Below are 57,671 nucleotides of genomic sequence, written 5' to 3' on the forward strand. Positions count from 1 at the left end.
ACCGCCTCAGGTCGTGGAACGCCGGTCAGGCCATCTCCTCGTTCGGACAGGGTCTTGAGCACGCTGATCGAGCCGTCGGTCTCAAGCACGACCGCCGCGGCTTGCGAGAGGTCATCCAGCCCCTCCGAGCGCAGCGCAGAGAGCACGTCGTCCCGGGTCATGCGCTGGCGACGCATCGCGCCCTCGACCAAGCCGCCCTTGTGGGCGAGCAGGGTCGGCTCCGCCTTGACCAGCGCCTTGATCCTGGAGGACCGGACACTCGACCACGTGATCAGGTACTGCAGCCCGATCAACGTGGCGAGGGCGAGCACCCCTTCGAGGAGCGCCACCGACTTGGTGAGGACGATGGAGGACAGCGTCGAGCCGAGCGCCACGGTCACGACAAGGTCGAACGCGTTGAGCTTGGTCAGGGTACGCTTGCCCGAGATCCTGAGGAACAGGATGAGGGCGAGGTAGGCCAGGGGCCCGACCACGACGACGCGCAGCAGGCCGGACCAGGTATCGAAGAACACGGTCTGTATCCCCCCGGCGTCATTGTCGGGATAAGCCTCTGACGAAACGCATCAGGCTCAAGGGCCTGGACCTGACGGCCGCTCCGGGATTGGCGTTCGTCGGCCGCCAAACCATCGAGGCCGGCGGGACGCCGGACGACAGCCTACCCCGTGGTGCAAGCCTCGGCCGGCCAGGTGGTTCCTAGCCGGCCTTCCCGCAGCCTCTAGGTCAACCATGGCGACATGGTCCAAACTCTCAAGATGCCCTGCATTTACAGATTTGAGCGTCAATCGAACTCGGCGACGCCCACGTCAAGCCAACATGAATTTTTGCTGAACGTTTCCAGCAACCGCACGTTCTCAACCGTGGTCGTTGCATCCGCTGCGACCCGCAAAGACGACCGTCGGCCCAGCGGATACTCAAATTCATGTCCGACGTCGAACGGAGGAAACCTTATGTCGAAATCCCTCGTTTTCGGCGCGCTCGCGCTGATCTTTGCCACATCCTCGGCCCTAGCCCAGACTTCACCGGCGTCGCCGTCCCCGGGCACAGCAATGCCCGCGTCGTCAGACACGGGCCTGAAGATGGCCGACACTGCAACAATGAAGCTGAGGTTCGTGAACGTGAAACCCGCGGACATCATGTCGTCCAAGCTCGTCGGCACGACCGTTTACAACAACAAGAACGAGAACGTTGGCGAGGTCGAGGACCTCGTGATCGAGAATGGCAAGACGTTGACTGGCGTCGTCGTCAGCGTCGGCGGCTTCCTCGGGATGGGCGAGAGCTACGTCGTGCTCGATCCTTCGACACTGACCTTCAGCGACAAGGATGGAAAGTCGGCGGTCCACGCCGACACCGACAAGGACACCCTGAAGAACGCGCCGAAGTTCGAATACTCGAAGAAGAAGACCTGATCCGCCGCACCGAAGGAGCGAGGGCCATGAAGCACGCACTCCTCGCCTCCACCCTCCTGGCCGGTCTTGGCCTCGCCGCCTCGACTCTGCCGTCGGCTGCCTGCCGCTGACCGCTGCGCTCGACCACCCCGCGAAGGCTTGAAGCTACCGCGGCTAATGACGCGCCGCCGGATGGCACGACCGCCCCCGGCGGCTTTCTCATGGCTCTCGGTACCTCATGATCTTCACCGAAGCGCTCGGGCGTTTGGAAGACCTCGGTCGTTCGGCGGTGGCACTCCTGCCTGGGCTGGCCATCGCCCTTGCCCTGTTCGTTATTGGATTACTGGTTGCAAAGGGCGTGCGTGCCGCCGTCCGGCGTGCGGCGGAACTGCGCGACGCCTCCCTGGGCTCGGCCTCCGTCCTCGGGCGCATCGCGGGCGGCGTGACGGTTCTGGTCTCGTTCCTGGTGGCCGCGTCCGTGGCGTTTCCTTCAGTCTCGGCCGCCGACCTGTTCAACTTGCTCGGCATCGGCGGCGTGGCCATCGGCTTCGCCTTCCGCGACGTGCTGCAGAACCTGCTCGCCGGCATCCTAATCCTGCTGACCCGCCCGTTCGTCATCGGCGACCAGATCCGCGCCGGCTCGCATGAGGGGACCGTCGAGGACGTTTGGGTCCGAGCGACGGTTCTGCGTACCTACGACAACCAGCGTGTGCTGATCCCCAACGCCACGCTGTTCGTCGACAAGATCACGGTGATCACAGCCCACGACAAGCGCCGCTTGGCTTTCCCGCTGACCATCGGCAACGGCGACGACATCCGCGAGGCGCGCCGGGTCATCGTCGAGGCCCTGCGTGGCACCGAGGGTGTGCTGGCAGACCCGCCGCCGGAAGCGCTGGTGACGGGCCTGGGTGCAGCCGGCGTCGACATGATGGCTCGGCTGTGGATCGATCCACCCCGACGCCGGGACGCCATCGACGCGCTCGACTACGCCATCTCGAACGTAAAGGAGGCGTTGACCGCGGCCGGCATCGATCTGCCATACCCGACGAGCCAAGTGCTGTTCCACGACCAGACCGAGGAAACGGACGGCGCCCGCATGCGTCAGCGCGAGGGCTGGCCTGCAGGCAGCGATCCACTGCGGGCTCGATGGCAGGTCGCGCGCGGGGATGAGGCCGCCGGCCGCCTTACGGAGGAGCGTACATGAAAGCGCGGCTGCAAGCCTGGGTCGAGTTCCTGGGTGACCAGTTCTGGTTGCGCCCGGCCCTGATCGTCGTCGGCTGCCTCGCGGCCGCACAGCTTGGCGTCTGGCTGGAGACGGCGCACATCGCGGGCTACGACGCCTCGTCGCCAGACAAGAACTGGGGCTACTCCGGCGGCGCCGAAGGGGCTCGCGCCTTGCTCAGCGCTGTCGCCTCCTCGACCATCGGCGTGGCCGGCACAACCTTCTCCATCACCATCGCAGCCCTGACCCTGGCCTCAGGGCAGATGGGCCCGCGGCTCCTGCGCAACTTCACGCGCGACGCCCGCAACCAGGTTGTGCTCGGCATCTTTCTTGGCACCTTCGCCTACGCGCTGATGGTCCTGCGCACGGTGCGCACGGTGCAGGAGAGCCCGTTCGTCCCGCACCTCGCCATCAGCGGCGCCATCGCGCTGGCCCTCCTGTCCATTGCCACACTGGTCTGGTTCGTTCACCACATCGCCACCGGCATCAATGTCGAGACCGTTGTCGACGCGGTCCATCGTGACCTGTGCGACGCGGTGGGCGCACGCACGCTGGATGCGGCCGACACCCAGCCTCCGGCAGAGACACCCGGGGGATCTCCAGTAGCTGCTACGGACGGAGGTTACCTCCAGGCATTCGACGTGGACGGGCTTGCGGATTGGGCGCACGAGCATGGGGTCGTCATGGCCCTGCGTGTTCGCCCCGGCCATTACGTCCCGAACGGATTCCCGGTCGCCTACATGTCCGCCGGCGTCGAGGGCACCGGCGATGCTGTTCGCCGGGCGCTCACCTTCGGCCGCCGGCCCGCGGCCCTGCAGGATCTGGAATACTCGATCCGGCAACTCGTCGAGATCGCGGTGCGGGCGCTCTCGCCCGGGATCAACGATCCGATGACGGCGGGAAGCGTCGTCGACCATCTCGGCGACGCGCTGTGCCGTGTCGCGCCACGTCATCTGCCCACGGGTGCGGTCGTCCGTGAGAATCGCGTCGTCCTTGTCCATCCGGTGACGGACTACGATGGGCTTTGCGATGCCATGCTCCACATGATCCGCCAGAACGCGGCGGGCTCCGTCCATGTCCTCGCGCGGATGCTGGACGTGCTCGCGCGGGTGAGTGAGGTCGAGCGTCTTTCCGACCGGGTCTCCACGCTCGCCCGCCACGCCGACCTCGTGATCGCCGCCGCTCGCCGCGACGTGCCCGATCCCGACGATCTCGCCGATTTAGAGCAGCGGTACGCCCGCTTCGTCCAGGTGCGTGCAGGAGCCGTTGGACGTATGGCGCCGCCAGCCACATCGATGGGCACCGTGAGCTCGAAGGGGGGCGACCGGACGGGATCAAGTGAGGGGCTCACAAGTTGAGCGGAGGGAAACGCCCGACGAGGACAGGATGATCGCCAAGCCGAGATATGTCTTTCCCATGGTGGGATCGCTCGTAGTCGCTCCGTTGCTGGGCTTCGCGGGAAGCCTCGTGCCGCAACCGACCGCCGCGCGTGACGGGGACCCGGTGGATCGCGCACGGGCTCTTTCGAGGGACCGCACCCTCCCCAAGGCGAAGCCCGGCGCGGTCGGGACGCCGCCGATCATCACGAGGAAGGGGTCGTCCGTCCCCGGTACGCCTGCCCCGTCGAAAGCACGCAAAGACCGGGGTCGTTGATCGGCGGGGAACGGTCGGCAAGTCCGTTCGGCTGCGTAGCGGGGTCCGGAGGGACAGCGCTAGCGCAAGGCCAAGGCATCGAACCAGCCGTGCGCGGCGCCGTAGCGGATGATCTCGGCACGGGTCCTCAGCCCGAGCTTCTCGGCGGCCCGCGCCTTGTAGGTCTCGACCGACTTCACGCTCACGTCGATGCGCTGCGCGATCTCCTTGTTGCTGAACCCTTGCGCGATCAGCCGCAGGGTCTCGGCCTCGCGCGGGCTCAGCGGCTCGCGCCCCTCCGCCGTGCCCGGGCGCCAGTCCAAGCCGGATGTTTCCGCCAGGCCGTGGCCGGCGATGGATGGGTCGAGGTAGACGCCACCAGACGCCACCGCCCGGACCGCCCGGAGCAGGTCGTCCGCCGCCGAGCGCTTGAGGAGGTAGCCGCGCGCGCCGGCCCTCATCAGCGGCTGCACGTAGGTGGCGTCCTCGTGGACGGCCAGCACCAGCACCCGGGTGCCGGGACACTCGCCCATCACCCGTTCCGTTAGTTCGAGGCCGTTCAGGCCGGGCATCGAGACGTCGACCATCGCGATGTCGGGCGCGACGGCGCGGATCATCGGCAGCGCCTCGCCGCCGTCGGTGGCCTCGCCGACGAGTTCGACCTCGGGGTCGGCGTTGAGGAGCGCCCGGATGCCCGCCAGGCCGAGACAGCGCCGTCCTCGACCAGCACGCTGACAATGGCGCTGTCGGTCAGCACGCGCGGGTCGGTCACCGCCCGCTCGTCGCCGAGGAGGCGACGTCCCGACGCGATCACCTGCAGGACTTGGCGGTCGCCCCCGGCGGCGGCGTTCCGCTCCAGGTCCCGCAACCGTTCGATGAGGTTCGGCGGCGCGGACGCGTGATCCTGCAGGCCCGCCTCGACCAGGGCGGTGACCACCCGTTCCAGGCGCCCGAAGGTCCAGTCCTCGAACGAGTGGGGTCGCTTCCGTCCCATCGCCCCTTCGTCGCTTTCCCGACCTTCCCCGAAGCCTTGCCTTAGGGCCACGGGAGCCTGGGGTCGAGCCGAGGCCCGCGACTTAGCCCAAGGTCGGGTCAACCGCCCCGTTCCGGGCCGCCGGGCCGCGGGCGACCACGGCCGGATGGGGAACCCGCTCGGCGAAGTCCCAGGTCGATCCGTCGTAACCCTCGTACCAAGCCCGGCGCTCGCGCGAGTCCGCCGGGTGGGGGCAGGCATCCCGCGGGCGCCCGAGGGCCCGGGCGCGGGAACCCTGCTTGATGACGTCCATGATCATCGCCGCTCTCTCCACCACGTCGACGTTTACGAAGCGGCTTCGAGATGCGCCCGTATCCTGGCGGGCGACAAGCGGTTTGGCCGGGCGTCGCCGTTCTCACCGACACCTGTCAGGCTCGTCCTGACACTGCCCGGGTGCCGGAATGCTTGGGCGTGGCCCCGCGGACACGGGACCACGCGCCGGGGGTCAAGAGTTCTTGTTGTACTTGAACTCGGGCGCATTCTTGAGCGCGTCCTTGTCGGTGTCGACCATCGCCTTGAGCTTACCGTCCGCCTTGTGCAGGAAGATCGACGAGGGGTCGACCAGCACGTAGCGCTCGCCCATGCCGAGGAAGCCGCCGACGCTGACGACGACGCCGGTGACCGTCTTGCCGTTGTCGATGACGAGATCCTCGACCTCGCCGATGGTCTCGTTCTTGTTGTTGTAGAGGTTCTTGCCGACGAGCTTCGATGAGGTCACCTCGGCCGGCTTGGCGGTGACGAACTTAATCTTGGCGGTCGCGGTGTCGGCCATGGTCATGCCGCCCATGCCGCCGGCCGGGGTCGGCATCGCGGTGCCGGCCGGCGGCGACTTCATCTGGTTGGTCTGGGCGTCGGCGGAGGGCTGCGCCGCCTTGTCCTGGGCAAGCGCGGGGCTGGCGAGCAGGGCACCGGCGACGAGGGTGGTGGCGAGCGGCGTCTTCATGGGTTCACCTCAGTCGTGTCGGGATGGTGTCCCTGGCGGACGGGCCGCCAGGGTTCGGGTAATCGTGTCCGCAGAACGGAGGGATTTAGTAGCCGCAGCCGTAGTAGGGTCGACGAACGCCGTAGCCGTACCCGTAGCCGACCGGGGCGTAGCGGTATCCGTACCCGTAACCGCCGTAGTAGGCGGGCCTGACGATGGCCGCGGCGAGGCCGAGCCCGAGACCGGCCGCCAGGCCGAGGCCGGGATAGCCGCGGCGGTAGCCGTAGCGGCGCCCGTAGCCGTAGCGCGGACCTCCGAAGCCGACGCGACGGTAGCCGCCGAAGCCGCGGCGATAGCCACGAAAGCCGACCGAACGGTATCCGCGGAAGCCGTGACGAACGCCCCGGAAGCCGCCGTGGTGGCCGGCGAAGCCGCCGTGGTGGAAGCCATGGCCCCTGCCGAAGGGCCGCGCCTCGCTCGACGGCGAGAACAGCATCAGGCTCGATACGGCCGCGAGGGCCAGTGCGACACGTTTCATCGGGTTTCAGCTCCGTGATGGTGGTGGCTGACCCTTGCGGGCCACGACCGTGACGGGTTCGACGGGGTGGCCAATCGCCTGGCCGCAGACCGGACGTCGCCGCGCCGGAACGCCGGGAACGCTCGGGCTCGGCGTTCCTTCCTCCCCGCTCACCGGGTGATCTGTGGCGCCTGGGATGGGCGCGCAGTCGGAGAAGACCGCATTCCTGTCGGGACAAACCTGACACGCCACAGGGCGCGTCCTCGGAGGCGGCTTGCGCGGCCGGTTTGGCTCGCGAAAGCTTAAACCGGAGCCGCCGACCCTGCCGCCATCGTGCGGGCGGCGGTGCCCGTCCGCCCCGGTCGCAGGGACAAGGAAGAGACATGAGGACAGCCATCGTTCGGAAGGCTCGGCTCGTTTGGGGAAGACGGGCAGATACAGGAAGCGCGGTCGGCGCGGGCGACACCCAGGTGCCGACGGTCCCGGCGGACGGGTCCGTCGAGGACTGGGCACGCCTCGGCGGCGGCCTGGCATCGGCCGACGCCGATCTCCGGTGCGTCCTCGGTGGCCTTGTCACGGGCGACCACGGCACACGATATCCCGGTCATGTCGTGTCGCCATCGCCATGACGACGGATCGGGCCCGTCGGTCCTGCAGGCCCCGTCGACCTGCCGACGGTGGCGGCGCTGGCCGAGCGAGCTGCCGGGTCCGGCGAACGACAACGGCGGCACCGCCATCCCATGGCCGCTGTGGGCCGCGTGCGGGACCGCGGTGGGTCTGCTCCTACTCAACGGCCTGGCCGGTCTCCTCGCGTTCTGAAGCCAGTCGTTCGCGAGCGCCGACAATACAGCCCGATTCGCATGCCCCGGAGCTAGCCGGGCGAAGGAGACCCCTCATGTCCCGTCCCATGCTTCGCAAAGGCCGCTGGCGGCAACTCACCTTCGGGCCACGCCCTGCGACGCCGCGCGCGTCCGATGTGGTCCTGGCCGTCGTCGCGACGTCCCTGCTCGCGGGCCTCTGCCTGCTGGCAGCGGCCAACCTGGCCGGCTGAATGACACGGATCCCCACGGACCATCTGGGCCGAACCGGCGGGCGCGTCACCTCCGCCCGTGCCTAATCCGACGGTTCGCCGGTTGTCCCTCGAACGGGACCACCGGCAACGAGGAGCCGATCCATGCTCGACACCACCCGCAGGGCGACCGTCTACCGCATGGTAATGAGGAAACACGTCTGCCCCTACGGCCTGAAGACCAAGGACTTGCTCGAACGGGAGGGCTTCACGGTCGACGACCACTGGCTGACCACGCGCGAGGAGACCGACGACTTCAAGGCCGAGCACGACGTGAAGACCACGCCGCAGACCTTCATCGGCGGACAGCGCATCGGTGGCTACGACGACCTGCGCTGCCATCTCGGCAAGGACGTGAAGGACCCGAACGCGACGAGCTACACCCCCGTGGTGGCCGTGTTCGCCATGACTGCGCTCATGGCGCTGGCGGCGAGCTACGCCGCATACGGGACGCCCGTCACGGTGCGGGCGGGCGAATGGTTCATCGCCTTCAGCATGTGCGTGCTGGCCATTCTGAAGCTGCAGAACATCGAGACCTTTTCGTCCATGTTCCTGGGCTACGACCTGCTCGCCCGACGCTGGGTGCGCTACGCCTACGCCTACCCGTTCTGCGAGGCGCTCGCCGGCATCCTGATGGCCGCTGGCGCCTTGAACTGGCTGTCGATCCCGGTTGCCCTGTTCATCGGTACTGTCGGCGCGGTCTCGGTGTTCAAGGCGGTCTACGTCGACAAGCGCGAGATCAAATGCGCCTGCGTCGGCGGGTCGGGCAATGTGCCGCTCGGCTTCGTTTCGCTGACAGAAAACATGATGATGGTCGCCATGGCTTTCTGGATGCTGGCCACATACCATTGAGCGATCTGGCCTCAGTGGATTTTCACCGGCTCCACGCCCTCGCCGTGGCGCCCTCTGCCGGCGATGCATGTTCTCGCGTCATCTCGGTCGACGTGACCGGCACCTGCGGTGGTGATCAGCCCCGAGAGCCACCGACATGAGCGCTGTCACGGTCCGCGCGGGAAGCCTCGTCCACCAGTGTGCCGAGGGCGTGTCGGTCGAGTGGCGAACCGGATGCTCCCCCGCCGTCGGCCGTCCCGTTGCTGCCGAGCACGGTCGCTGTCGTGAGGCCCGCCCAGGGTTCGGGCGCGGGCAGGTCGCCCACCCGGTAAGCGGCGGCTGCCAACATGGCCGCGCATACGGCCGTCGCGGTCAGGAGCGTCGTCAGGAACCTCATGCGGACCCAACGAACGGCTGAGCTCGGCTGTTCCCCGCACCTCAGTACGCGCCCTCATTTGGAATGTTCAGGGTGGTACCGCAGGCCTTGCAGTGCACCGAGTCCGGCTCGTGGCGCTGCAACCCGCAGTTCGGGCAGGGAAAGCGCACCTTGTAGGGCCGGAACAGCACCTGGGCCAGGCGCAGGAACAGCGTGACGCCGCAGATCATCACCACGACCGAGATCAGGCGACCGCCCGTGCCATGCAAGGTGACGTCGCCGTAACCGGTCGTGGTCAGGGATGTGACCGTGAAGTAGAGCGCGTCGACGTAGTTGCCGATGGCGGGGTTGCGCCCGTGCTGCGTGGCATAGACGATGCCGGTCATCACGAACACGAACACCGCGAGGTTCACCGCCGCGATGATCACCTCCTCGTTGCGCCGGAAGAATGGGAAGTCAGCGCGGAGCCGGTCGAGCAGTTGGTAGGTGCGCAGCAGTCGCAGGGTGCGCAGTATGCGCAGGAAGCCCGCGCCCTCGCCGACGATAGGCGCCAGGAAGGAGGCGATAGCGGCGAGGTCGGCCCATGTGGTCGGGCGCAGGAACTCGCGAGCAGGCCGCGGGCAGATGGCCAGCCGCGACAGGAAGTCCGCGGTGACCGCTACCCCGATCAGCACGTCGACGCCCTCGACCAGCGGCTCATGGGGCATGAACGAGGAGACGACGATGAACAGGAGCGTGGCGAGGTCGAAGGCGACGAGGCCGTAGCGGAAGCGGTGGGCGCGGTCGGTGTCGCCCTCGTACAGGCCCCGAAGCCGCTCGGTCAGGTGTCTCATGCGCCAGGAAACGCTCGCTCGGGGAATTCGGGTGCCGAAACCCGTATCGCCGCCACGGTTCCGGCAATCTGAACGGAATGACGGCTACTGCGGCTGTCTCGTTGAGCCGGGGAGGTGCATGTTGTGCCTGCCGGACTTCGGTGCGATAGCCCGCGAGAGGGTGCGCGGTCCGTCGGTCGGACCGGCAGGACGAGCGCTGGTCGGGCCGCCAGTGCCGGAGACCCGCGTCCGTGTCGTCCTCCCCCCATGCCGTTGCCCGGCCTCGCCGCCGTCCACTCTCCGCCCTGCGCGACATGCTCGTCAGCGAGGCCGGTGGCGGCCTCGTCCTGATGGCGAGCGCGGCACTCGCCCTCGCGGTGGCGAACTCGCCCCTAGCGGACACCTACTTCGCCGCCCTGAAGGCATATATCGGCCCGCTCTCGGTGCTGCACTGGATCAACGACGCCCTGATGGCGGTGTTCTTCCTGCTCGTTGGGTTGGAGATCAAGCGCGAGGTGCTGGACGGGCAGCTGCGCACGTGGCCCGACCGGGTGCTGCCGGGGCTGGCCGCGCTCGGTGGCATGGCGGCTCCTGCCTTCGTCTACGCAGCGGTGAACTGGCAATCGCCCGGGACGCTGCGGGGCTGGGCGATCCCGGCGGCCACCGACATTGCTTTCGCGCTCGGCGTGCTCGCCCTGCTGGGCCCGCGCGTGCCGGTCTCGCTCAAGGTGTTCCTGACCGCGCTCGCCATTATCGACGATCTCGGGGCGGTACTGATCATCGCCCTGTTTTACACTGCCAACCTGTCGCTTCCGATGCTGGCCGGCGCCGCGGTGACGTTCGCGGTGCTCGTCGGGCTCAACAAGGCCGGCGTGGCCCGGCTCTGGCCCTACCTCCTGTTTGGCATCGTGCTCTGGTTCTTCGTGCTCAAGTCGGGGGTGCACGCCACGGTCGCCGGGGTGCTTCTGGCCATGACCGTCCCGCTGCGGCTGAGCGCGGGCAGGCCGGACGACCCATCCTCGCCGCTGCACGTGCTGGAACACGCGATCCATCCCTGGTCGGCCTACCTGATCCTGCCGGTCTTCGGTTTCGCCAACGCCGGGGTGTCGCTTGCGGGTTTCGAGGCGCGGATGCTGCTTGACCCAGTGACTTTAGGCGTCGCGCTTGGCCTGTTCCTTGGTAAGCAGGTCGGCGTGTTCGGCCTCGTGCTCGTCGCGGTGAAGCTCGGATTGGCGCAACGCCCGGCCCATGCCGGCTGGGCACAGGTTTACGCTGTCGCGCTCCTGTGCGGGGTCGGCTTCACCATGAGCCTGTTCATCGGCCTGCTCGCCTTCGCGGACGCGCCCGCGCTGGAGGCCGAGGTCAAGATCGGCGTGCTCGCGGGCTCCATTGCCTGCATGCTGACGGGTGCAGGAGTCATGCTGGCGGCTATACCTAGGCATCCGCGCGACTGACCGCTGGTCCCGAGGCTTGGGACTTGGGACTCGTACCAGGAGGCACTTTCAGGCTCCACAACTCATGGACCGTGAACCATCCGATGCTGCTTGATGCCACCGCCATCTCACTCACCGACATCCTGCTCCGGCTCGGTGCGGCGACCGCCGGCGGCTTGCTGCTCGGCTTGGAGCGGGAGCGCAAGGGTAAGGATGCCGGCATCCGCACCCACGCCCTCGTCTCCTTGAGTTCGGCGGTCATCACCACCTCCGCGCTAAGCCTCTACTCCGAGGTGCAGGCGCGCGGCGGGGATGCGGACCCTCTGCGCGTCATCCAGGGGCTCGCTCAGGCCATCGGCTTCATCGCCGCCGGCACGATCTTCGTCGCCGGGGGTGACCCCGCGCGCAGAGTTAGGAACCTCACCACAGCCGCTAGCATCTGGCTGGCGGCATCCACCGGCATCGTTGCTGGCGCGGCGCAGTTCACGCTTCTCGCGGCGGCGATGGGGTTCGGGCTCGCCATCCTGGTTCTGGTCACGGCCCTCAAGCGTGTCGGACTGGCCCGAGAGGAGGCGGATGAATAATGCGAGACTCGCCCCCGAGGCCAGTCCGAATTCATGCGGGTGCAGGCTCGGGTCACCTTCGCCATGGGCGAGATGAAGCTTGACGAGGCCTGCCGTCGGCCAAGCCTAGGGGGCGCGCGATGTGCTCAGCAACCGTCGGTCTTGCTCACCTGGTCACCGAGCTTCTGGTCCGCCCCTGCATTGTTCAGGGCACCGACGGTGCCCGGCGAAGCCGGCTGCGAACCGCCCGCGAGGTTTTTGCTGGACGTGCCCACGCCCGCACCCTGGTTGATATTGGATTCCGAGCCGGGCTTCTCGCCCAGTTTCTGGTTGGCGCCAGCAGCGTTCATCGCTCCCACAGTACCGGGAGAGGCGGGCTGCTGGCCGCCGGCCAAGTTCTTGCTCGACTGATCGACGTCCGAACTCTTCGGGTTCACATGTTGGGGCGTCGGGTCCTTCGTTTTCATCGTTTCCGTGCTGCAGGGCGCGGCGAGGCTCGGTGCGGTCATGGCCAGCAGCAAGGGAATGGTGAACGTCAGAGCTTTCATTGGGTTGCTCCCAGCCTCATGTCGTCAGAAGTCATATGGTAGATTCGTCTTGTACGGCTCAGGTGCCGCGCCGATCCTGCTGAAGGCTTGATGGCGTTGCCGACAACGTCCAGCCGTTCATCGGCCTGCAGCGTGGATCGGGGCGGGGCGGCGGAGCTACGAACCACGCCACCTGGCACGAGCACCTCAGCGCGAACCGTTGGAGGTCGATTCCTCCGCGAAGCGCAGCATTCCGGCCTTGTCGATGACCAATTTGCCGTCCGGGCTCGGTTGCCGGCCGTAACCCGACCCGACCACGCGGAAGCCGCAGCGTTCCGGGCACTCGATCCGTAGCGTGTCGCCGGCGGAGACCTTCTGGTTGCTCTCCGTTGCGCCGCGGTCGACGGTGACCGTGTGCTCCTTGGTGTTCTGGTTGGTGATGGACACGGCGAGTGCGGGGGTTGCCAGGACGATCAACATGATCCCGGCGGCGAGGCCAGTCTTGAAGCCGAAGCCCCGCTTGATGGCTGCGTGAGTCATGGGATTTTCTCCTGTCGAGTCAAAGAAAGGGTGGTGGAAGCAGCTTCGTCGTTTGCGGCTGCCTCCTCCTCGGGCCGAAGGCCGGCCCCGAGATCCCCGACGCTTGCCCAGAAGACGTCAGGCGCGCGGATGCGACGTGGTGGCCAAGGAGGAACGGGTCTGGATGCCGGGCCTTCGGTCAGGTCGCGCTCAGCCGGCGGAGCGGACCTGGACAGTCTTGCCGGGATCGAGGTCGGTCTGCTGGCCCTTCTTCCACTCGGGCATCGCCTTGATCTGCTCGTCGGTCAGTTCCCGGGTGACGAGGCGGTCGCCACGCATCACGACGTTGCTCAGCGGGATCGCGACCTGCTTCTCGCCGAGGCCGAGGAAGCCGCCCTTGCCGATCACGATGCTGTTGCGGCCTTGGCCGTCCGACACGACGTGCTCGACATCGCCGAGCATGTCGCCGTTGGCGTTGTACAGGTTCATGTCCTTGAGCCGCGATACGGCGAGCGCGTGCTGGTCTCCCTGGGCCTTCCTGCCCGTGCTACCCGTCGCGTCGACGGCCTCGAACGCGGTGAAGCCATGCGGCCCGAGCGTCATGACGACCGGATTGCCGTCCTTCGTCTTGGCCTGCACCACGTAGGCCTGGGCGACGACCTTCACGTCGGTGAAGCCGGCATTCTTCAGGTCCTGCGTCAGCTTCTTGGTCGTGAGCAGGTTGTCCGCCGATGCGTGGCCATCAGTGCCGCCCTTATTCGGCATGGTAGCGGATGACGGGTTCGGCGGGTTGGGGGGAGTGTTCGACGATTGGGCCCATGCCGCGCCTGGAAAAGCGAGTGCTGTGGCGCAGAGGACGACGAGGTGCAGCTTCATGTCCAACTCCTTCTGAGTTTGCCGCCGAGATTGAAGTGATGTTCAGCGTCGGAGACGAGTGGCTTTGCTTGAGCGGTGTTATTGATGGCGGACAGGGGATCCGCTTCGACCGCAGGCAGGAAGGTGGTCGGTCGCACGCAAAAACAGCAGTCAGGGCCTTCCGCGTACCTCTGTCAGGGTGAGCCCGACCCTATTATCCGTGTGCCCGACTGAGTGCATGGAAGCGTCACATGCATTGATCGTCCTCCATGGTTCACCGGCCCCTTCGGTAATCAGCAGCACGGACAGACGGTATGAGACTGGCAATCAGGCTTTCTCGACGGCGTCTTGTCTCGGATTGGCGTGAGCGGAGGTATTGCGGTCTCAGCATCCCGCGATGCCCCCGGTGTTACGCGAGAACCGAGAGGACTTGGGCAGAGTTGGGCGCCCATGGCGGTGACGACATCGGTGAGGTCGCGCTTCGGCTCAAATGCGAGACGTGCGGGTCATTGCCCGTCGGGCTGGCGATCCATGCCTACGCCAAGCCGAGCTCAGCAAATGAAAAGCCTTCCGACCGAACCGGTCTCCGACAAGGAAGCTGCAATCGAAAGGCGGTCGACGCTCCTTGAGGGACCTCTCGCGGTATCGAACGCCACGGGCGCGTCAGCCGCATCGAGCGTGTCATCGTGCCCGCTTGTTTCAAGGCATCGCGGGCTCTCAATACTCATGGAGCACCAGTTGTCGGCAGCTCACGCCCCAGGATCGCGGCCGCGCGACCGCGCCTAAGCATCGCCTTGATGCGGAGCTCCCGGCTCATGCGCCGCAGCTTGCAGGTCACGGCTTGGTTGTGCGTGCACCCCGGAACTGTCGCAGCCCGCACCAAGGTGTCGGCGATGCTGTCGAGTGTCATGGCCTCGCGAACAAGAGGTGCGATGCTCTGCTGCATGAGCCCTTATCCAGCATCCGTACGCTCGCGCGACGCGCGGACTTCTCGTGCATCAAATGACGGCTTCCAGGCAGTGACGGGATGGCATTCGCAGGTGCTACCGCAGCGTGAGTGCGTCGAGCCAACCGTGCGAGGCGCCGTAACGGATGATCTCGGCCCGCGTCTTTAGCCCGAGCTTCTCGGCAGCGCGCGCCTTGTAAGTCTCGACGGACTTCACGCTCAGGTCGATGCGCCGCGCGATCTCCTTGTTGCTGAAGCCCTGCGCGATCAGACGTAGCACCTCCGTCTCCCGTGGGCTCAACGCTTCCCCGGACTCGTCGGAGCCAGAGCTCCCGGTTGCGGCGGACGGGTCCGCCAAGGCGTGCCCAGCTATCGAGGGATCGAGGTAGACGCCACCGGCTGCCACTGCGCGGACGGCGCGGAGAAGGTCGTCCGCGGCTGAGCGCTTCAACAGGTAGCCCCGGGCGCCAGCATGAAGCAGCGGCTGGACGTAGGCTGCATCCTCATGGACCGTAAGCACGAGGACCCGGGTCGCCGGGCACTCTTTCGCGACCCGCTCCGTCAGTTCCAGGCCGTTGAGCCCCGGCATGGAGACGTCGAGCACGGCGACGTCAGGGACGAGCGAACGGATCATCGGTAGAGCCTCCCCGCCATTCGTTGCTTCGCCGGCGAGCTCGATCTCGGGGTCGGCGTTCAGGAGGGCCTTGATTCCGGCAAGGACGATGGGGTGGTCGTCGGCGAGGACGACGCGGATGGGGTCCATGGTGCGGTTCTTCCTTTGCGTCAGGTAAGCTGCTGCGGGAACGGTATGCGAACGAACAGGGTGGTCCCGGAGCCCGGCGACGACTCAAGCGTGAGGCCACCCCGCAGCAAGGACAACCGCTCGCGGATGCCGGAGAGACCCAGCCGAGGCTTGGTCGACATCCCGTCCGCGTGCGGTTCGGGAACCGTCTCGCCGTCGAACCCGACACCGTCATCCTCGATGATCACCCGCACCTCCTCCGGGCGCTGCTCGACGGACACACTGACCGTGGAGGCCTGTGCGTGCTTGATGACGTTGGTCAGCGCCTCCTGTACGATCCGGTAGATTGCGGTCTCGACGGCTGCCGGGAGGCGGACGCTCTCGCCCAGAACTTGGAAGTCCGAGCGGATGTCGTGGCGCAGCGTCCACTGGCGCAGCAGGGTGGCGAGAGCGTCGCGCAGGCCGAGGTCGTCAAGCGCAGTCGGGCGCAGGTCGACGGCGGCTCGATGGATGTCGCGCCCGATCTCGCCGGCCAGCGACTGCAGCCATTGAACGTGACGGCCCACCTCGCCCTGGGCCCCGTCCCCGAGCAGCTGCTCCAGGCTCTTTAATCCAAGCGACAGGCCAGTGACCGTCTGACCGACCTGGTCGTGGAGTTCGCGCGCGATCCGACGCTGTTCGTTCTCCTGCGCCTCACCGAGCCGGCGAAGAAGTTCGGCGCGCTCTGCCTCGGCGGCCTTGCGCGGCTCGATGTCTGCCACGACGCCGTAGATCAGACCAACGGGTGTCTCCTTGTTCAGTTGCGGCACGCGACCGGTCATCCGGATCCAGCGCGGGCTGGATCCCGGAGCGACGACCCGGAACTCAACGTCGAGAGGCATGCCGTCCGCTAGGCTGTGCCGCAGGGCGTCGGTCAGCTGCTCCCGGTCGTCGGCGTGGACCACGTCCAGGATCTCCCGGGCGTCCGCCTCGTTCTCGTTGTCATGCGAACCTGACGCGTTCCATGCAAGGAGCTGTGCCGCCCGGGCGGAACCGGTCACCCTTCCCCGCACGGTGTCCCACCGCAGGGTGCCGAGTTCCGCGGCCTCCACCGCCACGGCACCCTGCTCCTCGCTCGACCGCAGGGCCAGGGCGAAGCGTGCCTGCTCGCCGGCCCGGCGCTGCGCCATGTCTCGGCCCACCAACCCGACCAGCGCGAGGCCGAGGCCGATGCTGAGTACGCTCCCGCCAGCGAGCACGAGGTAAGACCGCGAGACCGGCGCGTTCAGCGTGGCGGCCGGCATGCCGAAGTGCACCGACCAGCCGCCGGTATCCTTCAGGGTGCGGTAGACGACCTCGACGTTCGAGCCCTCCAGTGTCGATCCGGTATAGAAGCCCTGCGGGGCGCTCCGGATGGCCGCTTGCAGGGCGGCGTTTGCAGGATGTCCGAGTTCCTCCGCTTCGGCGCGGGTGCGGGCGATCGTGTTCCCGTCCGCGTCCACGATGGTCCCGACCCAGCCCTCCGGCGCGCCGGCGTCGCGAAGGATCGAGCTGACCGCGTTGGTGGCGAGCCCAACCGAGAGGACGTAGCGCAAGGTTCCATCCCGGATGACCGGGACCCGCAAGGCGACGAGGCGCTTGCCCGAGATCGAGCCCACCGGTCCGATGCCCCCCACCACGGGACGCTTGGTCCGCACGACCGCATCAAAGCTCTTGCGGTCGGCGGTCGGGCCGAGCTCCTTGTCGAGCGTGCGGAGTAGGTTAACGACCTGCACGCCGTCGGGATTGGAGAGTTCGACGGTGTCCCACAAGGGGTGTGCCTGCCTCAGGCGCTCGGCCTCGGCGTAGAAGGCGGCGAGATCCGGCCGGTCGAGACTGGCCGAGGCGGCCTCGGCTTGTAGCACGGCGATATGGGCGGCGATGTCGGACGTGACGCGCTCGGCCACGCGGGTCGCGCTCGCGACGGCAGCCTCCCGCGTGAGGTCGCGCTGCTGCTGTGCCATCAGCGTGGCGACCCAGCCGCTGAGCAGCAGGACCGGGATGGCGGCCGCGAACGCCAGGGCGACGAAGGTGCGGCCGCTGCCGCGGCTTAACGGGTCTCCGGGTGTTCGATCGCGGTCTCCTAATCTCCGTTCGTTCATCGGCGGTCGCTCGTCCAGGCCTGCTGCCGACGGGCAGGGAACCACTCGCAGCCTCAGAGCCGTTCAGCCCGCAGCTTTGCTCCTGAGCGTCGACCGGCGGTGAAGGTTTGATCCTAGCCACGGCGTGAGAAGGGCACTAACAGATCGTCAGGCCACGCTCTGAGTTCCAACGATCTATCCCGTTCGGACGAGGCGAGCTCGCTTGCGTCACCCAGGAGGCGGCGTCCCGACTCGATGACCTGGATGGTTTGGGGATCGCCCCGGTCTTCCCGCACGCTACGCTCCATGCGCCGCAGCCGGTCGATCAGGTCCGGTGGCGGCGGCGCTCCGCGCGTCAGCTGTGCTTCCACCAAGACTGTCACGACCCGCTCTAGCCGACCGAAGGAACAGGTCTTCAGTGAATTCAGGGATTTGCGTCGCATCGTTTCGACCTCCCCATCGTTCGCTGGCCTCCGAGAACCTGGCCGACCTACCGCCGGATCATGCCGTCTCGGCGACCGGGTACGTGCCGGAAAAGGTGTAGCCGTCGCTGCTGCCTTGCGCATGTCGGGGGAAGCACCGACACGGGTCCGGCTCGGCGGAAGGACGGCTTGGGTGCTGACTTGGCTTCGGTCGCCGCTCCGATATCAGGCTCAAGCCGAAGCCAGCGGCGGGGACTGGACCGCTGTACCGTCACCGGACCTGGACGCGCCGTTATCCGGGGGCAGCCGAGCGGGATGAGGCATCCGCGACGCCATCTCCCAAGAGGATCCGTCGTAGCCCTCGAACCAAGCCCGACGTTCACGCGAGTCGCCCGGGTACGGGCAGGCATCCCGTGGGCGACCGACAATCCTGGCGCGGGCACCAAGCTTGATGATGTCCATGAGCATGTGCGCTATTCTCCCAGCCGGCGTGAACCTTCTGTTCAGCCTTGCTGAGTAGCGCCCGACCGCTATCGCTCGACAAGCGGATTACGCAGGGCATGCCGTTCTCACTGACCCGTGTCAGGGTCACCCCGACATTCCGCGGGTGAGACGGAGCTTGACCGTTGCTCCGGCACCTGCCCGAGCCTGCCATTCGTGGGCGGTGAAACCGGCGCGAGGAACCGACGCTGATGGCCGGGACCCCGCCGCAGGGTATTAGGTGTTTTTCTTGTCGTACTTGAACTCGGGCGCGTTCTTGACGGTGTCCTTATCGGCATCGACCATAGCTTTCAGGGATCCATCGGCCCGGTGGAGAAAAATGGTCGAGGGGTCGACCAGCACGTAGCGCTCACCCATGCCGAGAAAGCCGCCTACGCTGACGACGACGCCGGTCACCGTCTTGCCGTTCTCGATTACGAGATCCTCGATTTCGCCGACCGTCTCGTTCTGCTTGTTGTAGAGGTTCTTACCCACGACCTTCGAGGAGGTCACCTCGGCCGGCTTGGCGCTGACGAACCTGATCTTGACGGTCGCGGTGTCGGCCATCGTCATGCCAACCGCACCGTTCGAGGCTGCGCTGGCGCCGTTCGCGGCCGCCGGCATCGCCGTGCCCGCCGCGGGAGCCTTCATTGGGGCCGTCTGCGCGTTCGAAGGTTGCGCCTGCTTGTCCTGTGCGAGAGCGGGAGTTGCCAGCATGGCGCTGGCGGCGAGAGTGCTAAGGACGATGTTCTTCATGGTGCTGTCCTGACGTTCTTGATGAGGGTGCAGCACGGGCGGAGGGGATGAGAACCTCGTGCCCGCCGGGTCCGTTTGCTGAGAGGGAGTTCGTTCCGCGTTTGCGAAGCCGGATCCCCCGTCCGCGTTCGTCTCAATAGGAGATCAGGGGCAGGGATGACGTGCGCCGTCGTTGCCGAGATAGGTGCCGCTCGCCGCGTCGTAGGAGCGGAACCGACGGGCGCAGGCGGCGACAGCCTCGGCGTCCGCCGCACCTTGAGCGGCTCGCGCCTGCGAGTTGGCGATGGCGCCGCCGATGAGCGCCCCGGCGGCCAGGCCCCCCACGGCCGCGCCCAAGCCCGGTCCTCGGCGGTAACCGTAGCCGCGCCGGTAGCCGTGATGCCGACCATAGCGATGATGGCGATGACCGAAGCGGCGGTACTGGGCGTAGCTGGTCGGAAGAGCGCTAGCGGATAGCGCCTCGACCGGGTTTCCGAACGACTCGGCGGTGGCGGGCTGGACGAGGACGAGCGCCGGGATCGTAACGGCGAGGGCGAGCGTAAGCTTCATGTCGGAAGGTCTCCTTGGGTTGGTCGGGATGAACAGGGGCGACGGCGAACAAGCCGGCGGTCGAGTTTGGATCGGCGGCCGATGCCCTCATTCTTTTCGGTTTTCGAGATTTACTGGTTCATCTGCTGCAAGGTCAGTGCCTCGTAGGTGCGTATCGGAGCGCTCCTGAAGGTCGCGAAAGTCATGCAAAGCAGCGCTATGACGGTCACTGCAAGCAACACTCTTGGAACGGTCATCGCTGAATAATGTCTGCGAGTTGGCTTTTGTAGCCGCTCGCCTTTGCAAGGCGGGCGGCCGTCGCGTTTCCTCTCCCAGACGTTCTGAGGGCTCGGGACCTGTCGTCCTCGTTCGGCTCGCCTCTTCGGGAACCGTTTGCCGTGCCCTCCTCGGCAAACCCGCGTTTTTCGGTTCGGGTGCTCGCCATTTTGTCATGGCGGCCACTCCGACGCCTCATGCCATCGATCCGGCCGATCTTGATGGCGGCTAATGGCTGTACAAGCATGACGTGCGAAGCGACGTGAGAAGCTCGTAGGTCAAGCTGCCGAACACCAGCTCACGCATCTTCGAGTGCCCGTAGGCGCCTGCTACGACGAGATCTGCCGCCTCATCGCGAGCGAACCCGGTCACCGTTTCGGGGACATGGGTCGTCTCCGGCAACTCGGCTCTCTCGCATGGAATGTCATGGCTTTTGAGATATGCCTCTATCGCCTCGGCGTTTGTCGCCGTTTCCGTCGAAGCGACAGTCAGGAGAAGCACACGGTTCGCGCTCTTCAGGAGCGGCATGGCGTCCGTGACCGCCCGCCGAGCCTCACGCGTGTCCTTCCACGCTATGACAGCACACCTCAGGGGCAGATCGTCGAGCTGCGAAGGCGTGATGAGCACGGGGCGGCCCGCGCGCAGGATGATCTCGGCCGGACTCAGTGCCTGAACGATGTCACCCGAGTTGCCATCGTCGAGGCCTCGCGCGACAAGGAGGTCGCAACGCGCGCATTCCGAGATGACGCACCCCAGAGGTTCCCTGTCATACAAGCGCAATTGAGCCTTGCTGTAACCACCAGTCATCTCCTGGAACACCGCTTGTTGTTTGCCGAGTTCTTCCCGTGCGTGGGCGGCAGCTCTCTCGATGATGTGGTTGTCCAAGTACGATCCCTTTCCGTAGATTGAGATCGGCAGGGGATCCTGCGCCGCCACACCGGTTAGCTTCGCATCGAAACGTCTCGCCAAGCTGCAGGCCAAACGTACCCTTGCAGAGGTGCTGCTGCTGGCATCGAGGCTGACCATGATGTTGGAAAGCGTCATGATTGACCTGCCGTGGGGTATGCGACCAGCCATCTTCGGCTGTCATCGGCACCAATGCAGAGCATTGGCCGACGTTAAGTCGCCGCAATCGGAATCGTGTCTCTTCGCGAAACGTGTCTCTTGACGTTTGATAGAGTTAGTTCGATGGCTTGCTGCCAGTCGAATGGATGCCGATGATCTAACTTTCCGATCCCAGGCATCGAGTCCGTGCGAACCCGAGCCTTCGTCAGGGCAACCCCTACACGGGCGCTCGCAAAGGTCGGCGTGGCTTGCCGGCAGCCACGGGGTGCCCCTGCAATCGCCGTGGCGATTTGGATGGTGGTCGGACCCCGGTGACCGTGTGGCGCGGTCCGGAAGGATGCATTCGTCAGCTTGACCGCGTCTTCGCTGTGCAGGCTGAACACCACGCGGGTGCCACCGACGCGCTCCGGCAACTTGTGATGGGGATGAAATAAACGAACAGATGACGCATTCACTTGGCACAGATGGCTCTCCGCCGCGACCGACCAAGGATGAACTGCGGCGTAGCGCCCTTGCGGCAGCCCGCGCCAAGCTCGCGGAACTCCGGCGTGCCGGGCGGATCGGGGGTAAGCGCTCGGTGAGGGGCCGCCTGATCATGCGGCGTGCGCGGCCGGTTGGGCGAGCGTCCAGTTCCAGGGCAGCAGGTCGGCCAGCCGCTTGGCCGGATGATCGGCGATGCGTGTGAGCACGTCGCGCAGGTAGGCTTCGGGATCGAGCCGGTTCAGCTTGGCCGTCTCGATCAGGGTGTAGAAGACGGCCGCGCGCTCGGCCCCGAGGTCGGAACCGGCGAACAGATAGTTCTTGCGCCCGACCGCGACGCCGCGCAGCGCCCGCTCGGCCGCATTGTTGTCGAGCGCGATGCGTCCGTCGTCGAAGGCGCGGGTCAGCGCCGACCAGCGTGCCAGCATGTAACGCAACGCCTTGGCCAGTTCGGATCGACCCGGCAGTTGGGTCAGGCTCCGTTCCGCCCAAACCTTCAACGCCGCCGCCAGCGGCTTCGCGCGGGCCTGCCGTTCACGGGTGCGGGCGTCGGGCGGCTTGCCGTGCAGCTCACGTTCGATCCCGTAGAGCGCGCCGATCCGCGCCAGCGCCTCCGCGGCGAGAGCCGAGCCGGTCGCGGCGTGCACGTCGAAGATCTTGCGCCGCACATGCGCCCAGCAGGCCGCCTCCATCAGCGGGCCGCCCGGTCGGGCCTTCTCGTAGAGCCCGTTGAAGCCGGCATAGCCATCGGCCACCAGCACGCCGGAGAAGCCCGCCAGATGTGCGAGCGGGCGCTCGCCCCGGCGGTCGGGCGAAGCGAAGAACACGGTCGCCGACGGGCGAGCGCCACCGTGGGGGCGCTCGTCGCGCACGTAGGTCCAGAGTCGGCCGGTCCGGGTCTTGCCGCTACCCGGCGCCAGCACCGGGATCGGCGTGTCGTCGCCGTGCAAGACGGCCGAGCCGACGATCACCTCCCGGCGTAGCAGGTCGACCAGCGGCCTCAAGCTGGCCGCGGTGGCGCCGAGCCAGCCCGATAGGGTCGAGGTGGCCAGGTCCACTCCGTCACGGGCGTAGATCTCGGCCTGACGGTAGAGCGGCAGGTGGTCGTCGAACTTCGCCACCGCGATGTGGGCGAGCAGCCCGGGGCCGGCCCGCCCTCGGGGAACGGCGTGGTGGGGTGCGGGCGCCTGTACCACCTGTTCGCAGGCGCGGCAGGCGAAGGCCTCGCGCACGTGGCGCACGACCTTGAAGCGGCCCGGCACGTAGTCGAGGCTCTCGGTCACGTCCTCGCCGATCCGACGCAAGGCCCCGCCGCAGGCTGGGCAGGTGCAGGGGCCGGCATGAACTACGTTCTCGCGCGGCAGGTGCTCGGGCAAGGCGCGCCGGGCCGGCCTGAGGCGTGCAGCCTCCATTGCCTCGGCGATGGCCGGCGTGGGAGCCAAACGTTCGGCTGCGTCGGTCTCCAGCGCCTCGATAGCCAGTTCGAGCTGCTCGACCCGCTCGCCGAGCTTCTCGGAGGAGGCGCCGAACCGCGCCCGCTTCAGCCGGGCCAGTTCGAAGCGCAGCTTCTCGATCAGGGTGTCGGCCTGGACCGCCTCGCGCGACAGGACGACGATCAGACGCTTGAGCGCGTCGACGTCGTCGGGCAGCAGGGCAGGATCGATAGCCACACCAACAGCTTAAGCCGTGCCGAGGGGGCTCGCCACATCCATGCGCCCGGATGCTGCCGCCTCGGTAGTCTGCCTCAGCCGGCGATCCTCGGCCGGTCGGTGCGCAGCGGCGCGCGCCAGTCGATGCCCTCCAGCAGCATGGCGAGCTGGGCCGGCGTCAGCGCCGCCGCGGCCCCGGCGGTGGCCGGCCAGACGAAGCGGCCCTTCTCCAGGCGCTTGGCGAACAGGCACAGGCCCTGGCCGTCCCACCACAGCACCTTGATCAGGTGCCCCTGCCGACCGCGGAACACGAAGGCCTGCCCCGAGAACGGATCGCGGGCCAGATGGTCCTGCACCAGTGCGGCCAAACCGTCGAAGCCCTTGCGCATATCGGTGTGTCCGGTGGCCAGCCAGACGCGCGAGCCGGACGGGACCGGGATCATCGACCCAGCAGCGTCGCGATCACGCCCTGCAGTAGCGACAGGTCCGCACCGGCCTCGGCTCGCAGCCGGTGACCGCCGGCCAGCTCGATCTCGACGACGCCCGACCCGGTCGGCCTCTCGGCGGTCGCAGCGGCGGGAGGCGGCAGGGCGAGCGGGACGAAGGTCGGCGGGGCGGAGGCCGTCCGGGCCTGCTGCTCGGCCAGCACGGCGCGCCGCCAGCGGAACAGCAGGCTGGAATGCAAGCCGTGTCGGCGCGCTGTCGCCGAGGCGGTCGTGGCGGGATCGTCCGCCTCGGCCAGAATGGCCCGCTTCTGCTCGGGCGACCAGCTTCGGCGCGTGCCGGCGACGATGATGTGAGGGGCGGTCATAGGTCCAGACACAGGGCCGATACAGCGCCATCCGACGCCAGGTCCTGTATCCAGAGCGGAGCGCTACCCGCACAAGGCGGCCGTCACCGAGCGCTTACGATCGGGGACGAAGCTGCCGAGACCGTCGAGGGCGAGCTCCGGCGCATCGAACTGCGAGCCTTCCTTGGCAAGCTCTACCCGCGGCGGTTTCGCCCTAGCTCCGACGAGAGCCCGAGGTGACGAACGACGGCAGAGGCAGGCTGAGCTGCGCACTCTCGGTATCACGTCCGCTGTGGCGGTCGAGGAAGCGCAGCACCGGCGTGACCGTCACGCCGTGCATGAGGACCGAGACGAGGATGGTGAGCGCGGCCGCGCTCCACAGTACCTCGGCCTTCTCGAACCCGGCGTGGCTTAGCCCGTAGGCCAGGTAGTAGATCGTGCCGAGCCCGCGGATGCCGAAGAAGCTGATGACCGCCCGCTCGCTCGCCGGCCGCCCAGACCCGATGAGGCTGAGCCAGCCGCAAACCGGCCGCACCACGAACAAGGCCAAGGCCGCGAACGCCACAGCGCTCCAACTAAGGCCGGCGAGAAGGCCGCCACCGACCAGGGCGGCCCCTAGGCCGACGAGCAGCACCATCATCAGGAGGCGCTCCAGCTCTTCGGCGTAGTCATGCATCTTGTGGTGATAGTCGTGCCCGCGATGGGCGGAGCGGAAGGCCAGGGCAGTTACGAAGACGCCAACGAAGCCGTAGCCATGGGCCATCTCGACGGCCGCATAGGTCAGGCAGGTGATGCCAAGCGCGACCAAGCCATCGCCGGTTCGGGACAGCCTAGCGTGGTTGGGCAGGTGAAAGGTGACCCAGCCGATCCCTCGGCCAATCAGTGCACCCAAAGCAACGCCGACTGCGATTTTCCACGTCACCGCGACCGTCAGCCACTCGGCGAATGCCCAGAAGCCGAACGCCTCCGCCGCGGCCAGTGCGATGGCGAGGTGAACGAACGGGAAGGCCAGCCCGTCGTTCAGGCCGGCCTCGGAGGTGAGGGCAAAGCGCATCTCATCCTCTTGTCCTTGCAGCGGGGGGCCGACCTGTACGTCCGAGGCGAGCACCGGGTCGGTCGGGGCAAGCGCCGCCGCGAGGAGGATAGCCGAGGCCGCACCGAGCCCGAGCAGCACGCAGGCGAGTGCTGCCAGGGCGAGGACGGTCAGCGGCATGGCTATGCCGAGCAGGCGCCAGGTGACGATCCAACGGCGCCAGCCGACCGCGCGGTCGAGCTTGAGCCCGGCACCCATGAGCGAGACGATGACCACGAATTCGCTTAGGCGCTCGACGAGGTGGATGTGCTCGCGTGGGTGGAAGGCGATGTCGGAGACCGCCGGGATCGTCGTCAAAGCAGCGCCGATTCCGACGCAGACGATGGGAAGGGAGAGCGGCAATTGCCGCAGCACCATCGGCAGCCAAGCGGTGAGAAGGACTAGCGCGCCGAAGCCGCCAAAGACGATGACGTAGGTATCCATCGAGGGCGAACCGTCCTGCGTCCGGCTCGTTCCTGGCTGATGCCAGCCGGTCCGAAATCAAACCCCGCTGATTGAGATACGGCCCCGGTTAGTTGCCGTTCCACTCGTCCGTCGAACGGCTCCTAATGGGCAAACTTCTCCGGCGCATCTCACGGCCCGTGAGAGGAATTCCATAGGCCGCAGGCTGAGAGGTAATCAGCCGATCCATCGATACGGCTTATCCGGCATAAGCGCCCTTGACGCCCTCCGCCGTACCCCCCCCGCATGGGGCCTGCGATAAGGTCGAGGACACTAATGTGCCCGGACCTGTTGATGTCGTGGCTGCCGCTTATAGGTCCGCTTCTTCCTATCCAGCGGACTTTTGGGCCGGCAGGCTTGAAGGTCTGCAAGGGGTCAGGAGTTCGCACGCCGCTTGTTCAGCTGTGCGCCATAAGCGGCCTTTCGAACAGAGGCGCTGGAATGACCGCTTGGCTTCCAAGAACTGCCATTAGCATGGAATGGCATGTCCGGGCGGCCACAACATCCTCTCCGTGAAGGCGGCGACCCTGTCCTGCCGGGCCGGTCGGGCAAGACCCGGGCGTCGGTATCCACACCTGGCATCGGCCACGGCGGCCAAGCCGCTCGCGCGCAAGGTATCGGGTAGCGCTAGCCGATACGCGACCGCGGGGTCGCGGGGCCCTCCCGCAGCGCCCGCCCAGTATCCCGCGGGCATGATCCCCGCATCCTCCGAAGCGTCCGAGTTCACCTTCCTCCTCATCACCGACGCGCTGATCGCACTCGGACCTCCGACGCCATTTCCGTGAGCCAATTGTCCGGGGAAGCGAGGCATACGCCTCCCCGAACGGTTCAACGGTCCATGAGGAACAGCAGCAACGAGCGTCCCGTGACCTCGTAGGCGTCGCCGGCCCTGAACGTCGTCTCCGAACCGTCGTCGGGAGCGTTGGTGTCGACGAGCAGACGCCATCCAGAGCCTTCCGGCGGCTCGGGCAGGATGAAACCGACCATGTCCTGCCAAGTGTTCAGGACCAGGAGCATCGTCGCGTCGTCGCCGCGCTTGCGCACGCCACTGGCCTGGGCACGCCCGTCCATGAGCATCCCGAAACACTTCGTCGACGCGTCCGCCCAGGCCTCGCCGTCGAGCTCCGAGCCGTTGGCGTTGACCCAGGTGACCGCCTTCACCCCGGTCTCCGGGTTGACCTCGGCGGTGAGGAAGCGGCCGTGGCGCAGGATCGGGTACTTGTGGCGCAGCCCGGTCAGCTTCCGAGTGAACCGGACGAGCGCCTCGCCCTTGTCCTGCAGGTCCCAGTGCAGCCAAGAGATCTCGCTGTCCTGGCAATAGGCGTTGTTGTTGCCGCCCTGGGTGCGCCCGAACTCGTCGCCCGCGAGGATCATGGGCGTGCCCTGGGACAGCAGCAGGGTGGCCAGCATGTTCCGGATCTGGCGCGCCCTCAGGGCATTGATGCCCTCGTCCTCGGTCGGCCCCTCGGTCCCGCAGTTCCAGGACCGGTTGTCGGAGCTGCCGTCCTTGTTGTCCTCGTTGTTCGCCTCGTTGTGCTTCTCGTTGTAGGTGACGGTGTCGTTGAGCGTGAAGCCGTCATGCGCGGTGACGAAGTTCACGCAGGAGTACGCCCGCCGGCCGCTGTGATTGAAGCTGTCCGGCGAACCCAGCAGCCGTGGCGCAAGCGCCGTGACCGGACCCTCGCCGCGCCACGCGTCCCTGACCTCGTCGCGGAACTTGTCCGTCCATTCCGCCCAACCCGGAGGGAAGCTGCCGACCTGGTAGCCGCCCGGACCGATGTCCCATGGCTCGGCGACGAGCTTGACGGTGCCCAGGAGCGGATCCTGCCCGACCGCCTTCAGGAACCCGCTCTGGCTGTCGAAACCGTCCGGCTCGCGGGCCAGGATCGTCCCGAGGTCGAAGCGGAAGCCGTCCACGTGCATCTCGCCGACCCAGTAGCGCAGGCTATCCGTCACCATCTGGATGACGCGCGGGTGCGAGAGGTTGACGGTGTTCCCGGTGCCGGTGTCGTTGACGTAGTACCGCTTCCGGTCCGGCAGCAGGCGGTAGTAGCTGGCGTTGTCGATGCCCTTGAACGACAGCGTCGGGCCGCGCTCGTTGCCCTCGGCGGTGTGGTTGTAGACCACGTCCAGGATGACCTCCAAGCCGGCCTCGTGGAAGCGGGCGACCATCTCCTTGAACTCGCGTAGGCTGTTGGGCACGTCGGCGGCGTAGCGAGGGTCCGGCGCGAAGAAGCCGATGGTGTTGTAGCCCCAGTAGTTCGCCAGGCCCTTCTCTTCGAGCTGGCTGTCGTCGACGAAGGTGTGGACCGGAAGGAGCTCCACCGACGTCACGCCCAGGCCCTTGATGTAGTCCGCCACCGCCTTCTGCCCGAGGCCGGCGTAGGTGCCGCGCAGCGCCTCCGGCACGTCGGGATTGAGCTTCGTGAAGCCCTTGACGTGGGTCTCGTAGAAGATGGTGTCGTCCCACGGGACCGGCCGGCGCCCGGGCTCGCCGGCCCAGTCGAAGCTCGGATCGACGATGACGCATTTCGGCACGAACGGGGCGCTGTCGCGCTCGTCGAACGTGGTGTCGTCGCCGCTTTCCATGACGTAGCCGAACACGGCCGGATTCCAGGTCAGCTTGCCGGAATGGGCGCGGGCGTAGGGGTCGAGCAGGAGCTTGTTGGGGTTGAACCGGTGGCCGTTCTCCGGCTCGTACGGACCGTGCACGCGGTACCCGTAGAACTGTCCCGGCCCGACATCGGGCAGGTACCCGTGGAAGACTTGGTCGGTGTACTCGAGCAGCTCGATGCGCGCCGTCTCGGAGCCCGCGGCGTCGAACAGGCAGACCTCGACCTTGGTGGCGTTGGCTGAGAACAGGGCGAAGTTGGTGCCGTCGCCGTCCCAGTGCGCGCCGCGCGGGTGGGGCAGGCCTTCTCTGACGTTCATGTCTCGGTGATCCATCGACGGCCCAAGCGCGGGTCCAGCGATGGTAATGCCGGCCGAGGGCATCGGTGCCCGCGCCCAGTCGAATTGCTCGGACACGGCGCTCGGAACCATGGCCCGCCCGCGACCGGCGGGACCACGATGCGAGGCTGTCGCTCCGCTCAAGGGCGTGAAGCCTGTCCCTGCCTATGAGGAGGTTGTCTCAGGCATGAGGCCGCAGGCGCGGACCAAGTCCCAGGGCTGTCCGGCGCATGGCACCACCGTCAAGCCCATGCTACGCTTAGGCTTCGCGAACAGCTTGCCGGACCTTGCCGGACACGGCCGGACGGCGCTTCGTTACGGGGCACACGACGCTCATGGTCGACAAGGAGCCGAAGCTCGCGACCCTTGCGACCGCGCGGCCCGGTAGGACCCAGCGCCTCGCCGCCGCCGCCGTCAGCCTTGCCTTCGGCGCCGTCACCCTGGCCCTCGCGCCCATCGTCAGTCGGCAGACGCCGCCGATGCCGGCCTTCGTGCCTGTGTACCAGTCGGCGCTGACCGTGGTCTACGCACTGACGACCTACCTGTTCTTCGCCCAGTACCGCCGCACCCGCTCGGTGCCGCTGCTCGTGCTCGGAGCCGGCAGCCTCTACGTGACGCTGGTCGTCCTGCTCCAGCTGCTCTCGTTCCCCAACGTCCTCGTGCAGGGGCGCCTGATCGGCAATGGCCCCGATACCACGACCTGGCTCTGGACCTTCTGGCACCTCGGGCCGCCGCTCTTCGCGCTGCCCTACGCGATCATGGAGGGCGACGGACGCAGCCGTTCCGTCAGGCCGGAATGGGTTTCCCGGGTCGGGTGGCTGGCCGCGGCGGGCGTGGCCGCGGCGGTCGCGCTCGTCGGCCTCGCCGTGACCCGCTACGTCCACCTCCTGCCGAAAAGCGTCGAAGGCGACGACTACTGGCTCGTCACCACCACCGGCATCGGCCCCATGATCGTGGCCTTGTCGGTGGCGGCCCTCGTCGTCCTGTGTTGGACGACGCGGCTCCGCACCGTGCTGCAACTCTGGCTCGCCGTCTCGCTGCTGCTCCTCGTCTTCAACAATATGGTCACCCTGCCCGGCGCCGCGCGCGGCACGGTCGGCTGGTTCGCCGGGCGCATGGAGGCGCTGTTCGCCGGCCTGATCCTGCTCGGGGTCTACCTGCGCGAGGTCGACTTCCTCTACGCCCGGGCCGAGTCCGCCGCCGACGAGCGCGAGGCGCGCCGGGCCGAGCTGCAACTCGCGCGTGACAGCCTCGCCCTGGCCCTGGAAGCCGCCGAGATGGGCGACTGGGACCTCGACCTGCGCACGGGCGCGTCCAGGCGCAACCCGCGCCACGACGCGATCTTCGGCTACGACCGGCCCGTCGCGACGTGGGACGTCGAGACGTTCCTCCGACACGTCCTCCCCGAGGACCGGGCGATGGCGCGCGCCGCGCTTGAGGGCGCGGACCGAGCGGACCGAGTCGACCTGCACTGCCGCATCCGGCGCGCCGACGGGGCGACGCGCTGGGTCGCGCTGCGCGGCAAGGCGTACCTCGACGAGGCCGGCAAGGCCGTCGCGATGGCCGGCGTCGTGATGGACACGACGCGCCAACACGAGGCCGAGGACCGGCTGAACCAAGCCCAGAAGATGGAGGCCATCGGCCAGTTGACCGGCGGCGTGGCGCACGACTTCAACAACCTGCTCACCATCATCGTTGGCAACCTCGACATGATCGTGCGCAAGCCCGACAATGCCCAGCGTGTGGAGCGGCTGGCGACGTCCGCGATGACGGCGGCCAAGCGCGGGGCAGAGGTCACCGAGAAGCTGCTCTCCTTCTCGCGCCGGCAAGTGTTGCGGCCCGAGACGGTCAACCCGAACCGTCTGCTAAAGGACTTCGAGAGCCTGCTACGGCGCGCGGTCGGCGAGACCATCGAGGTCCGCCTCGACCTGGACGCGAGCCTCGACCCGGTCCGGCTCGACCCGGGCCAGTTCGAGAGCGCGGTGCTGAACCTCGCCGTCAACGCGCGCGACGCGATGCCCGGCGGCGGCACCCTCACCGTGAAGACCTGCAACGCCCACCTCGACGCCCATGAGATCGCCGACAGGGGCGACCTCAGCCCCGGGGCCTACGTCCTCGTCTCGGTGAAGGACACCGGCCACGGCATGGACGCGGCCACGATGGCGCGCGCCTTCGAGCCGTTCTTCACGACCAAGGACGTCGGCAAGGGCACCGGGCTCGGGTTGAGCCAGGTGTACGGCTTCGTGCGGCAGGCCGGCGGGCACGCGCAGATCAAGAGCGAGCCCGGCCAGGGCACGAGCGTGGAGCTCTACCTGTCGCGCGGCGTCGGACAGGCGGTGGAAAGCCGGCCGGAAGGGCCGCTGCCGCAACGCCGCGCCGCTGCCGGCGAGGTCGTTTTGGTGGTCGAGGACGAACCGGCGGTGCTGGAGATGGCGGTCGAGAGCCTGGGCGAGCTCGGCTACCGCACGCTGACCGCCACCCAGGCGTCCGAGGCGCTCGACCGCCTGCAGGGCCCGGAGCGGATCGACATCCTGTTCTCGGACGTGGTCATGCCCGGCGGCATGAACGGCGTGCAGCTCTCAGTCGAGGCGCGACGCCTGCGCCCCGGCCTGCGGGTGCTGCTAACCTCCGGCTACACCGGCACCGCCCTCGACGACCAGAGCGTCCCCGCCGACCTGCCGCTGCTCAGCAAGCTCTACCAGCGCGAGGAGCTCGCGACCAAGATGCGCCTCGTCCTGGGCCGCGCCTGATCCTCGTCCGACCCGGGACGCGCGGGGACGTTCGGGATAGGGATAGGTCAGAATGGGGGCCTCCGGCGTCTCCTTTGCCGCTCGTGACGCGGGTCGATGCTTCCCGTCGCCTCCACCGCGACGACACGAAGGCGCGGACCTCACAGACCCGTTCGTAGCGGCGGTGCGCGCCATGCGCATGCCGATGACCGTCATGGAGCCGCCTGCGGCTGGCTACCGTCGGTTTGTGTCATCGCGCCCACGATCCGCCAACGGGCGCCCCGGCCGCCATTGCACTCGATGCGGAGCGCCGCCCGGAGGAGGCCCCGCTCGATGAGTGTGCGGGACGGCGCCACACCCTGCGCACGGCCGGCCCTACGTGGACGACGTGCTCGTCGACCTGGCGCCGTGGAGCGTCGAGCGCTTCCCTTACACCGTGGCGGGCTCGCGCGCCCTCAGGGACCGCCTCGTGGAGACGGGCATGGCCGTCGCGGGCGCGGACGAGGAGGCATGGGCGGCGTGGGAGGAGCGCGTCGTTCGGCTCGGCTAGAACCTCGACGACGTGGAGGCTCGCCTTGAGGCGGCTCCCCTGATCGACCCGCCGGACGTGGCCCTCTCAGGCGTCCCGGTCGGTTGAGGGTCGGACGGGAGAACGGGACGCGCGGCCCGTGGTCGGCACGCCTCGACCCGAACGGTCGGGGGGCCGCGTTCCCGTGCGGCGCCCTGCCGACGGGATGCCTTGTCGTTCCAAGAGGTTCCGGACGTCCGGGAAATGCCTGCCCCGGGGTTCCACCTCGGTCACCCGTTGGTCCATGCACAGAGGCGCGCCGCAAGCCGGCATGACGGCGCGCAGCACCTCGACGCCGTCCTCGGCGTCCGCCAAGGTCGCGAACCCCCGACGGCGGAAGACCTTGCCCGGGTGGAGGACGACGATGACGTCGAAGCGCCCGTCCGGCCGGTCCGCGATGCGGTAGCTCACGCGCCTCGCCAACGTCCGGGTTCCGGTCATGCGGTCAGCCGTCGCGTGTTGTCGGCGACCAACTCGCGGTAGCGGGCCACGACCTGGTCGTGCGAGCCGCCGGCCATCACGGTATTGGTCGCCTCCATCGCGGCCACGACCTTCTCGCCGACCATCGAGATCATCTCGGACCGGGCATCGGCCCCGCCCCAGGCGATGCGCACCAGCCGCAACTCAATGACCCTCTGCGCCTCCAGGGCGAGCAGGAACGCGGCGCAGAAGGGGTTGAACATCGGGGTCTCCGGCCAGGACGGTGGGACGTACAACGCTACTGGCCCAGCCTAGGTCCCGGCAGATGGCTACGCAGCTCCGGTCGCGCGGCGGTCGTCGACGAGGATCCTCCGATCCGCCTCAACGCGGCGTTAGGCACGACATCGTTGAAGGAACAGGGATAAGGTCTTCGCTAAATGGCTGGTTAGGCCTCAGGCGCCAGAAACCAAGCAACGACAACGCTTGGGGGGAACTCGCCAATGGTCCTGCCGCGCCGCCTGCCGCCCGCCTTCCGCTCCGGTCGCAACTGGGTCGCGCTGAGCATCCTGGCGCCGCTCGGCATGCTCGCCATGTGCGGGCTGATGCTGCTCGACCTGCGTCGCGACGCCTGGGACAAGGCCGAGCAGACATCGAAGAACCTCTTGCAGGTCATCGAGCGCGACATCGCCCGCAACGTCGAAATCATCGACCTGTCGCTGCAGGCGGTGGTCGACAACCTGCGCGCGCCCGAGACCTTGGCGGCGAGTCCGCGGGCGCGCCAGATGATCCTGTTCGACCGCGCCGCCACCGCGAGGGACCTGGGCGTTATGCTTGTCCTCGACGAGAACGGCGACAGCATCCTCGACGCCGCCACGCTGCCGGCACGCAAGGTCAACAACGCCGACCGCGAATACTTCCAGGCGCACAAGGCACGCTCGGACCTCGGGCTCTACATCAGCAAGCCCCTCGTCTCGCGCCTGACGGGCGCGCCCATCGTCGTGCTGAGCCGCCGCATCGACAAGCCCGACGGGTCCTTCGGCGGCGTGGTGCTCGGCAGCCTCAAGCTCAGCTATTTCAGCCGGCTGTTCGACCGGATCGGCCTCGGCCAGGACGGCGGGATCAACCTCTACCTGCGGGAAGGCACCCGTGTCGTACGCCATCCCTACGCCGAGGCCGACATCGGCGTGAACATTGCCGGCACGCCCAACTTCGACCGGTTCGTGCGCGAAGGCAGCGGAACCTTCGTCGGCACCTCGGTGCGCGACGGGGTCGAGCGGCACTACGCCTTCACCCAGGTCAGCACGTTCCCGCTCATCCTCAACGTCGCCCTCTCGACCCGCGAGATCGAGGCCGAGTGGCGCTTGAAGGCCTTCGGCATCGCCGCGGTGGTACTGGTGCTGTGCGGCCTGACCGTCGCCCTGTCGCTGCTGTTCGGCCGGGAGCTGCGCCGCCGCGCGGAGATGCATGCCGAGATGGCACGTCTCTCGCGCACCGACCCGCTGACCGGGCTGGCGAACCGCCGCCGCTTCGAGCACGCCATCGCCCGCGCCGTGGAGGATGCCCGTCGCACGGGCAAGCCGCTCTCGCTGCTCGTCGTCGATGCCGACCACTTCAAGCGCTGCAACGACACCTACGGCCACGCCGTCGGCGACGAGGTGCTGCGGGGGCTCGCCCGCTGCCTCTCCGCGAGCGTGCACCGGCCCGGCGACCTCGCCTGCCGCGTCGGTGGCGAGGAGTTCGCGGTGCTGCTGCCGGGCACCGACGCGGACGGCGCGCTGAGCGTCGCGCGCGAAGTTCATGAGCAGGTGTCGCGGCTCGCGGTACCCTCGGCCGGCATCGGCGCGGGCGCGGTGACCGTGAGCATCGGTGCCGCGGTGGGCCTTATGGGCGGGACCGACGCCGCGCAGGATCTCTACCGCCGGGCGGACGCGGCGCTCTACGAGGCCAAGGCCGGCGGGCGCAACCAGACCCGTCAGGCGGTCCCGGTCGGTGCGGGTAACGGCGCAGGCAGGGTCGCGGCCTGATCCCCCGATCCCGCGAGGCCTCAACAATCCCGCAATCGCATGTCAGGACGCCGGGAACGGGATGCGAACGCGCACGGGGCCTGGGGCTTCGGCGGCCGAGCTACCAACCAAAGCCCCTCGCAGATCGAACCCCGATGACCCGCTACCTCGTCACGCGCGCCAACCTGCTGGTCTTCGGCGTGCTCGTGGCCATCCTGGCGCTCGTCGGGGCGGTGACGTGGGAGCGGCTCAACGCGTCGCGCGCCGCTCGCGAATGGTCCCAGCACAGCTACCGCGTGCTCGCAGTGACCAAGGACCTCGCCATCGCCCTGCGGGACGCCGAACGCGGCCAGCGCGGCTACCTCCTCACCGGCAGGGACGAGTACCTCGGTCCCTACAACGAGGCCCGCGACCGCATCGGCCTTCTCCGGGGCGAGCTGCAGGTGCTCACCGTGGACAATCCCTCCCAGCAGGGCCGCATCCGGGCTCTGGCGCCCATCGTCCAGCGCAAGCTGGAGGAACTCGCCCAGACCGTACAGGCACGCCGCGACGGCGGGCCGGAGGCCGCGCTGCGCATCGTCAACACCGACGTCGGTCGCAACGACATGCGCGAGGCAGAGGCCGTGGTCGCGTCGATCATGGCCGACGAGCAGCGCCTGCTCGACGAGCGCCTCGCCCAGAACGACGCCCGCGCCAGGTGGGTGCGCTGGATGGTGGTCGGCGGCTCGGCGCTTGCCACCCTGACCCTGCTCTGGGCCGCCCGCCTCCTGAACCAGGCGTGGGCGCGCTCACACAGGACCGAGGCCGAGCAGCGCGACCTGGCGCTCCGTCTGCGCACCACCCTCGACAGCCTGAGCCAGGGCGTCGCGGTGTTCGGGCCGGACCGCAAGCTCGCGAGCTGGAACGCGTGCTTCCAGGTGCTGCTCGACTTGCCCAAGGCCATGCTGCGACCGAACACGACCTACGGCGCCTTCGTCGAGCACACCGCCGAGCCCGGCCGGCCCGCCCTGGAGAGCGAGGACCAGATCCGCCACGGCAGCCGGAATCCGCGCGAGGCCATCACCTATGAGCGCCAGGGCGGCGACGGGCATCACCTGGAGATCCGCCGCACGCCGATGCCGGACGGCGGCTTCGTGCTGACCGTCTCCGACATGACCAAGCGCGCCCAGGCCGAGGCCGTGCTGCGGGAAGCCCAGAAGATGCAGGCCATCGGGCAGTTGACCGGGGGCATCGCGCACGACTTCAACAACCTGCTGCAGGTCATCCTCGGGAACCTGGAGTTCGTCCGGGCCAAGCTCGACGGCGACGCCAAGCTGCAGCATCGGATCGAGCGGGCGTCCTGGGCGGCCCAGCGCGGTGCCACGCTCACCGGGCAACTTCTCGCCTTTGCCCGCAAGCAGCCGCTCGCGCCCGCCGCCATCGACCTCGCCGCGACCATGCCGGACCTGGTCCCGCTGCTGCGGAGAACCCTCGGCGAGCACATGGAGGTGCGGTACGTCGAAACCGCTGGGCTATGGCCGGCGATGGCCGACCCCGCCCAGTTGGAAAGTGCCGTGCTGAACCTCGCGCTGAACGCGCGCGACGCCATGCCCGGCGGGGGGCGGCTGACCATCGAACTCGGCAACAAGGTGCTGGACGAGGAGTATGCACGGCACCACGCCGAGGTCGTGCCCGGCGACTACGCCATGGTGGCGGTCTCCGACACCGGCCACGGCATGACGCCGGAGGTGATGAAGCGTGTCTTCGAGCCGTTCTTCACGACCAAGCCTGACGGCAAGGGCACGGGGCTCGGTCTCGCCATGGTGTTCGGCTTCGTCAAGCAGTCGGGCGGGCACGTGAAGATCTACTCCGAGCCCGGCGAGGGCACGACGGTGAAACTCTACCTGCCGCGCGCGGTCGGCGCGGCTGCGGCCCCCGGTCAGCGCTCCGGCGCGCCGGTCGAGTTGCCGCGTGGGTCGGCAACAGTGCTCGTGGTGGAGGACGAGCCGGCCGTGCGAGAGATCGCCTGCGCCATCCTTTCCGATCTGGGCTACCGGGTGCTGGAGGCCGCGGACGGCGAGGAGGCACTGCGCGTCTTCGGTGCCAACGCCACATCCGTCGAGCTTCTGCTCACCGATGTGGTCCTGCCCGGCAAGGTGCGGGGCCGCGAGCTCGCCGAGCGGGTCCAGGCCATCCGGCCGGAGGTGCGGGTGGTGTTCATGTCGGGCTACACCGAGAATAGCATCGTGCATCACGGACGCCTGGATGACGGGGTGCACCTCATCGGCAAGCCGTTCAAGCGCGAGCAACTCGCCCGGAAGGTCGCCGAGACGCTGGGGACCGATCCCGTGCCGGTCGCCGAGACCGGAAACGTCGTCGCGCTGCGTCCCAGGCCGGAGGCGTAGACGGTCAGGGCGGCCCTGCGGGCAACGGGATGCGTACGGAGACCCGCAACCCGTCAGGGGCGAAATCGACGTCGACCTCGGCGCCCGTCTGGGGGGCCAGCACCTTCTTGAGCAGGCGGTGGCCGAAGCCCTCGCGCGTGGGATGCGCGGCGGGCGGGCCGTCGTGCTCGCTCCAGGTCCAGCGCAAGGCGCGGCCGGCAGGCCCGTCCTCCACCCGCCAAGTCACCTGGAGACGACCGTTCGGGTCGGCGAGCGAACCGTGTTTGAGGGCGTTGGTGGTCAACTCATGCAAGGCCATGCCGACCGGTACGGCGAGCTCGGACGGCAGAACGACCCTCGGTCCGTCCAGGGCAAGGCGTCCCCTCTCGTCGTAAGGGTCGAGCTCCGCCCTCAGCAGAACCTCGAAGGGTGCGGCCTGTGCGAGGTCCTCGGTTATCAGCGCATGGGTGCGCGCCAGCGACCCGATCCGACCGGAGAAGGCGCGCGTGAACTCGGCGACGGTGAGCGAGGAGCGCGCCGTGGCGTTCACCACGGCCTGCACCGTGGCAAGGGTGTTCTTCACCCGGTGGTGGAGTTCTCGCACCATCAGCGCTTGCCGGTCCTCGCCGGCGCGCCGTGAGGTGATGTCGCGCTGGGCCGAGACCCAGTGCGTGATGTGTGCATCGGCATCCTTCACCGGGGTGATCAGCCACTCTACCGTGTAGGTCGAGCCGTCCTTGCGGTAGTTCACCGCCTCGGCCTGGAACGCCTCGCCGGCGGCGAGTGCCTCCCGCATGCGGTCGAGGACGGCGCGGTCCGTCCCCGGCCCCTGCAACAGACGTGGCGTGCGACCGACGACCTCGTGCGCCTCGTAGCCGGTCATGTGGGTGAAGGCCGTGTTGACGTACTCGATGCGCGGGCCCGGCTCGTCGAGATCGGCGGACGTGATCATGATGGCCTCGCCGGACGCTTCGACGGCGGCGCGCAGCAGCCTCAGGTCTGCGGTCCCCTTACCAGTATCGTCCCGCACGGCCCACCCGTCCTCCAGGATCAGCCGTCGTCGAGCGGCCCCCGAATCTGTCCGCCCGATAACGGGCTCGTGATGCCTAACCTGCGGCTGCGCCCCGGGTTGCCGCGCCCGTTCGCCCCAGTGGGGTCCAGGGACAGTGCCGGGGTGAGGCAATCGCGGGGCGCCGCGGCACGCTTCGCGACCGGGTGCTTGTTTCCGTCAGGCCGCGGCCTCGTCGTTGTTCTCCTGCATGGAGGCAAGCGACGCCTCCAGGCGGCAGGTCAAACCGGTCGGCGCGTAGGTGAGCTTGACGCCGCCACCGACCTCGGCGGCGAAGCTGCGTTCGATCAGGCGCGAGCCGAAGCCGCGCCGCGACGGCTGCGCCAGGATCGGCGGCCCGCCTTGCTCGGACCAGGTCAGGCAGAACCGGGGCGCCCCGCCTTCGTGCACCACGTGCCAGCGCAGGTCCACCGACCCGGAATCGTTCGAGAGCGCCCCGTACTTGGCCGCGTTGGTGGCGAGTTCGTGCAGCGCCAGCGCCAGCGCCAGGGCGGGCTTGGCGGCCAGCGGCACGTTCGGCCCGCTCGCCCGGATGCGCGACGCCGCGGCGCCCCGGTGGACCGCGAGCGCGCCGTCCACCACCTCGGCGATGGGTGCCTCCGTCCAGCTCGACTGGGTAAGGATGTCGTGCGCGCGCCCGAGCGAGATCAGCCTGGCGGCGAAGGCCTCGCGCGCCGCCCCGAGGTCGGGGGCGTCGCGGAAGGTCTGGCTCGCCATGGCCTGGACCAGCGCGAGCGTGTTCTTCACCCGGTGCTGGAGCTCGCCCGTGAGCAGGCGCTGGTGCTCCTCGGCACGCTTGCGCTCGCTGATGTCCAGCATGGCGCCGATCATGCGCACCGCACGGCCCGCCGCGTCGCGGATGACGTAGCCGCGGTCGAGGATGTCCGCGTAGGAGCCGTCCGCGCGCAGGAAGCGGTACTCGTCGCTCCAGGCGGTGCCCGTTCCATCAATGACCGCATGGATGGAGGCATCAATGCGGGCGCGGTCGTCGGGGTGGATGTGGCCGATCCACCAGTCCCCATTCGGCTCGACCGCGTCCGGGGCGTACCCGTGCGCCTCGCCAAGGGCCTCGTTCCAGAGGACGTGATTGGTTGCGAGGTCCCAGTCCCAGATTGCGTCGTTGGTGGCGCGCGAGGCGAGCCTGTAGCGTTCCTCGGTCTCGCGTAAGGCCTGCTCCGCGCGGCGGCTCTCGGTCACGTCGCGCGCGAAGCCGATGAGGCGCACCGGCCGCCCGTCCTCGAACAGGGTCTGGCCCTTGGCGGACACCCAGCGCTCGGTCCCGTCCTCCGGGGCCACCGTGCGGTACGTGATGTCGTAGACACCGTCGCCCGCCGGGTCGACCGCCGCGCGTACGGCCTCGTCCGCCCCGGCGTGGTCGTCCGGGTGCACGCGGGCCAGGTGGACGGCCAGGTCGACGGGGGCGTCCGGCGCCAGGCCGTAGAAGGAACGGAGGCGGGCATCCCAATTCAGCTCGTTCGAGACGAGGTCGAAGTCGAACACGCCGGTTCCGGCCGCCTCGACGGCGAGGTGCAACTTCTCGCGCGCCCGGCGCAGCTCCTCCTCGGTCTGGCGGCGGTCGTGAATGTCGCTGTCGCTGCCGAGCCAGCCCACCACCGTGCCGCCAGCGTCGCGCATCGGCTCGGCCCGGATCAGGAACCAACGGTACTCGCCGTCGCGGCGCCTCAGGCGGGCCTCGGTGTCGTAGAGGATCTCGTTCGTGCGGGCGTGCTCCCAGACGCGCAATAGTCCTGGCAGGTCATCGGGATGGATGACCTCGCCCCAGCCGAGAGGCAGCGCCTGCTCCGGGGTCTGGCCGGTGTAGGCATACCAGCGGTCATTCAGATAGCTGAGGCTTCCGTCGGGGTTTCCGAACCAGATGATGGCCGGTGCGAGCTCGGTAAGCGTCTTGAACCGTTCCTCGGCGAACTTGCGCTCGTGGATGTCGAGCGAGGTGCCGATCCAACTGCGCACTGCCCCGTCGGCGTCGCGCAGGGGCTGCGCCCGGGACAGGAACCAACGGTACTGCCCGTCGGCCCGGCGCAAGGGGAACTCGACCTCGTAGGGCCGACCCGATCCGGCCGCCGCCAGCCAGGCCGCACGCGTCGCCTCGCCGTGGTCGGGATGGATCACGCCCATCCAGCTCGCCTCGCCGGTCTCGCCGGCGGGCAGGCCCGTGTAGTCGTACCAATAGGCGTTGCAGTAGGTGACGTTGCCCGCCGCATCCCCGAACCAGACCACCTGCGGGCTGACCTCGACGAGCGAGCGGTAGCGCAGCTCGCTCGCCTGCAGGGCGGCGGCGCTCTCCCGCTGCTCGGTCCGGTCGCGCAGGATCTTGAGGAAGCCGATGGTCTCGCCTGCCTCCGTCCTAAGCGGCATCATCTCGCCCGATGCCCAGAAGCGGGTGCCGTCCTTGCGCATGTGCCAGCGCTCGTCCGGAGCGCTGCCGTGTTCGAGCGACAGCTGCATCTCGGTGCCGGCCCGATCCCGGGCGCGGTCCTCCGGCGTGAAGAACGCCTCGACCGTCCTCCCGAGCATCTCGGCCTCGGTCCAGCCCAGGATGCGCTCGGCGCCCTCGTTCCAGCGGGTGACCAAGCCTTGCGGGTCGGTCGCGACGATGGCGAAGTCGGTGGCGCTGTCGAGGATGCGCTCGTGCAGCAGGCGCTGCTCCGCCTGCTCCCGAAGCGAACGGCGCAGCTCCATCTGCGCCATGGCCTGGCGGGCGAGCCGCATCAGGCCGCGGCGTTGCCGGTCGCCGAGTTCATGCGGCTTCGTGTCGAGGACGCACACCGTGCCGACCGGATGGCCCTCGGAAGTCCTGATCAGGGCACCGGCGTAGAAGCGCAGGCCGGGCTCGCCGGTGACGAGCGGGTTGCCCTCGAAACGCGGGTCGAGCGTCGCGTCGGGGACGCAGAGGAACTCCTCCTGCAGCAGGGCCTGCCGACAGAACGAGGTCTCCAGCGGGGTCTCGCGCACGCCGAGTCCGACCTCGGCCTTGAAGAACTGGCGCCCGTCGCCGACGAGGTTCACCACCGCGATAGGCGTCTCGCAGAGGTCGGCGGCGGCCTCGGCGATATCGTCGAAGTCCCGTTCGCGCGGGGTATCGAGTAGGCGGTAGCGGTCCAGGGCGCGCAGGCGTGCGGCCTCGCCGGTGCAACTGCTATCCCTGCCGTTGCCAGGCTCGATATGTCCGTGGGGTGCCATCCTAGCGGGATTCCGATGGGGAGCGGCGGCGCTCCGGGGAAGGCGCAACCTTGCCGAGGATACGCCCGAGCTGGTCGGCCGAGTAGGGCTTGTGCAGGAGCTCGAACCCGTGCAGCCCGTCCTGCGCGAGCACGTGGCTGTAGCCCGAGGCCAGCAGCACCGGCAGGCCGGGCAGGCGGCGCTGCAGGATCTTCGCCAACTCGATGCCGCCCATGCCGGGCATCACCACGTCGGAGAACACCGCGTCGAAGCCGGCACCGTCCGAACCGAGCTTTTCCAGCGCCTCCTCGGCGTTGGCAGCCCAGGTCGTGCGGTAGCCGAAATCCTCCAGGATCTGCGTGGCGAAGCGTCCGACCTCGACGTTGTCCTCCACCACCAGCACGCACTGCCCGTCGCCGGTCGGGAACGCCTCCCCGTCGCGAGCCGCCACCGGCTCGTCGCGGATCACGCCCTCGACCTCCGGCAAGTAGAGCGTGAACGTGGTGCCACGACCGAGCTCGCTCTCGACGTCGACGTCGCCGCCCGACTGCTTGGCGAACCCGAACACCTGGCTGAGGCCGAGCCCCGTACCCTGGCCGACGGGCTTGGTCGTGAAGAACGGTTCGAAGATGCGCCCGAGCTCCTCCGCGGCGATGCCGCTGCCGGTATCCGTGATCGAGACGGCGGCGAAGCGGCCTGGTGCGGCGGCGTGGCCGCGGATGGGCGGCAGCCCGCCGGCGCAGGCCAGCCGCAGGGTCAGCATGCCCTCGCCGTCCATCGCGTCGCGCGCGTTCACCGCCATGTTGATCAGTGCGGTCTCGAATTGGCTGAGGTCGGCCCGCACGAAGCAGGGCGCGTCCGGAACCTCGGTCACCACGCGGATGCGCGCGCCGGTGACGGTGTCGAGCATGTCGGCCACTGCCCGCAACTGCGCGCCGACCTCCAGGATCTCGGGCTTGAGCGTCTGGCGCCGGGCGAAGGCCAGCAGTTGCCCGGTGAGCTTGGCGGCGCGGTCGACCGTGTCGGACACCGCGTCCATGTAGCGGTTGCGCCGCTCCTCCGGCAGGTTCGGCCGACGCAGGAAGTCCACCGACGAGCGGATGATGGTGAGCAGGTTGTTGAAGTCGTGCGCCACACCCCCGGTCAACTGTCCGACCGCCTCCAGCTTCTGCGACTGGCGCAGCGCCTCCTCGGCTTGTTCGAGTTGGACGGCGCGCTCGCGCTGCTCGGTCACGTCGCGGGCGACGCAGTAAAGCAGTCCCTCGACCGGAACCGCCCGCCAGGACAGGGTACGGTAGTCGCCGTCGCGCGTGCGGAAGCGGTTCTCGAACGCGAGCGTCGAATGCCCGGCGGCGAGCCGCCCGACCTCCGCCCGCGTCGCCTCGCGGTCGTCCGGGTGCTCCAGCCACTCGGAGGTGCGCCCGATGACCTCGCCGGACCGCCAGCCGAGGATGGCCGTCCAGGCCGGGTTGACGCTGAGCCACATCCCGTTGCCGTCCGCCACCCCGAGCATGTCGTGGCTGACCTGCCAGATGCGGTCCCGCTCCTGCGTGCGGGTCTCGACATGCTCGGCGAGGGTGGCGTTCAGGACCTCCAGCGCGGCGGCGCTCGCCCGCCGCTCCTCCTCGGCCTTCACCCGCTCGGTGATGTCGCGCGAGACGCCGACCAGCTTGAGCTCGCCCGTGCCCTCAAGCCGAAACGGCGCGAAGCTCGCTTCCCACCAACGCGGCTCGCCCCTGGCGGTCGGGCAGAAGCCTTCGGTACGCGCGATCTCGCCGGCCGCGGCGCGGCGGACGGCGTCCCGGATCTTGGCGCGCTCGTCCTCCGGCCAAAGGTCGGCGAACTGTTGCCCGAGCACGTCCTCCAGCGAGGCGAGCTGGTTCATCGCGACCCCGCGCTCGTTCATGTACTCCAACCGGCCCTCGGCCGAGAGCACCTTCACGCAATCTGGGCTCGCCGCGAGGATGCCCCGGACGAACGCCTCGCTGCGGATGGCGGCGTTCGCCGAGGCGTTGCGCCGGTGCGCATCGACGTGGAAGGCGATGAGGTCGGCAAACATCCGGAAGGTGCCGACGACCTCGGGCCGGTCGACGGGCGCCGGCCTCGGGTCGATGGCGCAGAGCGTGCCGAAGAACGTGCCGTCGGGCAGCACGATGGGCATCGAGACGTAGCTCTGGAAGCCGTACCGCGCCGGAGTCGGATGGTCGCAGTAGGCCGCGTCCTGGGCGACGTGCTCGATCACGACGGGCGCCCGGCTCTGCCGGATCTCGTGGCAGATGGTCGAGGCGACCTCCAGCTCGCCGCCGGGCTCTAGGCCGAAGGCGATGCCGTCCTTGACCCGGCAGGCGACCCAGCGGTCCTCGGTGACACGGGCGACGGCGGCGAACCCCATGCCTGTGATGCGGCAGGCGACGTCGAGGATGGTCGGGACCGCCTCGATGCTTCCGACGAGGTCGATGTCGGCCTGGAAGTCGTGCTGGGCGTCGGCGTACGCGAGGGCGCTCATCGGGCCGGCCGGTCCCGTTCCACCAACTTTGGCCTGGGCATGGCCTGGTCGCGCTCCATGAGCAGGCGCAGCCCGGCTCGGACCACCTCGCTGGCGTTCGAGTAGTGGCCCGACGCGACCTGCGCCCGGATGTAGTCCTCCAGGACAGGCGTCAGGGCGATGTTGCGGGTCGGCGTGCTCGACATGCTCGTCCGTCCCATGCCGCCCCCCGGGCTGTCAAAGATTGCCGGCCCGGACCCGTCGGATCCGACCTAGGCGATATCGTCGCGGACGCGGCGGCCCGCTTTCCGGCCGGACCGCCTGCCTCGCGCGGCGCCGAACGGCGCCGGCCCCGGGTCGATGCCGCAGCGAACGCGACCCGATGCACCGGACGGGCGCAACGCTTCGGCGTCTGGCGCGTAGCCATGCTGGGCCCCGTTCCGGGGGGACACGGAGCGAATAGGACATGTCGCACAAGCCGCTGCGCGAGCAGGTCATCGTGGTCACCGGCGCGTCGAGCGGCATCGGCTTGGCCACAGCCCGCATGGCCGCGGGGCGCGGCGCCCGGGTGGTGCTCGCCGCCCGTAGCGAGGCGGTTCTCGCCCAGGCCTCTGCGGAGCTCGGTCCGGAGGCCGCGTACGTCGTGGCGGATGTGGGCCGGCGCGAGGACGTGCAGGCCATCGCCGACAAGGCCATCGCGACGTTCGGCGGCTTCGACACCTGGGTCAACGTCGCCGGCCTGACCGTCTATGGGCCCTTGCGCGAGATCGCCTACGAGGATCACGAGCGCCTGATCCAGACCAACCTTTGGGGCACGGTGAACGGCTCGCTCGTCGCGGTGGCGCACTTGCGTAAACGAGGCGGCGCGCTGATCAACGTCGGCAGCATCGCCTCCGACCTCGCCTTCCCGTTCCAAGGCCTCTACGCGACCTCGAAGCACGCGGTGAAGGGCTTCACCGACACCCTGCGCATGGAGCTGATCGCCGATGGGGCGCCGGTCTCGGTCACCCTGGTGAAGCCGGCCTCCATCGACACGCCACTGCCCCAGCGCGCCCGCAACTACATGGACCGCGAGCCGACGCTGCCGCCGCCGATCTACCCGCCGGAGGAGGTGGCCAACGCCATCCTGCACGCGGCAGTGCACCCACAGCGGGACATCTTCGTGGGCGGCGGCGGCAAGTTGTTTGTGATGGGCAAGGAATTCGCGCCAGGAGCCTACGACGAGCTCGCACCGGCCATCATCGCCCTGCAGAAGCGGGCCGAGGGACCACGGGACCCGCAGGGCGCCCTCCATGCGCCGCGCCATGCCGGCGAGGTTCGCGGCGACCCGCCGGTCTACGTCATGCGCACGAGCGCCTACACCCGCGCGACCCTGCACCCGCTCGCGACCGCCGGCGTGCTCGCCGCCGGCCTGGCCGCCACGGCCGCCGTGATCCTCGGCACGCGACCCAGACCGCGCCGTCGCTGAGCCGGGTATGCGCCAGGATTCCTACTCGATACCGAACCTAGACGAACGAAAGCGACCAACCATGAAAGCACTCACGTGGCAGAGTCGGGGCAAGATCTCCTGCGAGACCGTCCTCGACCCGAAGATCGAGCATGGCCGTGACGTCATTATCAAGGTGACCGCGTGCGCGATCTGCGGCTCCGACCTGCACCTCATGGGCGGCTTCATGCCTACGATGGAGTGCGGCGACGTCCTCGGGCACGAGACCATGGGCGAGGTCATCGAGGTCGGACGGGACAACCAGAAGCTCAAGGTCGGCGACCGCATCGTGGTGCCCTTCACCATCTGCTGCGGCGAGTGCCGCCAGTGCAAGTGGGGCAACTGGAGCTGCTGCGAGCGCACCAACCCGAACGGCAAGCTGCAAGCCGAGACCTACGGCTACCCGCTCGCCGGCCTGTTCGGCTTCTCGCACATCACCGGAGGGTTCGCCGGCGGCCAGGCCGAGTACCTGCGGGTGCCCTACGCAGACGTCGGCCCCATCGTGGTGCCCGAGGGCCTCACCGACGAGCAGGTGCTGTTCCTGTCCGACATCTTCCCGACGGCCTACCAAGCCGCTGAGCACTGCGACATCGGCCCGGAAGACACGGTCGCCATCTGGGGCTGCGGTCCGGTCGGCGTGCTGGCGGTCAAGTGCTGCCTGATGCTGGGCGCCAAGCGTGTCATCGCCATCGACAGCGTCCCCGAGCGCCTCGCGCTCGCCCACGAGGCCGGCGCTGAGACCATCGATATGTCCAAGGAGAACGTGCAGGACACGCTCATGGAGATGACCCACGGCCTCGGCCCGGACTCGGTCATCGAGGCGGTTGGCATGGAGTCCCACGGAGCCGACACGATGCTCCAGAAGGTCACGTCGGCCATCATGGAGCACACCGTCAGCCTGGAACGTCCCTACGCGCTCAACCAAGCCATCCTCGCCTGCCGTCCCGGCGGCAACGTCTCGATGCCCGGTGTCTTCGCTGGCCCGGTCGGGCCCGTCGCCCTCGGCATCCTGATGAACAAGGGCCTGACCCTGAAGACCGGCCAGACCCACATGGTGCGCTACATGAAGCCGCTGATGGAGCGCATCCAGAACGGCGACATCGATCCGTCCTTCATCATCAGCCACCGCTCCACGAACCTGGAGGACGGCCCGGCGCTGTACGACCTGTTCCGGGACAAGAAGGACAACTGCACCAAGGTCGTGTTCAAGCCGCACGGCTGAGCCCGGCCGACCTCATCCGTGGGAGGGAGTGCTTACGCCAGATTAGCAGGCGTTCCCTTCCGGACCCTCATGCCTCCGAACATCATCGAAGGCGCAGGCATGTCCGTGCGCCGTTGGTTCACTACGAGACGATAGTAGGAATGTCCGACCAGACGCGCGAACTCGCCTTTGTCTTCGCCGGCGGGAACGCCGTCGGCGCCTACCACGCCGGAACCTACGAGGCGCTGCACGACTATGGGCTTCGGCCCGATTGGGTTGTGGGTGCGTCCATGGGTGCGGTTACGGCCGCCATCATCGCGGGCAACGCGCCCGCTGACAGGGTCGCCATGCTCCGTACGTTCTGGGACGAGGCCACGCAGAAGACAGGTCCTGACCTAACGGGGCTTCTCAAGCCGCGGCAGGTCTACAACGGCCTGCATGCGCTCATGACGCTCGCCTTGGGGCGCCCGAACATCTTCGGCCACCGCCTGCCCGGCCTCTGGTCGGTCCTGCCATGGGTACCGAACGACGTGGCCCTGTTCGACAACAAACCTCTTCTCCAGACCTTGAACCGCCTCGTCGACTTCGAGCGCCTCAACCGGGGCGAGACGCGCCTCACGGTCGGCTGCGTCGACATCGAGACTGGCGAGGAGGTCTACTTCGACACGGCTCGCGAAGAGATCCGGCCGGAGCACATCCTCGCCAGCACGGCCATCCTGCCGGCCTTCCCGCCCGTCGAGATCGACGGACGGGTCCTGTGCGACGCCGGCTTTACCAACAACCTCCCACTTGATCCGGTCTTCGCGGCGGAGCCGAAGCGGGACCTCCTTTGCATCGCCTCGGACCTGTTCTCCCTGAGGGCGCCACGTCCCGCATCCCTCGACGCGGTCCTGGAACGCGCCAACGACCTCATCTTCGCCAGCCCGCCGCGCAGGGCCATCGCGGGCCTCATGCGCGAGTACGCGTTGCGGGAAAGGCTTGATCCCACGGGGCCGGCGGTGACGCTGCTGCACCTCGTCTACCAGGCGGGTGCGGACGAGCTCGCCGCCAAGAGCTTCGACTTTTCGCCGTCATCGATCCGCGACCGCTGGGCAGCGGGTGGACGCAATGCGACGCGCGGTCTGGAACTGCTGGCGCCGGGCGGGAGCGATAAGGGACGCTTCCGCTATCTCAGCCTTCCCGACGATCTCGTGGCCCCGAAGGCCGCGGCACCTCAGGCGGCCTCCGCGGTCAGGTAGCGCCGGCAATGCTGGAAGTGGCCGACCTCGTACGGGCTAGCGAGCTTGACCACACTCGACCGGAGCCACTTCGGCGCCTGCTCCCCGCCATCGGTGCGTCGCAGAACCTCGTTCTGCCAGCTTAAGGGGTGACCTCGTCCCGGGACCTGGAGCGCCGTACGTCGGAGAGGCCGGCCCGTTGGTGCCGCCGGCGGGTTGGCAGAGGCGTGTACCTAGTGATCCGCGTGGGCCAGGGGGTTGTGGCGCGACCTCGATCCAAGAACAGACTTGTGCGGGGTAGGGCATTCCTCCCACAAGGAAAGCCTGACCGCATCGGATGATAACCCTGGGATGGACGGCTCAACGGCGAAACCCATGAACCTGTTCCCGGGCGGCGGCGAGATGGCCGCGCGGATGCAGGCACACGATTGGTCCGCCACCGTCATGGGACCCACGGAGACCTGGCCGGCGGCGCTCGTCGCGCTGGTCGGCGTGGCGCTCCAGGCCGCGACTCCGATGGCGCTCTACTGGGGACCCGACCTCGCCGTCCTCTACAACGATGCCTGGACCGGGCTCGTCGGGGACAAGCACCCCGGGGCGCTCGGCCGTCCGGCGCGTGAGGTCTTCCCGGAGGCATGGCACGAACTCGGGCCAATGTTCGCGCGGGTGCTCGCGGGCGACGGTGCGGTGGAGGTGCAGGACCAGGGCCTAGTGCTCGACCGCAACGGCAGGCCCGAGGAGGTCTTCTTCACCTACAGCCTGAACCCCGTGCTCGATGCTGACGGGAGGGTCGCGGGCGTCTTCAACGTCGCGCAGGAGACGACAGGCCGCGTTCGCGCCGCCACCGGATTGGTCGAGAGCGAGGAGCGTTTCCGCAGTTTCGCGGAGAACTCCGCCGACGTGCTCTGGATCGCCGACCCCGACGGCGGCCGCCTGGAGTACCTGAGACCGGCGGCGTGGCGCACGACTTCAACAACCTGCTAACCATCATCCGCTCGTCGGTCGACTTCCTGCGCCGGCCCGACCTGGCCGAGGCGCGCAAGGCCCGCTACCTCGACGCCGTCTCGGACACCGTCGACCGGGCCGCCAAGCTGACCGGGCAGCTGCTCTCCTTCGCGCGACGGCAGACTCTGAAGGCGGAGGCGTTCGACCTCGTCGCCGTCCTGCGTGGCGTGGCCGGGATGCTCGACACGGTCACGGGCGCGCGCATCCGGGTCGTCACCGAATTGCCGGATGCGCCCTGCTTCGTGCGCGCCGACCGGAGCCAGTTCGAGACCGCGTTGGTGAACATGTCCGTCAATGCCCGCGACGCGATGGACGGAGAGGGCACCCTGACCCTTCGCCTGGCCTGCGGGGTGGGCAAGCCCGCCATCCGCGGGCACGGCCCGGCGCCGGGCCCCTTCGCCGCCGTGTTTATGACGGACACGGGCTCGGGCATCCCGCCGGAGGTGGTCGGGCGCATCTTCGAGCCGTTCTTCACCACCAAAGACATCGGCAAGGGCACCGGCCTCGGCTTGAGCCAAGTGTTCGGCTTCGCCAAGCAGTCGGGCGGCGACGTCGACGTCGCGAGCGCGCCCGGGCGCGGCTCGACCTTCACGCTCTACTTGCCCGAGGCCGCACCGGCCGAGCGCGAGGAGCCGCCTGCCGAACCGGCGGAAGCGGCGGAAGCGGCGGCCGGAGGTGCCGGACGGCGTGTGCTGGTGGTAGAGGACAACGTCGAGGTCGGACGCTTCGCCACGCAGATCCTGGAGGATCTCGGCTACGAGACCACGTGGGCGGCCAACGCGGAGGTGGCGTTGGCCCATCTCGGCACGGACGGCGCCGGCTTCGACGCGGTGTTCTCGGACGTCGTCATGCCGGGCATAAACGGGGTCGAGCTCGCGCGCGAGATCCGGCGCCGCTTCCCCGGCCTGCCTGTGGTGCTGGCCTCGGGCTACAGCCACGTGCTGGCGCAGGAGGGCGGCCACGGCTTCGAGCTCCTGCAAAAGCCCTACTCGGCCGGGCAGCTCTCGCACATCCTTCAGCGCGTGACCCGCGGGCGGGGCGGCCCGTGACGGCAGGACCCGAGCTCGCAGACCCGCCACATGGAGCGCCGCAAACTCGCCACCACCACGTATCATGGCCCGCACCGAATCCTCGGCCGGGGGGAAGACAACCCTGCCCGCCGCCTTCCCAATCCAGGCCCCGCCGCTGAGCATGTCCGAGACCGCCCCGTCCACGACCGTCGCCTTCCTCACGGGAGGCGGGCTGATGGGGGCGCGCATGCGGGCCCATGACTGGTCGGCCTCGCCGCTGGGTTGGCCGGAGACCTGGCCGCAGGCGCTGCGCTCGGTGGCGAGCCTGATGCTCGGTTCCCGGTTCCCGATGTTCGCCGCCTGGGGGCCGGACCTCGCCTTCGTCTACAACGACGCCTACGCGGAGATCCTGGGCGACAAGCACCCAGCCGCCCTCGGGCGCCGCTTCCGCGAGATCTGGCCCGAGATCTGGGACGCCATCACGCCCTACGTCGACAGCGCGATGGCCGGCGAGGCGACCTGGGCCGAGAACCTGCCGTTCACGATGAACCGGCACGGCTACGACGAACGGACCACCTTCACCTTCTCGTATTCGCCGATCCGAAACGAGGACGGCACGGTCGGCGGCATGTTCTGCTCCTGCACCGAGACCACCGCCAGGGTCAGGGCCGAGGAGGCGCTGCGTGCCAGCGAGGCACGGGCCTCCGGGGTTCTGGAGGGCATGGGCGAGGGCTTCATGTTGCTCGACCACGAGTTCCGCATCCTGCAGATGAACGCCGAGGGCTTCCGGCTGGAGGAGAGGCCGCCCGACCAGATCGTGGGCCGCTCGCACTGGGACGTCTACCCTGGCTCCGAGGCCATGCCCATCGGCCAGATGTACCTGCGCGTGATGCGGAAGCGCGCCTCCCGGACGCTGGAGCACCGCTACGTCTGGCCGGACGGGCACGCCGCTTGGCTGGAGGTGCGCGCCTACCCGCATCCGGAAGGGCTGGCGCTGTTCTACCGCGACGTGACCGAGAGGCGCGAGCGCGAGGACGCGCTGCGCGAGGCCGAGGCGCGGTTCCAGACCATCGCCAACTCCATCGACCAGATGGTCTGGTCGACGAGGGCCGATGGCTACCACGACTACCACAACCAGCGCTGGTACGACTTCACCGGCGTGCGGGCGGGCTCGACGGACGGTGCGGAGTGGGAGGGCATCGTCCACCCCGACGACCGGGAACGGACGTGGGAGGTGTGGGGCGCGTCCCTCGCGAGCGGCGAGCCCTACCGGATCGAGTACCGCCTGCGCCACCATACCGGGCAGTATCGCTGGACGCTCGGCCGTGCCTTGCCGATGCGCGACGCCACAGGGCAGGTCACCCGCTGGTTCGGGACCTGCACCGACATCCAGGACATCGTCGAGGCGCGAGACGTGCTCGCACGCTCGCGCGAGGAACTTGAAGGACTGGTGGCCGAGCGCACGGCCGACCGCGACCGCATGTGGCGGCTATCAACGGACGTCATGCTCGTCGCGCGCTACGATGCGTCAATCGAGGCGGTGAACCCGGCCTGGACGACGCTGCTCGGCTGGGACGAGCGCGACCTCGTCGGGGGCGCCTTTATGGACCTCGTCCATCCGGACGACGTCGCGCCGACGCTGGCCGAGGTCGGCAAGCTTTCGGAGGGATTGACCACGCTGCGCTTCGAGAACCGCTACCGGCACAAGGATGGCAGCTACCGCTGGTTGTCGTGGACGGCGGTTCCGGCCGAGGATCTCATCCATGCGGTTGGGCGGGACGTCACCGCCGAGAAGGAGGCGGCGCAGGCGCTCGCCGAGACCGAGGAGGCGCTGCGGCAATCGCAGAAGATGGAGGCGGTCGGCCAACTCACAGGCGGTATCGCCCATGACTTCAACAACCTGCTCACCGGCATCTCCGGCAGCCTGGAGCTGCTGCAGACGCGCATGAGCCAGGGCCGCCTGACCGAGATCGACCGCTACATGACGGCGGCGCAGGGCGCTGCCAAGCGAGCGGCGGCGCTGACCCACCGCCTGCTCGCCTTCTCGCGGCGGCAGACGCTTGATCCGAAGCCCACCGACGTGAACGGCCTGATCCACGGCATGGAGGAGCTGATCCGCCGCACGGTCGGGCCCGTTGTCCACATCGAGGTGGTCGGCGCGGGCGGACTCTGGCCCGCCCTGGTGGACCCGGGCCAGCTTGAGAACGCGCTCCTGAACCTCTGCATCAACGCGCGCGACGCCATGCCGGAGGGCGGGCGCATCACGGTCGAGACCGCAAACCGCTGGCTCGACCCCCGGGCGGCCCGCGAGCGCGACCTGGAGCCGGGGCAGTACCTCTCGCTCTGCGTAACCGATACCGGCACGGGGATGAGCGCGGACGTCATCGCCAAGGCGTTCGACCCGTTCTTCACCACCAAGCCCATCGGCCAGGGCACCGGGCTCGGCCTCAGCATGATCTACGGCTTCGCCAAGCAGTCGGGCGGACAGGTGCGCATCTACTCGGAGGTCGGGCAGGGCACGACCGTGTGCCTGTACCTGCCGCGCCACCACGGCGACGTCTCCGCCACCGGGGACCTTCCGGACCTCGCCGACGCCCCCAGGGCCGAGCCAGGGGAGACGGTGCTCGTCGTCGACGACGAGCCCTCCGTGCGCATGCTGGTGACGGACGTGCTGGAGGACCTGGGCTACGCGGCCATCGAGGCGGCGGACGGCCCTTCCGGGCTGAGGGTGCTGCAGTCGGACGCCCGCGTCGACCTGCTGATCACCGACGTCGGCCTGCCCGGCGGCATGAACGGTCGGCAGGTGGCGGACGCGGCTAGGGTAAGCCGGCCCGGCCTGAAGGTGCTGTTCATCACCGGCTACGCCGAGAACGCGGCGGTGGGCAACGGCTACCTGGAGCCCGGCATGCAGGTGCTCACGAAGCCGTTCGTCATGGAGGCCTTGGCGTCGCGCATCCGGGACATGATCGAGGCATGACCCATATTCGGCGGTTGCGACGAGATCCGAGGGAGCGGGGACGCGTGGTGGCCATGGTCGAGGCATGGAGGGATAGAAGCGACGTGGACCAGGGTAGGGGACGATGACCCGTCCCGAGGCCGCGGGCACGCTGTTCCGGGGTACGGGGGAGGTCCGGGCGCTCGCGCGCGGCCTCGACTGGTCGGCGACGCCGCTCGGTCCCGTGGCCGGCTGGCCGCAGAGCCTGCGCTCGACCGTGCGCACGCTCCTGTCCTCGCAGTACCCGATGATCCTGACCTGGGGCCCCGAGTTCACCCAGGTCTATAACGACGCCTACGCAAAGCTCATCGGCGCCGGCCACCCGGACGCGCTCGGCCGCGACATCCGCATCACCCTGGCCGCGAGCTGGGACACGCTCGGACCGATGATCGCCCGCGTCATGGAGACGGGCGAGGCAAACTGGACGCCGTCCCTGCCGCTGCTGATGGAGCGAACCGGCTACCGCGAGGAGGCCTATTTCAGCGTCTCGCACGCGCCGGCCGAGGACGACGACGGCCGCATCGTCGGCATGCTGGCGGTTTGCAGCGAGGTTACCGCCCAGGTCGTGGGCGAGCGTCGGCTCGGCCTGCTGCGCGACCTAGCGGCCAACGCGGGAGAGACCCGCAGCGTCGAGGCGACCTGCGCCGACGTCGCGGGCGCGCTGTCCAGCGAGAGGCTCGACGTGCCCTTCGCGCTCGTCTTCCTGCGCGAGCCCGACGGCAGCCTGCGTCGGGGCGCGTCCGTCGGAATCGATGCTGCCCATCCCCTGGCCTCGGCGGAGGCCGGGGCGACCTGGCCGTTCGAGCGGGCGCTCGCGGGCGAGACCGTAGGGGTGGGCGGCCTCGGCAGGACCATCGGCATGGCGGGAGGGTTGTGGGGCGACCCCGTGGAGGACGCGCTGGTCGTGCCGCTCGCGGGCGAGGCCGGCTCGGAGCCACTCGGCGTGCTCGTTCTCGGCATCAGCCCGAGCCGGGCGGTCGACGAGGGTTACCGCGGCTTCCTCGACCTCGTGGCCGGGCAGGTCTCGACGGCCCTGCGCAACGCGCGCGCCTACGAGGAGGAGCGCCGTCGCGCCGAGGCGCTGGCCGAGCTCGACCGCGCCAAGACGCGGTTCTTCTCCAACGTCAGCCACGAGTTCCGCACGCCGTTGACCCTGATGCTCGGTCCCCTTGAGGAGGCTTTACGGGACCCCGGCGTCGCTCCCGGGAGCCGCGCGGAGCTGGAGGTGGCGCAGCGGAATGCGCTGAGGCTCCTCCGGCTCGTCAACACGTTGCTGGACTTCTCGCGCGTCGAGGCCGGACGCTTCGAGGCCACCTTCGCGCCGGTCGACCTCGCTACCCTGACGGAGGACCTGGCGAGCACCTTCCGGTCGGCGGTCGAGCGGGGCGGCTTGGCCCTTCGGGTCGAGTGTCCGCCGCTTCCGGAGCCGGTCTTCGTCGACCGGGACATGTGGGAGAAGGTCGTCCTCAACCTGCTGTCCAACGCGTTCAAGTACACCTTCTCCGGCGGCATCGACGTCCGCCTCGGGCCGAGTCTGGGAGGTGTTCGCCTCACGGTAGCCGACACCGGTGTCGGGATCCCGGCCGAGGCGTTGCCGCACGTCTTCGACCGCTTCCACCGCATCGAGGGCACCCGCAGCCGCTCACACGAAGGCTCTGGGATCGGCCTCGCGCTCGTGCGGGACCTCGTCGCTCTCCACGGCGGGGACGTTGAGGTTCGAAGCGCGGTGGATCAGGGCGCGACCTTCACGGTGACGGTTCCCCTCGGTCGTTCCCACCTGCCGGCCGAAAGGGTCGTACAGGCAGGGGCGGCATCCGACGAAAGCCAGGCCCGCGGTTACATCGAGGAAGCCTTGCGATGGCTGCCCGAGGAACCGTCCAACGTCGTGCCCCTTCGAGGCCCGGTCGAGGCGGCGCCTCCCGCGGACGGCCGCCCTCTCATCGTGCTGGCCGACGACAACGCCGACATGCGTTCCTACGTCGAGCGCCTGCTCGGGCAGGACCACCGGGTCGTGGCCGTCGCCGATGGCGGGGCCGCCCTCGACACGTTGCGCGCGGCGCCGGTGGACCTGCTGCTCACCGACGTGATGATGCCGGTGCTTGACGGCATCGCGCTGACCCGGGCCGTCCGGGCCGATCCCGCCCTGTGCACGGTGCCGGTGATCATGCTCTCCGCCCGCGCCGGCGCCGAGGCCGGCGTCGAGGGACTGGAGGCCGGGGCGGACGACTACCTCGTGAAGCCTTTCTCGGCGCGCGAGCTCCAGGCGCGCGTCCGGGTCAACCTGGAGCTTTCGCGGCTCCGTGCCGAGGCGCAGGAACAGGCCGTGCAAGCGCGGAAGATGGAGGCCATCGAGCAGTTGACCGGTGGGGTGGCCCACGACTTCAACAACCTGCTCGCCGCGGTGATGGGCTCCGTAGAGCTCGCCGAGCGCAAAGTCACGGACGAGCGCGCGTTGCGTCTCCTGCGCAACGCCATGCAGGCTGCGCAACGTGGGGCAAAGCTTACCGAGCAACTGCTCGCCTTCTCGCTCAGGCAGCCCGTTGAGGCACGTCCCGTCGATCTCAACGGCGTGCTCTCCGCCATGGCCGAGCAGTTGCACCGGACCCTCGGCGGTGGCACCGCCGTCGTGACGCGCCTCGCCGCGGACCTGTGGCCGGCGTTGGCGGATGGGCACCGCGTCGAGCTTGCCGTGCTCAACCTCGCGACGAACGCGCGCGACGCCTTGCAGGGCGGCGGCGAAATCCGGATCGAGACCGAGAACCTGCCCGCCGACGCACCTCGGCCCGGGACCGTACCGGCGGGGGATCTCGTCGTGCTCACGGTCGCCGACACCGGCGAGGGCATGACCCCGGAGGTCCTCGCCCGCGCGTTCGAGCCCTTCTTCACGACCAAGCCCCAAGGCAAGGGGATTGGCCTCGGGCTCGCGCAGGTCTACGGCACGGTGCGTCAGCTCGGCGGCGCCATCACGTTGCGGAGCCGATCCGGCGAGGGGACGACGGCGTCGGTCTATCTTCCCCGGGCCGAGGGCGTCGCTCACGCGGATGTCGCCCGGACGCAGGAGCGGGGGCACGCGATGGGCGCGACGCGCATCCTCGTCGTCGACGACGACTCCCAGGTCCGTGCCGTCGCCGTCACCTTGCTGGAGGAGCTCGGCTACGGGGTCGTCGAGGCGGGCGGCGGCCCCGAGGCGCTGCGACTGCTGCGCGAGGGGGACCGCATCGACATCCTGCTGACCGACTACGCCATGCCCGGGATGACGGGAAGCGAGCTTGTGGCGCGGGCGCTGGCACATGACCCCGCGCTCGGCGTGCTCATGATGACGGGCTACGCGGATGCGGCGGCGCTACCCGAGGGGGGCGTGCCCGTGCTGCGCAAGCCCTTCGCGCTCGACGACCTGCGGGCAACCGTCGAGCGCCTTCTGTCCGAGCGGTCGGGCCGCGTTCTGCCTTTTCGCCGGTTCGGCGAGGCGGACGACCAGGGCGGGCAGCTCGCCTGAAGCGCCAAGCTGTGGTCAGAACGACCCACCGACATCGACGCCGCGGTGGAAGTCATGGGTTGGAGATCAGGTCTTTGATGCGGCTGGCCAGCGCCTCCATCACGAAGGGCTTGGTCAGGACAGCCATGCCGGGCTCCAGGTGGCCGTTGCCGACCGCGGCGTTCTCCGCGTAGCCGGTGATGAACAGCACCTTCAGGTTCCGGCGGTTCACGCGCCCGGCATCGGCCATCTGGCGCCCGTTCATGCCGCCCGGCAGCCCGACGTCGGTGACGAGCAGATCGATGCGCACGTCGGACTGCAGCACCTTGAGCCCGGCGACCGCGTCCGAAGCCTCGATGGCGGTGTAGCCCAGGTCCTCCAGCACCTCGGTGACCAGCATGCGCACCGTGGGCTCGTCATCCACGATCAGCACCGTCTCGCCCTGCTCGGCGCGGGAGGCGGAGGCGAGGTCCGGCGGGCTATCGGCGCCCTCCGCGTCGCCGTAGTGGCGCGGCAGGTAGATGCACATGGTCGTGCCCTGGCCGACCTCCGAGTAGATCCGGACCTGACCGCCCGTCTGCCGGGCGAAGCCGTAGATCATCGAGAGGCCCAGCCCCGTGCCCTGGCCGATGGGCTTGGTGGTGAAGAAGGGGTCGAAGGCGCGGGCGATGACCTCGGGCGTCATGCCGGTTCCGGTGTCCGTCACGCACAGCGAGAGGTACTGGCCCGGAGGCAGGTCGCGCTCCTTCGCGCCGTGCTCATCGAGCCACTTGTTGGCGGTCTCGATGGTGATGCGCCCGCCCTCCAGCATGGCGTCACGGGCGTTGATGCACAGGTTCAGCAGCGCGTTTTCAAGCTGCGGCGGGTCGACGAGCGCCGGCCAGAGCCCGGCCGTCCCCACCACCTCGATGTGCACGGAGGGACCCACGGTCCGGCGGATCAGGTCCTCCATGCCGTTCACCAAAGCGTTCACGTCGGTGGGCTTCGGGTCGAGGGTCTGGCGGCGGGAGAAGGCGAGCAGGCGGTGGGTCAGCGCCGCCGCCCGCTTCGACGCGCCCTGCGCCGCGGTCATGTAGCGGTCGAGGTCGGTCAGCCGCCCCTGGCTCATCCGGGTCTGCATCAACTCCAGCGAGCCCGAGATGCCGGCAAGAAGGTTGTTGAAGTCGTGGGCGAGGCCCCCGGTCAACTGCCCGACGGCCTCCATCTTCTGCGACTGCCGCAGCGCCTCCTCGGTCCGCCGCAGCGCGGTCGCCTGCTCCCGCTCGGCCGTGGTCTCGCGGCCGCTTGCATAGACCCGCCCGTCCTCGAAACTGCCCGTCCAGGCGAAGTACCGGTAGGCGCCGTCCGTGTGGCGAAATCGGTACTCGTAGGGTGTCGTGAGCGGTTCCCGGAAGATGCCCGCGAAGGCCGCGAGCGTCGCGTCGAGGTCTTCCGGATGCGTGAACTCGATGAAGCTCGTTCCGACGAGGTCACTCGCCGTCCATCCGAGCAGCTTCGTCCAGGCCGCGTTCACCGCCACGATGGTGCCGTCCGCGTCCGCGACCACGAGTAGGTCCTGCGACAGGCGCCAGGCCCGGTCGCGCTCCCGCGTACGCTCCTCGACCTGCTGTTCCAGGTTCTCGTTGAGGCGCTCCAACTGGGATGCGGCCTGCTTGCGGTCCTCGATGTCGGTGTTCGTGCCGATCCACCGGACGACCGCCCCGTCGGGACCGCGGATCGGCTCGGCGCGGACGAGGAACCAGCGGAAGGTCCCGTCCGCACGCCGGATGCGGAACTCGGTCTCGTAGTGCGTCCCTGCGGCCAGCGAGGCTCCCCAGGCCCGTCCCGCGGACCCGACGTCGTCCGGGTGCACGATGGAGGCCCAGGCCGTTCCGTCGAGTTCGCCCGCCGAGGTGCCGGCGTAGGCATGCACCTGCTCGTTGAACCAGTAGAGCGCGCCGTTCGCGTCCGCCGCCCAGACGTGGTTCGGCATGGCCTGGGCGAAGACCCGGAATTGCTCCTCGCTCTCGCGCCGGCTCGCATCGGCGCGGAAGCGCTCGATAGCGGCGCGGGT

Annotated in this window: 44 protein-coding genes and 1 pseudogene (2 of these 45 running past the window's edge); 17 read left to right on the top strand and 28 right to left on the bottom strand. The window is 68.8% G+C overall.

Going from position 1 to position 57,671, the window contains the following annotated elements:
• Positions 1-512, bottom strand: partial view of a DUF421 domain-containing protein gene (locus tag HNR00_RS15230; protein WP_183570764.1) — the 5' portion only. 25 nt of this gene lie to the left of the window's left edge; 512 of the gene's 537 nt are visible here — the first part of the coding sequence; the start codon lies at positions 510-512; its stop codon lies off the left edge, out of view.
• A gap of 435 nt (positions 513-947) precedes the next feature.
• Between HNR00_RS15230 and HNR00_RS15235 the strand changes: the two genes are divergently transcribed.
• From HNR00_RS15235 to HNR00_RS15245, 3 genes are all read left to right on the top strand, one after another.
• On the top strand, positions 948-1,406 hold the full coding sequence (locus tag HNR00_RS15235) for a PRC-barrel domain-containing protein (protein WP_183570766.1): 459 nt from the start codon (positions 948-950) through the stop codon (positions 1,404-1,406).
• 217 nt (positions 1,407-1,623) lie between these two features.
• On the top strand, positions 1,624-2,589 hold the full coding sequence (locus tag HNR00_RS15240; protein WP_183570768.1) for a mechanosensitive ion channel family protein: 966 nt from the start codon (positions 1,624-1,626) through the stop codon (positions 2,587-2,589).
• A complete protein-coding gene (locus HNR00_RS15245; RefSeq protein ID WP_183570769.1) occupies positions 2,586-3,965 on the top strand; it encodes a DUF2254 domain-containing protein in 1,380 nt (459 codons plus the stop codon). The genes HNR00_RS15240 and HNR00_RS15245 overlap by 4 nt, the downstream gene beginning before the upstream one ends.
• 354 nt (positions 3,966-4,319) lie before the next feature.
• On the opposite strand, the gene HNR00_RS15250 is transcribed toward HNR00_RS15245, so the two are convergent.
• From HNR00_RS15250 to HNR00_RS15270, 5 genes are all read right to left on the bottom strand, one after another.
• Complete coding sequence (locus tag HNR00_RS15250) at positions 4,320-4,940, bottom strand: response regulator (RefSeq protein WP_183570887.1); 621 nt, start codon at positions 4,938-4,940, stop codon at positions 4,320-4,322.
• Positions 4,853-5,233, bottom strand: coding sequence for a hypothetical protein (locus HNR00_RS25545; protein WP_246390670.1), 381 nt, complete (start codon positions 5,231-5,233; stop codon positions 4,853-4,855). The genes HNR00_RS15250 and HNR00_RS25545 overlap by 88 nt, the downstream gene beginning before the upstream one ends.
• An 82-nt stretch (positions 5,234-5,315) precedes the next feature.
• A complete protein-coding gene (locus HNR00_RS15260; RefSeq protein WP_183570771.1) occupies positions 5,316-5,531 on the bottom strand; it encodes a ribosome modulation factor in 216 nt (71 codons plus the stop codon).
• 186 nt (positions 5,532-5,717) lie between these two features.
• The gene (locus HNR00_RS15265; protein ID WP_183570773.1) at positions 5,718-6,215 is read right to left on the bottom strand and encodes a PRC-barrel domain-containing protein; all 498 of its coding nucleotides are present in this window, start codon (positions 6,213-6,215) and stop codon (positions 5,718-5,720) included.
• 85 nt (positions 6,216-6,300) lie between these two features.
• Entirely contained in the window at positions 6,301-6,732 is a 432-nt protein-coding gene (locus HNR00_RS15270) for a hypothetical protein (RefSeq protein ID WP_183570775.1), read from the bottom strand.
• Positions 6,733-7,606: 874 nt separating this feature from the next.
• On the opposite strand from HNR00_RS15270, the gene HNR00_RS15275 reads away from it, so the two are divergent.
• Together HNR00_RS15275 and HNR00_RS15280 are read left to right on the top strand one after the other, a co-directional pair.
• Complete coding sequence (locus HNR00_RS15275; protein WP_183570777.1) at positions 7,607-7,762, top strand: hypothetical protein; 156 nt, start codon at positions 7,607-7,609, stop codon at positions 7,760-7,762.
• Positions 7,763-7,885: 123 nt separating this feature from the next.
• A complete protein-coding gene (locus HNR00_RS15280; RefSeq protein WP_183570780.1) occupies positions 7,886-8,632 on the top strand; it encodes a MauE/DoxX family redox-associated membrane protein in 747 nt (248 codons plus the stop codon).
• A 417-nt stretch (positions 8,633-9,049) separates the two neighbouring features.
• Here the strand turns inward: HNR00_RS15280 and HNR00_RS15285 are convergent, their stop codons facing one another.
• Positions 9,050-9,820, bottom strand: a complete 771-nt coding sequence (locus HNR00_RS15285; RefSeq protein ID WP_183570782.1) for a potassium channel family protein — start codon at positions 9,818-9,820, stop codon at positions 9,050-9,052.
• A 230-nt stretch (positions 9,821-10,050) separates the two neighbouring features.
• Here HNR00_RS15285 and nhaA point away from each other — a divergent pair, with 230 nt between their 5' ends.
• Positions 10,051-11,253, top strand: a complete 1,203-nt coding sequence (gene nhaA, locus HNR00_RS15290; protein ID WP_183570784.1) for a Na+/H+ antiporter NhaA — start codon at positions 10,051-10,053, stop codon at positions 11,251-11,253.
• Positions 11,254-11,336: 83 nt separating this feature from the next.
• Positions 11,337-11,816: an MgtC/SapB family protein gene (locus HNR00_RS15295; RefSeq protein ID WP_183570786.1), complete on the top strand. Its 480-nt coding sequence runs from the start codon at positions 11,337-11,339 to the stop codon at positions 11,814-11,816.
• Positions 11,817-11,941: 125 nt separating this feature from the next.
• Here the strand turns inward: HNR00_RS15295 and HNR00_RS15300 are convergent, their stop codons facing one another.
• The 15 genes from HNR00_RS15300 to glgX form a co-directional block, all read right to left on the bottom strand.
• Positions 11,942-12,343, bottom strand: coding sequence for an exopolysaccharide production protein YjbE (locus HNR00_RS15300; RefSeq protein ID WP_183570788.1), 402 nt, complete (start codon positions 12,341-12,343; stop codon positions 11,942-11,944).
• A gap of 186 nt (positions 12,344-12,529) precedes the next feature.
• The gene (locus tag HNR00_RS15305) at positions 12,530-12,862 is read right to left on the bottom strand and encodes a hypothetical protein (protein WP_183570790.1); all 333 of its coding nucleotides are present in this window, start codon (positions 12,860-12,862) and stop codon (positions 12,530-12,532) included.
• A 189-nt stretch (positions 12,863-13,051) separates the two neighbouring features.
• Positions 13,052-13,717 (bottom strand): PRC-barrel domain-containing protein, encoded by a 666-nt coding sequence (locus tag HNR00_RS15310; protein WP_183570792.1) that lies wholly within the window; start codon positions 13,715-13,717, stop codon positions 13,052-13,054.
• 703 nt (positions 13,718-14,420) lie between these two features.
• A complete protein-coding gene (locus HNR00_RS15315; protein WP_183570794.1) occupies positions 14,421-14,642 on the bottom strand; it encodes a hypothetical protein in 222 nt (73 codons plus the stop codon).
• 97 nt (positions 14,643-14,739) lie between these two features.
• A complete protein-coding gene (locus HNR00_RS15320; RefSeq protein ID WP_183570796.1) occupies positions 14,740-15,405 on the bottom strand; it encodes a response regulator transcription factor in 666 nt (221 codons plus the stop codon).
• Positions 15,406-15,425: 20 nt separating this feature from the next.
• Positions 15,426-17,504 (bottom strand): sensor histidine kinase, encoded by a 2,079-nt coding sequence (locus HNR00_RS15325; RefSeq protein ID WP_183570798.1) that lies wholly within the window; start codon positions 17,502-17,504, stop codon positions 15,426-15,428.
• A gap of 632 nt (positions 17,505-18,136) precedes the next feature.
• The gene (locus HNR00_RS26055; protein WP_376770388.1) at positions 18,137-18,373 is read right to left on the bottom strand and encodes a ribosome modulation factor; all 237 of its coding nucleotides are present in this window, start codon (positions 18,371-18,373) and stop codon (positions 18,137-18,139) included.
• A gap of 249 nt (positions 18,374-18,622) precedes the next feature.
• A complete protein-coding gene (locus HNR00_RS15330) occupies positions 18,623-19,141 on the bottom strand; it encodes a PRC-barrel domain-containing protein (RefSeq protein ID WP_183570800.1) in 519 nt (172 codons plus the stop codon).
• Positions 19,142-19,285: 144 nt separating this feature from the next.
• The gene (locus HNR00_RS15335) at positions 19,286-19,690 is read right to left on the bottom strand and encodes a BA14K family protein (RefSeq protein WP_183570803.1); all 405 of its coding nucleotides are present in this window, start codon (positions 19,688-19,690) and stop codon (positions 19,286-19,288) included.
• A gap of 483 nt (positions 19,691-20,173) precedes the next feature.
• Positions 20,174-20,989, bottom strand: a complete 816-nt coding sequence (locus HNR00_RS15340) for a universal stress protein (protein ID WP_183570805.1) — start codon at positions 20,987-20,989, stop codon at positions 20,174-20,176.
• Between the two features lie 614 nt (positions 20,990-21,603).
• Positions 21,604-23,160: an IS66 family transposase gene (gene tnpC / locus HNR00_RS15345; RefSeq protein ID WP_183570807.1), complete on the bottom strand. Its 1,557-nt coding sequence runs from the start codon at positions 23,158-23,160 to the stop codon at positions 21,604-21,606.
• A 74-nt stretch (positions 23,161-23,234) separates the two neighbouring features.
• Positions 23,235-23,582 (bottom strand): IS66 family insertion sequence element accessory protein TnpB, encoded by a 348-nt coding sequence (gene tnpB / locus HNR00_RS15350; RefSeq protein WP_183570809.1) that lies wholly within the window; start codon positions 23,580-23,582, stop codon positions 23,235-23,237.
• Positions 23,579-23,950: an IS66-like element accessory protein TnpA gene (gene tnpA / locus HNR00_RS15355; RefSeq protein WP_183570811.1), complete on the bottom strand. Its 372-nt coding sequence runs from the start codon at positions 23,948-23,950 to the stop codon at positions 23,579-23,581. The genes tnpB and tnpA overlap by 4 nt, the downstream gene beginning before the upstream one ends.
• Positions 23,951-24,143: 193 nt before the next feature.
• Positions 24,144-25,445 carry a cation:proton antiporter gene (locus HNR00_RS15360; protein WP_183570813.1) on the bottom strand — a complete coding sequence of 434 codons (1,302 nt, stop codon included), beginning with the start codon at positions 25,443-25,445 and terminating at the stop codon, positions 24,144-24,146.
• A gap of 846 nt (positions 25,446-26,291) precedes the next feature.
• Entirely contained in the window at positions 26,292-28,394 is a 2,103-nt protein-coding gene (glgX, locus tag HNR00_RS15365) for a glycogen debranching protein GlgX (protein WP_183570815.1), read from the bottom strand.
• A gap of 353 nt (positions 28,395-28,747) precedes the next feature.
• On the opposite strand from glgX, the gene HNR00_RS15370 reads away from it, so the two are divergent.
• Positions 28,748-31,162, top strand: a complete 2,415-nt coding sequence (locus HNR00_RS15370) for an MASE4 domain-containing protein (protein WP_183570829.1) — start codon at positions 28,748-28,750, stop codon at positions 31,160-31,162.
• 358 nt (positions 31,163-31,520) lie between these two features.
• On the top strand, positions 31,521-31,691 hold the full coding sequence (locus HNR00_RS15375; RefSeq protein ID WP_183570831.1) for a hypothetical protein: 171 nt from the start codon (positions 31,521-31,523) through the stop codon (positions 31,689-31,691).
• 455 nt (positions 31,692-32,146) lie between these two features.
• On the opposite strand, the gene HNR00_RS15380 is transcribed toward HNR00_RS15375, so the two are convergent.
• Entirely contained in the window at positions 32,147-32,392 is a 246-nt protein-coding gene (locus HNR00_RS15380; protein WP_183570833.1) for a hypothetical protein, read from the bottom strand.
• A 237-nt stretch (positions 32,393-32,629) separates the two neighbouring features.
• On the opposite strand from HNR00_RS15380, the gene HNR00_RS15385 reads away from it, so the two are divergent.
• Both HNR00_RS15385 and HNR00_RS15390 read left to right on the top strand, forming a co-directional pair.
• Positions 32,630-34,153 (top strand): sensor domain-containing diguanylate cyclase, encoded by a 1,524-nt coding sequence (locus HNR00_RS15385; RefSeq protein WP_183570835.1) that lies wholly within the window; start codon positions 32,630-32,632, stop codon positions 34,151-34,153.
• Positions 34,154-34,287: 134 nt separating this feature from the next.
• On the top strand, positions 34,288-36,516 hold the full coding sequence (locus tag HNR00_RS15390; protein ID WP_183570837.1) for a CHASE3 domain-containing protein: 2,229 nt from the start codon (positions 34,288-34,290) through the stop codon (positions 36,514-36,516).
• Positions 36,517-36,520: 4 nt separating this feature from the next.
• Here the strand turns inward: HNR00_RS15390 and HNR00_RS15395 are convergent, their stop codons facing one another.
• The 4 genes from HNR00_RS15395 to HNR00_RS15410 all read right to left on the bottom strand — a co-directional run bounded on the left by HNR00_RS15395 (position 36,521) and on the right by HNR00_RS15410 (position 43,435).
• Complete coding sequence (locus tag HNR00_RS15395) at positions 36,521-37,525, bottom strand: HWE histidine kinase domain-containing protein (RefSeq protein WP_183570839.1); 1,005 nt, start codon at positions 37,523-37,525, stop codon at positions 36,521-36,523.
• A 198-nt stretch (positions 37,526-37,723) separates the two neighbouring features.
• Positions 37,724-40,765: a PAS domain S-box protein gene (locus HNR00_RS15400; RefSeq protein ID WP_183570841.1), complete on the bottom strand. Its 3,042-nt coding sequence runs from the start codon at positions 40,763-40,765 to the stop codon at positions 37,724-37,726.
• Between the two features lies 1 nt (position 40,766).
• The gene (locus tag HNR00_RS15405) at positions 40,767-43,250 is read right to left on the bottom strand and encodes a PAS domain-containing protein (protein WP_183570843.1); all 2,484 of its coding nucleotides are present in this window, start codon (positions 43,248-43,250) and stop codon (positions 40,767-40,769) included.
• Complete coding sequence (locus HNR00_RS15410) at positions 43,247-43,435, bottom strand: type II toxin-antitoxin system ParD family antitoxin (RefSeq protein ID WP_183570845.1); 189 nt, start codon at positions 43,433-43,435, stop codon at positions 43,247-43,249. Before HNR00_RS15410 ends, HNR00_RS15405 begins: the two co-directional genes overlap by 4 nt.
• A 260-nt stretch (positions 43,436-43,695) precedes the next feature.
• On the opposite strand from HNR00_RS15410, the gene HNR00_RS15415 reads away from it, so the two are divergent.
• The 6 genes and pseudogenes from HNR00_RS15415 to HNR00_RS15440 all read left to right on the top strand — a co-directional run bounded on the left by HNR00_RS15415 (position 43,696) and on the right by HNR00_RS15440 (position 55,639).
• Complete coding sequence (locus HNR00_RS15415) at positions 43,696-44,697, top strand: SDR family oxidoreductase (protein ID WP_183570847.1); 1,002 nt, start codon at positions 43,696-43,698, stop codon at positions 44,695-44,697.
• Between the two features lie 61 nt (positions 44,698-44,758).
• Positions 44,759-45,937 carry a zinc-dependent alcohol dehydrogenase gene (locus HNR00_RS15420; RefSeq protein WP_183570849.1) on the top strand — a complete coding sequence of 393 codons (1,179 nt, stop codon included), beginning with the start codon at positions 44,759-44,761 and terminating at the stop codon, positions 45,935-45,937.
• 140 nt (positions 45,938-46,077) lie between these two features.
• On the top strand, positions 46,078-47,154 hold the full coding sequence (locus tag HNR00_RS15425) for a patatin-like phospholipase family protein (RefSeq protein ID WP_183570851.1): 1,077 nt from the start codon (positions 46,078-46,080) through the stop codon (positions 47,152-47,154).
• Between the two features lie 534 nt (positions 47,155-47,688).
• Positions 47,689-49,187: pseudogene (locus tag HNR00_RS15430) on the top strand (ATP-binding protein); the annotation flags it as partial.
• 142 nt (positions 49,188-49,329) lie between these two features.
• On the top strand, positions 49,330-52,125 hold the full coding sequence (locus HNR00_RS15435) for a hybrid sensor histidine kinase/response regulator (protein WP_183570853.1): 2,796 nt from the start codon (positions 49,330-49,332) through the stop codon (positions 52,123-52,125).
• Positions 52,126-52,228: 103 nt separating this feature from the next.
• Positions 52,229-55,639, top strand: a complete 3,411-nt coding sequence (locus tag HNR00_RS15440) for an ATP-binding protein (protein WP_183570855.1) — start codon at positions 52,229-52,231, stop codon at positions 55,637-55,639.
• Between the two features lie 52 nt (positions 55,640-55,691).
• Here the strand turns inward: HNR00_RS15440 and HNR00_RS25950 are convergent, their stop codons facing one another.
• On the bottom strand, positions 55,692-57,671 hold the 3' portion of the coding sequence (locus HNR00_RS25950) for a PAS domain S-box protein (RefSeq protein WP_210306506.1). It continues 1,950 nt past the right edge of the window; the window shows 1,980 of its 3,930 coding nt (coding positions 1,951-3,930); its start codon lies beyond the right edge, outside the window — the gene reads right to left on this strand; it ends in the stop codon at positions 55,692-55,694.

The sequence above is a fragment of the Methylorubrum rhodinum genome (genome assembly GCF_014199935.1).
Taxonomy (GTDB): Bacteria; Pseudomonadota; Alphaproteobacteria; order Rhizobiales; family Beijerinckiaceae; genus Methylobacterium; species Methylobacterium rhodinum.

Coding starts and splice junctions, on each gene's coding strand:
- HNR00_RS15320 (WP_183570796.1), bottom strand. CDS start 15,405: ATGGACCCCATCCGCGTCGTCCTCGCCGACGACCACCCCATCGTCCTT.
- HNR00_RS15275 (WP_183570777.1), top strand. CDS start 7,607: ATGTCCCGTCCCATGCTTCGCAAAGGCCGCTGGCGGCAACTCACCTTC.
- HNR00_RS15420 (WP_183570849.1), top strand. CDS start 44,759: ATGAAAGCACTCACGTGGCAGAGTCGGGGCAAGATCTCCTGCGAGACC.
- tnpA (WP_183570811.1), bottom strand. CDS start 23,950: ATGACCGCCCCTCACATCATCGTCGCCGGCACGCGCCGAAGCTGGTCG.
- glgX (WP_183570815.1), bottom strand. CDS start 28,394: ATGAACGTCAGAGAAGGCCTGCCCCACCCGCGCGGCGCGCACTGGGAC.
- HNR00_RS15280 (WP_183570780.1), top strand. CDS start 7,886: ATGCTCGACACCACCCGCAGGGCGACCGTCTACCGCATGGTAATGAGG.
- HNR00_RS15405 (WP_183570843.1), bottom strand. CDS start 43,250: ATGAGCGCCCTCGCGTACGCCGACGCCCAGCACGACTTCCAGGCCGAC.
- HNR00_RS15240 (WP_183570768.1), top strand. CDS start 1,624: ATGATCTTCACCGAAGCGCTCGGGCGTTTGGAAGACCTCGGTCGTTCG.
- HNR00_RS15325 (WP_183570798.1), bottom strand. CDS start 17,504: ATGAACGAACGGAGATTAGGAGACCGCGATCGAACACCCGGAGACCCG.
- HNR00_RS15260 (WP_183570771.1), bottom strand. CDS start 5,531: ATGATCATGGACGTCATCAAGCAGGGTTCCCGCGCCCGGGCCCTCGGG.
- HNR00_RS15415 (WP_183570847.1), top strand. CDS start 43,696: ATGTCGCACAAGCCGCTGCGCGAGCAGGTCATCGTGGTCACCGGCGCG.
- HNR00_RS15410 (WP_183570845.1), bottom strand. CDS start 43,435: ATGTCGAGCACGCCGACCCGCAACATCGCCCTGACGCCTGTCCTGGAG.
- HNR00_RS15330 (WP_183570800.1), bottom strand. CDS start 19,141: ATGAAGAACATCGTCCTTAGCACTCTCGCCGCCAGCGCCATGCTGGCA.
- HNR00_RS15440 (WP_183570855.1), top strand. CDS start 52,229: ATGACCCGTCCCGAGGCCGCGGGCACGCTGTTCCGGGGTACGGGGGAG.
- HNR00_RS15310 (WP_183570792.1), bottom strand. CDS start 13,717: ATGAAGCTGCACCTCGTCGTCCTCTGCGCCACAGCACTCGCTTTTCCA.
- HNR00_RS15390 (WP_183570837.1), top strand. CDS start 34,288: ATGACCCGCTACCTCGTCACGCGCGCCAACCTGCTGGTCTTCGGCGTG.
- HNR00_RS15305 (WP_183570790.1), bottom strand. CDS start 12,862: ATGACTCACGCAGCCATCAAGCGGGGCTTCGGCTTCAAGACTGGCCTC.
- HNR00_RS15270 (WP_183570775.1), bottom strand. CDS start 6,732: ATGAAACGTGTCGCACTGGCCCTCGCGGCCGTATCGAGCCTGATGCTG.
- HNR00_RS15340 (WP_183570805.1), bottom strand. CDS start 20,989: ATGACGCTTTCCAACATCATGGTCAGCCTCGATGCCAGCAGCAGCACC.
- HNR00_RS15245 (WP_183570769.1), top strand. CDS start 2,586: ATGAAAGCGCGGCTGCAAGCCTGGGTCGAGTTCCTGGGTGACCAGTTC.
- HNR00_RS15335 (WP_183570803.1), bottom strand. CDS start 19,690: ATGAAGCTTACGCTCGCCCTCGCCGTTACGATCCCGGCGCTCGTCCTC.
- HNR00_RS15400 (WP_183570841.1), bottom strand. CDS start 40,765: ATGGCACCCCACGGACATATCGAGCCTGGCAACGGCAGGGATAGCAGT.
- HNR00_RS15425 (WP_183570851.1), top strand. CDS start 46,078: ATGTCCGACCAGACGCGCGAACTCGCCTTTGTCTTCGCCGGCGGGAAC.
- HNR00_RS15235 (WP_183570766.1), top strand. CDS start 948: ATGTCGAAATCCCTCGTTTTCGGCGCGCTCGCGCTGATCTTTGCCACA.
- HNR00_RS15300 (WP_183570788.1), bottom strand. CDS start 12,343: ATGAAAGCTCTGACGTTCACCATTCCCTTGCTGCTGGCCATGACCGCA.
- HNR00_RS15265 (WP_183570773.1), bottom strand. CDS start 6,215: ATGAAGACGCCGCTCGCCACCACCCTCGTCGCCGGTGCCCTGCTCGCC.
- HNR00_RS15435 (WP_183570853.1), top strand. CDS start 49,330: ATGTCCGAGACCGCCCCGTCCACGACCGTCGCCTTCCTCACGGGAGGC.
- HNR00_RS15315 (WP_183570794.1), bottom strand. CDS start 14,642: ATGCAGCAGAGCATCGCACCTCTTGTTCGCGAGGCCATGACACTCGAC.
- HNR00_RS15380 (WP_183570833.1), bottom strand. CDS start 32,392: ATGTTCAACCCCTTCTGCGCCGCGTTCCTGCTCGCCCTGGAGGCGCAG.
- tnpB (WP_183570809.1), bottom strand. CDS start 23,582: ATGATCCCGGTCCCGTCCGGCTCGCGCGTCTGGCTGGCCACCGGACAC.
- HNR00_RS15385 (WP_183570835.1), top strand. CDS start 32,630: ATGGTCCTGCCGCGCCGCCTGCCGCCCGCCTTCCGCTCCGGTCGCAAC.
- HNR00_RS25545 (WP_246390670.1), bottom strand. CDS start 5,233: ATGGGACGGAAGCGACCCCACTCGTTCGAGGACTGGACCTTCGGGCGC.
- HNR00_RS26055 (WP_376770388.1), bottom strand. CDS start 18,373: ATGCTCATGGACATCATCAAGCTTGGTGCCCGCGCCAGGATTGTCGGT.
- HNR00_RS15285 (WP_183570782.1), bottom strand. CDS start 9,820: ATGAGACACCTGACCGAGCGGCTTCGGGGCCTGTACGAGGGCGACACC.
- HNR00_RS15360 (WP_183570813.1), bottom strand. CDS start 25,445: ATGGATACCTACGTCATCGTCTTTGGCGGCTTCGGCGCGCTAGTCCTT.
- HNR00_RS15370 (WP_183570829.1), top strand. CDS start 28,748: ATGGTCGACAAGGAGCCGAAGCTCGCGACCCTTGCGACCGCGCGGCCC.
- HNR00_RS15295 (WP_183570786.1), top strand. CDS start 11,337: ATGCTGCTTGATGCCACCGCCATCTCACTCACCGACATCCTGCTCCGG.